Raw genomic sequence first — 57,110 nt, forward strand, 5'->3', positions numbered from 1 at the left:
GCGCTTAGCTTACGGAAAATTCTACTTTTGAACACTCTGGTTTTTCGGGGGGATTACCGTGGTATCTGCAGTGGGGTTACAAAACATTGGAAGTTCCGCGTAGTAACATTGATGAACGCATATCATTCATTTTGGAAGCTGTAGATAGGCTCCTAACAAATCGCTGCAGTTGATCGCCCATAGCGCTGGTGCGCTGAGGCCGACAACTGAGTTCAGGCATTAGGCTGTTACCGAAGGAGGGCTAGCTAAATGATCAAATTTCGCGGCGGGTGCCTATGTAAAGCCGTTCGTTACGAAACGACTGCTGATCCATTGAATCAGCGAGTGTGTCACTGTAGAGAATGTCAAAAAGCTATCGGAGCGGCTTTTAACGCCCGCGTACTAATGCGTATTGAAGATGTTTCTATCATTGGCCCAGTTAGCACATTTTACTCATCAGAAACCCTGGAGCGAGGTTCTTGCTCGCATTGTGGTTCAAGCATATTTTCCCGGCGTGCTTCTGCTGGAGTCATTGGGTTGACGGCTGGAAGTCTCGAAGATCCATCACTTTTCAATCCAGATATGCATTTTTGGGTATCTTCGAAGCAGCCGTGGCTAGAGATCGCCGATGATCTCCCCCAACATCCAGAAGGACCGCCGTCCCTAGGTTATTAAATTCATGAGCAGGTATGAAGATTGGCCAAACAAGGCCAATGCACTCGAACGCAAAAAGCGCCGCTTCTCTCTGCTTTCTTGGCGTCGGTGATTTGCGGGCGTTATTTACAAAAGGAGCTCGAGCAATGAGCAGGTGGGAGCTTTCAAATTCTTATGATTATCAAGGGCGCGAAGTTCGTTATGGCCGGTTAGGCGAAGGCCCGCCAATGGTTTTGATTCACGGAACGCCCTGGTCATCGTTCAATCTGCGACATTTAATTCGAAAACTGTCCGAAGAGTACACGGTCTACTTTTTTGACTTGCTGGGCTATGGTCAGTCGTGTACGACGGAAGGCGATGTTTCGTTGGGCGTGCAGAATGAGGTTTTGGATGGGTTGCTAACCCATTGGCAATTGGATAATCCGATTGTTGTCGGTCACGACTTTGGCGGCGCTACAGCTCTCCGGGCTAACCTTCTCAATGAGCGGTCTTTTAAAAAGATTATTCTGATTGACCCGGTTGCAGTCTCTCCTTGGGGCTCACCTTTTTTCCGCCATGTGAATAGGCATGAAGCCGCTTTTTCAGGGCTGCCAGACTATATTCACGAAGCTGTGGTTCGGACCTATGTGCAAACGGCTGCCTTCAAGCCACTTGATGAGGCAACACTAGAAGGAATCGTTTCGCCGTGGACTGGCGAGCAAGGTAAGACGGCTTTCTATCGTCAGATGGCTCAAGCAGACTCCAAATATACCGACGAGGTTCAGTCTCTTTATCCTACGATTACGACACCTACCTTGATTCTTTGGGGGCGGGAGGATAGCTGGATACCTCTGGAGCGTGGGGAAGAGCTCCATGGCATGATTCCGGGATCGGCTCTTCGTGTGATTGATGATGCGGGCCACCTTGTCATTGAAGAAAGGCCTGAGGAGTTGGCGAAGGAAATTTTGGATTTTGCTCAGGCTTAAAAACTAAATAACCCGTCGCGTCACGCGGATGGCTTTTAAGCCGTTTCGCTCTGTAAGGCTATCGGTGCGCTCTGTGTTGAGAGGCAAAGACTGTGGAAATCGTTCCTCTAGCAGATAAAAGGGAATTCATTGCTGAGTTGGCGGAGCTTCATCATGCGGAGTGGAAGCACTTGAACCCTTCGCTGACTTTGCAAGGGCGAGCCGAAGCAATCTCTGATGCTGCAGGACGAGAGGGTATTCCTTCAATTTTTATTGCAATGTCAGGAAGGCAGCTTGTTGGTTCGGCTGCGCTAGTACAGAACGATATGGACACAAAACCGGATTTATCCCCTTGGCTGTCAGCAGTTTATGTGAAAGAGGGCTTCCTGCATCAGGGAATAGCAACGAAATTGATTGCTCGGTGCGAAGCTGAGGCAGCTCGCTCAAATGCTAATGTCTGGTATCTATGCACCGAGTTCGCCTCGAAACTTTATGAGAAGCTCGGCTGGAACCATATGGAGCGATGCGAATACAAGGGCGTGACCGTCGATGTCATGTACAAGCAGATCGCCTCTTAACCAGCGCAGGCAATGCGACAACCTTATTCGTCGCAGCTGCGCCTCCACTACAAAGCCTCGCGTGCTGCGGTCGTTAAAAGGGGGGAGAGCATGTCAGATACACGGACACTAGCAAGCCCGCATTCCTTGATATGGCACTACTACGAATGCCTACAGCGACAGATAAGACGAGTGCCTACGGACGAGCCTGATCGGGTGCAGAAGCAGGAACTCGCACTTGCACTTTTCCTTGCGGTGTCGGTGGTGGAGACGTTTATCAATGCGTTCTTCCGTGTGGTTGTCGAAGAGGACGAGTTTCGTACTCACAGAGATCGGGTGCTGAAGGATATCGAGAGACGTCGTTCATTGGATGCGAAGATCAAGAAATGGCCTGAAAATGTGCTGGGAGTACGATTGGATGAGTCAACCCCGAATGTGAAGCGATTCCTGGATCTCAAGAATCACAGGAATGCACTCATGCATTTCGTTTCCTCGCATGAATCAATTGAATTGCCTGGCCCTTTGTACGTCCATGGCATGGCTGATATGTCTGCCTTCCAAGCGCTCTCGCTCGAGCAAGCGGTAGAGTATCCCGAAATCATTAGACGCTTCGTGTTTGAGATATTCTTGGCGCGAGGGATAACGGAAGAGCGCTTGCCGCACGCTTTTCACCAATGGTTTGGCGAGCCGCCTTCCAACCATGTGGTCCAGCCGACCGCGGTTCGTAATGTGGCCCGCCGCGACTGAGTGCAACGTTAGCGAGACAACAGGGGGCATTCCAATGCAGTCAGACGTAGTTAATTTAGCCGAAAAATTCAGAAAGTTTTCTGAGTACTGGTCGCCACGTGTGGTCGCTGAAATGAACGATTATCAGCTCAAGCTGGCAAAGTTTCAGGGCGATTTTGTCTGGCATGACCATCAGGATACGGACGAGGTTTTTCTGGTCGTCAAAGGTGCAATGGGCATCGAACTTCGAGGAGGTACTGTTCATCTATCCGAGGGCGAAATGTATGTAGTACCCAAAGGGGTGGAACATAGACCCTTCGCTGAAAGTGAGTGTCATGTTCTCCTAATTGAGCCCCGAGGCGTGGTGAATACCGGAGACTCTGGCGGAGAGCTCCAGGCGGAAAATGATGTCTGGGTATAGTGGTGGTCATGCCGTCGTTTCGCTAACAAGGCCAAGCACGGCGGCGCCCTTTACATTTCGCCCTCGGCTCCATTTCATGGGCGCGTATGCTCCAGGTATTGGGTGGCCGTCTAATAGGAGGGTTTGATGTCTATTGATCCGATTGCAGTATGGGCGAATATGAAGTTGAAAATCTGGCCTGAACGGTACTGGATGTTAGAGCTAGGAGATGTATCCGCCGCTGATGCTGCTAGCGTGTTTGTCGAATGTGATGGCCGCTATAGCTGTTTGATTCGCGACCAAGCGGGTGTGTCGGCGATAGTCGAGGAAATAGCATTTGAACGCTTGAAATCCGAAGTCCCTGTCAGGGGTTACTTCGGTCCGTTCCGTGTCGTTTCAACGGATGGAGACCTTCCATTCGACGTCATCGGATTCCTTCGTCCTGTTTTAGAATTGCTAAATAATGAAGGGATCAAGGCAGGCCCCCAGTGCGGTGCCGTGTTTGATCATCTATTCATTTACGAACGGGATGTTGAGCGTGCAAACACTCTGATAGAGGGTTTCATTAGTAAGGCTCGGGATCAATGACCCTACCCCTCATCATGGGACGGCAACGCTTACATTCTTGATTATGAGGATTATCACTGATGACGATGCATAACCCGCCGCATCCTGGTGAATTCATTCGGGAGGTATACTTGGAACCTTTTGGTATCAGTTCTCGCCAGTTGGCTTCCAGTTTAGGCGTCTCACCCTCTACGCTGTCACGATTGCTCAAAGGGAATAGCGGTATCAGCCCTGAAATGTCTTTACGTCTGTCGAAGGTTCTCGGGCGCACCCCGGAAAGCTGGCTGGCAATGCAGGATATGTATGACCTATGGATGGCTCGCGGCACACTTAATTTGGACGATCTTCACCCTTTGGATTTTGAAGCCGCTTAACGAACGCATCCGCGGTCACTGCGTTCTGCGGTAAAAGGCCCGAAAGCCGATCCTATCGGAAATCCATATGCTGACAGCCCATGTTTTGGGTTCTAGAGAGATCACAACCAAACTATGAATTTACTCTTCCTCGGCACTTCCGCCGGTGTACCAACAAAAAGCAGAAACGTCGCCGGGGTCGCATTGCGTGAGAGCAAGGGGAAGGGCTGGTATCTGATCGATTGTGGTGAGGGCACCCAGCATCAGATCCTGCACACCAAGCTGTCGCTGAATTCACTGAACGCCATCCTGATTACCCACGTGCACGGCGACCACTGCTATGGGTTGCCGGGCCTACTGGCGAGTGCGGCCATGAATGGCCGAACACTGCCGCTGACTATTGTGGCGCCCACGGGCATCAAGGCATGGCTGGACGCCACCTTTGAGGCCACCCAGCTATCGTTACCCTTCGCCTTGGAATTTGTCGATTCTGATGATCTGCCAAGCGTCGAGTTTGAGCGCATCGCGGTTACCACTTACAGGCTTTCGCACCGGGCGCCGTCCTATGCCTATGGGTTCACGGAGCAAAAGGTCGAGTCGGCACTGGATGTGGATAAGCTGACGCAAAAGGGCATTCCCAGAGGGCCGTTGTGGGGGCAGTTGAAACAGGGCGTTGATATCGAGTTCGCGGGCGAGCGGTTACAAAGCCGTGACTTCCTGATCTCCAAACACAAACCCAGAAAAGTCGCGATTGCCGGGGACAATGACCAGCCCGACTTGTTGTCGGAAGCATGCGCGGGGGCGCATGTCCTGGTGCATGAAGCGACTTACACTGAAGCCATGGCCGAAAAGGCCGGTGACTTTGGGCATAGCTATGCCAAGCAGGTCGCCACGTTTGCAGAATCGGTGAAGCTTCCAAACCTGGTGCTGACCCACTTCAGCCCCCGTTACCAGCCCAACCCCCACGCATCGCCTTCCATTGAAGACATCCGCAAAGAAGCCCTGAGCGTCTATTCCGGCTCGCTTTATTTAGCGCGGGATTTTCTTGAATTCACACTGAGCAAGTCGGGGCACTTTTCTGAAGTGGTAGACGGAAGTCCCTGACGCCCCGCCGTTTTGCTCTACCTTATGCATAGGGAGTCAATGCATGATCTTCGAGTTACCTGTACCAGAATTGCAAAACGCTGAACCATTGGTTGGCTGTATTGAGGCTCGTCGCAGTATAAGGCATTACTCAAAGGCGCCTTTACCCTTAGGCCTCTTGTCCCAGTTGCTTTGGTCGGCTCAGGGAAGCACCGGTCCAGACCAAAAAAGAACAACGCCATCGGCCGGAGGGGTATACCCGCTCCATCTACGAATCGCGGTGCAACGAGTATCAGGGCTTGAGCCTGGTATTTATGAGTATATGGATGACAGCCATTCGCTGAAGCTTGTCGGTGATCGTGTGCCGGAAGACACTATGCTAGAGCTAGGTATCGGCGATCAACCATGGTTGAAAGAGGCGGCTATCGTCATCGGCGTTACAGCGAAACTGGGGGAGGCGGTTCAGCACTTTGAATGTCAGCCACCTCAGGGGGAACGCGGTGCTCGCTATGTGTATATGGAAGTGGGTGCTTTAGCGCAGAATATCCATCTTTTGAGTACGGCTCTCGGAGTTGGCTGTGTCCTAGTGGCTGGGTTTGATGATTTGAAGGTGAAGCAAGCACTGAGATTACCCTCAGACTTGGAGCCGACGGCACTGCTGTGTATTGGGCAACGGCCGGATGTCTAGCAGCGCATAACGATGCGCGTCACGCTGATGGCCCTTGCACCGCTTCGCCACTCAAGCTACAACGCTTTTCGTACAGGGGGATCTATGCCAAGGATGCAAACACGCCCGCTGGTCGCAAGCCTGATTGCGCTAATGGGGTTATGGATGACGTTACGTCGATTGCCTGAGGTCGTTTCATCGTTATTTATGGTGTTTTCTGATCAGGGGGATATACCCGCTAGTGTCTTAATGATCCACGTGGTGCACTTTTTTAGTTACACGCTGATTGGCGTTGGTCTTATGTTGCTACGCGAGAAGCTGGCGGGTTGGCTGGTGCCAGACGAGGCAAGCGTGTCGATAGGCGTTCGCGCTTTGATGGCGGTTGGAACGGCGCTTATCGGTATTTACTTTATTGCCACCGGTGTCGTTTCCCTTGGCGAGAGTTTTGCGCAACAGCACTCAAGTGCCAACCCTTATTTATTATGGCGAGGGGGAGCCTCTTTAGCGATGGGGCTGGTCCTTTTTGTGGGGTCTGTGGGTATTCAAAGGCTATGGGTGTTGCTGGTCGGGCTGCGACGTGTGTAGGGGGCTGGCACATGAAGCCGCCTACACCGGGCAGGTGACCCAGAAGGCGGGCGATGTCGGGCATGGCCCAAATTTGTCGCCGCTGATTGAAAGGGTGCCGGGCAGGTCAGTCGCGGCAATAGCCTTCACCAGTTGCTACTACCAGGCAGTCTTCTTTTTCCATTAGCCACTTCATACCGGTGGCTTCGCCGTCGCCCGCAAGAAGCATCTGTGGGCCGTCCCCGCGGTTGAAGCGAATGCCCTCGTCGGTGGCCTGCCCTTCGAAGGTACCGATTTGATCGGCATCCAGGCCGTAGCGCATGTGAAGTCGATAATGGCCCGGGCCTGCCGACTCGTCCTTGCTGATTTCCAGGAATAACCCTTCTACGCCGGTCCATCGGCCGACCCACTGGTCGGTCATCTGATGGTGGGGCGCGCTTTGTTCGACTGACGTGCTTGGGTCGGTAACGCCGTAGGTTTCGGTATGTCTATCATGAGCACAACCGCTGATAAGTAATAGGAAGCTTAACGCTAACGCTGCTTTTGCCATGGCTGTCTCCTTATCAGTACTGCCGTTACGCCCTATATACACGTAACATGCTTTATTTAGTTTGATCGAATTTTGGGATATGTCGAAGGGGAAACAAAATGCAAAAGGTAAGAATTGACCTGGTGTCCGATGTGGCATGCCCGTGGTGCGCGATCGGCTACCGGCGCTTGGAACAAGCGCTAGAAACCCTTGATGGCGAGATTGACGTTGAACTCCACTGGCAGCCCTTCGAGCTCAACCCGGACATGCCGCCCGAGGGCGAGCCGATCCTGGAGCACTTGTGCCGCAAATACGGCAAGAATGCTGCCAGCATGGCGCAGTCCCAGCGTGAGATCATGGCGGTGGCCGAAGAGCTTGGGTTAAATTTTCGTGGCGCCCAGGAGCGTCGGGCGAACAATACCTTCGCTGCCCACCGCGTGCTTGCATGGGCCGCAACGCAGAACCTGGAGACGCCCCTGCAATTGGCATTATTTGATGCCTACTTCGGTGAGGCGAAGAACCCTTCAGATCCAGAGGTTCTGCGAGAGAAGGCCGTTGAGGTCGGGCTTGACGGTGACGCTGCCGAGGCCATCGCCCGGTCCGATCAATACGCGGAAGAAGTTCGTGCGGCAGAACAGCGATTCATGGAAGCAGGCGTGAGCGCGGTGCCAGGCTTTATTCTCGAAGGGCGCTACCTGATTTCTGGTGCCCAGCCCGCCGACGTGCTTATCGATGCGCTTCGTCAGGTGGCCGAGGAAAACGCTAACCGCTAACGCTCAGGTGAAATCAATATGGCGCTAGCAGTCCATCACATGGAGCCTGACTCGTTTAAGTGCTCCTTTGAGCCAGTTGGTGGGCGGTTACGCGCTTCACGTCAGCCTGACGCTAGTAATGATAACGACACGAAATAATCGTAATGGAACGCTCGTCAGCGGCATAAACCAAGCGGTTAGTGTCGTCGATTCGACGAGACCAGAAGCCAGCCAGGTTTTCCTTCAGAGGTTCTGGCTTGCCCAACCCCTCGAAAGGGGAGCGTTTTGCATCGTTGATAAGTTTATTGATCCGCTTGAGGGTCTTTTTGTCCTGCGTTTGCCAGTACACATAGTCGTTCCACGCCTCGTCTGTCCACGACAGTAGACGACTACTCATCCACCAAATCTCTTTGCGTTGTTTGCCCTGATTTAAACTGCTCAATGGAGCGATTAAGGTGCTCTGCGTTGGCGGGCGAACGCAGCAAGTGCACCGTTTCCATCAGGCTGTTGTAATAGTCTAACGACATCACGACGGCGTCTTCTGAATCCCGGCGCGTAATAACGGTGGTATCGGCATCATTAATTACGTCGTCCAATACCGCTTTCAGGCCATTTCTAGCTTCTGTGAACGATACAATTCTCATGGAACCTCCCATTGTACAGCTGACCGTACAAGTCTAGGCTTAAGTGCCTGACTTGTACAGTAAGCTGAACATGAGTTGCTGTCAGCGCACTAGCGCCGTTTGAACGGATTCAGCCCGTTGGCCTGCTGCATCATCATGCGTTTGGCGAAGGGGATGCGCTCGGCGATATGCAGGCTGAGATCACCCAGTTGGCGCAGTGGCTTGGCGCCGGTAAACAGATGGTGGAAGCTGTCGGTGGCGGCGATCATCGCCTGGTTGGCCAGGCGGCGCTGCACCTCGAAACGGTGCAGGTTGATATGGTCGCCGGGGTCGCGGCCGTGGATGATCAGCTCGGCCAGAGTATCGGCGTCGTGCAGGCCAATGTTCAGCCCTTGTCCCGCCAGCGGGTGCACCACGTGGGCGGCGTCGCCGATCAGCGCCAGGCGTTTGCCGATATAGCGTTTGGCGTGCTGGCGTTTGATGGGGAAGCTGGCGCGCGCCACGATACGGGTGAGCTTGCCCAGCCGCTCGGGGAAGGCGTCTTCGATGTCTGTCTTGAGCGCGTCATCGTCCAGCTTTTCCCGCGTCTTGGTGGCCTCGTCGCTGTCGTACCACACAAGCGATGCGCGCTTGCCGGGCAGCGGGAGCATGGCCATGGGGCCGGTGGGGGTGAAGACCTGCCAACTGACGTCTTGCTGGGGCAGCTCGGTCTCCACGTTAATGATCATCGCCCGCTGGTGGTAGTTGTAGTGAGTCACGCTGATGCCAGCAAGCTCACGCAGGGTGGAGCGCGCACCGTCGGCCCCGACGATCAGCGCGGCGGTTAGCGTCTTGCCGTTATCCAGCTCGAGCAGGCGCGAATCGCCCGTGGTCAGGGTGCTTGCCGGGGCGCACTGGGTATAGCAGGTCACGCCGGGGAGGTCGGCCAAACGCTGCCAGAGGGCGTACTGGAGCGTGCGGTTTTCGACAAAGATGCCGAAGTCTTCCATACCGCTGTCAGCCGCAGAGAAAAGCGAGTGGCCGGTGCCATCCTGATTGGCCACATCGATATGCCGGAAGGGGCAGCAGCGTTCCTCGGGCAGTTGCGTGCCGCTGGCATTGATAAACGTAAGCGAGCGCGCATTCAACGATGAGATACGCAGGTCGTAGTCGCCCTCGGGCGCTGCAGGAGCATCGCCTTGTTCGATCAGCCCGACCGATTGGCCCGCATTGCCCAGCCGGGCCGCCAGTGCGGCGCCGACCATGCCGCCGCCAACAATAATCACATCATGATCCCGCATCGTCCGTTGATCAGACCCTTGCATAAGTGGCTCCTCGGATAAAAAGCTTGGCACAGAGTAGGCGTTGCCGTTGTCATACAGTATCGTCTAGCGAGAGCAGAATTGCCTAGGGGTGAACATTTGACGCAGGCAGTGGACATGACCGATAGCGTGACCCAGGCAGGTGAAGAACTGGCTGGCTTTATCGCGCGCTACCCAAAACTCTGGATTCTTACCGGCGCGGGCGTGAGCACCGACAGCGGGATTCCTGACTATCGCGATGCCGATGGCCAGTGGAAGCGTTCACCGCCGGTTCAGCACGGCGATTTCATGGCTTCGCATGCGGTGCGCCAGCGCTACTGGGCGCGGGCGTTGGTCGGCTTCAAGGCGCTGAGCGGGGCCCAGGTGAGCGGTGCGCACAAGGCACTGGCCGCATTGGAAGCCATGGGTTATGTGGAGCTGTTGGTCACCCAGAACGTGGACCGCCTGCATCAGCGGGCGGGGTCCAAAAAGGTCATCGACCTGCACGGCCGGGCCGATACCGTCAGTTGCATGACCTGCGGCTACCATATGATGCGCCACGCCATGCACAGTGAAATGGCACACCTCAACCCGCGTTTTGCCGCCCTGGATGCCGGTCATGCACCGGATGGCGACGCGGATCTGGAAACCGATTTTTCAGACTTTACAGTGTTCGATTGCCCGCGTTGCAGCGGGATTCTCAAACCAGACGTGGTCTATTACGGCGATGTGGTCCCGCCTGCTCGGCGGGTCGCCGCCCAGGCTGGCTTGCAAAACGCCCAGGCAGTGCTGGCCGTGGGAACGTCTTTGATGGTCTATTCCGGCTACCGCTTCTGCCGCGAAGCGCATGGAATGGGCCTGCCCGTTGCCTCGCTATCCCTGGGCGTGACCCGCGCCGATGCCATGCTTACCTATCAGTGGCGCGCACCGTTAACGCCAGTGCTGGAGGAGGCTGTTAGTTGTCTGCAGGCGCGTTTACTTGAGTAAAATGCTAGGGTATTAGGACATATCTTATTCGCTAGCATCTGGATCGTCTCATGCTGTCATTTGAACATCGTTATGCCACCTTACCGGAACCGCTCTGGGTTGCCAGCCAGGCAACGCCGGTTGCCCACCCGGAGCTGATTGCGTTTAACGCGCCGCTCGCCCGCGAACTGGGCGCCCAGGACATCCCTGATGCCCCCACGCTTGCCGAGTGGTTCAGCGGTAACCAGTTACCGCCCGGGGCCAAGCCGGGTGCCCTGGGCTACGCGGGCCACCAGTTCGGCAACTTTGTGCCACAACTGGGCGATGGCCGGGCGCTGCTGCTGGGCGAAGTGATCGACCAGCACGGCAAGCGCCGCGACGTGCAACTCAAGGGCAGCGGCCGTACGCCGTTTTCCCGCGGTGGCGATGGCCGCTCGCCCTTGGGGCCGGTGCTGCGGGAATATCTGGTCAGCGAGTTTATGGCCGCCGTAGGGATTCCTACCACCCGCGCGCTGGCGGCCGTTACCACCGGTGAGAGGGTGGTGCGCCAACTGCCCGAGCCGGGGGCGGTATTTACCCGCGTGGCCAGCAGCCATATTCGCGCCGGGACGTTTCAATTTATCGCTGCCCGCCAGGATGAAGCGGCGCTAAAGGCCCTGGCGGACCATGTCATTGAACGCCACTACCCGGGGGCTGCCTCGGCAGACGACCCCTACATGGCGCTGCTTGAGGCGGTGGTTGCCCGCCAGGCGGAATTGGTTGCCCGTTGGCTGAGCATCGGCTTTATTCATGGGGTGATGAACACCGATAACTGCAGCCTGGCGGGGGAGACCATCGATTATGGCCCCTGTGCTTTCATGGAGCAGTTCAATCCCCAGAAGGTGTATAGCTCCATCGATGAAGGCCGCCGCTACGCGTTTGCCAACCAACCGGCAATTGCCCAGTGGAACCTGGCCCGCTTCGCCGAGACATTGCTGCCGCTGATAGACGGTGAGGGCGATGCGTTGGTCGAAAAAGCCACCGATGCTATCCGCCATTTCGATCCGTTGTTTAACGCCGAACAACGCCGCTTGCATGCCGATAAGCTCGGCCTGGAAGCGGAAAGTGACCAGGCCGAGGCATTGATGGAAGGGCTGGAAAGCCAGATGCACCAGGGCCGGATGGACATGACCGCCACCTTTGATGCACTGAAGCAATACGTCGCGTCGCCCAGTGACCAGAGACGTGAGGACGTGCTGGCGCTAACGCAGAACCCCGAGGCGCTAGGTGAATGGCTCACCCAGTGGCAAGCGGCCCAGGTGGCCAGCCAAAATACCGACCGCCTGGCGGCCATGCAGCGCGCCAACCCGGTGGTGATTCCCCGCAACCATCGCGTTCAAGAGGCCATTGATGCGGCGGTCGAGGGCGATTTCACGCCGTTCCATACGCTACTCGCGGTAGTGACCAAGCCGTTTGATGACACCGTTGAAGCGCGCCGCTTGGCGGCACCGGCGACGGAAAACGAGCAGGTGCTGCGGACGTTCTGCGGTACCTGATGCTATGATAAGCTGTGGTTTTTTACAGTGTATAAAGGTAGCCAGTGCGCAAAATTATTCACTGCGACTGTGACTGTTTTTTCGCGGCGGTGGAGATGCGCGACAACCCGGCGCTGCGCGATATTCCCATCGCGATTGGTGGCAGCGTGGAGCAGCGCGGGGTGGTCGCCACCTGCAATTACCCCGCCCGGGAATACGGCATTCACTCGGCAATGCCCATGGCCCAGGCGCTCAAGCGCTGCCCGCATTTAACGGTCATTCGCGGCGATATGGCCAAGTATAAAGCCGTCGCGCGGCAGGTGTTTGCCATCTATCGCGACGTTACCGAGCTTATCGAGCCACTTTCATTGGATGAAGCCTTTCTGGATGTCTCCGAGGTTACCCAGCATCACGGCAGCGCGACGCTCATGGCCGAGGCGATCCGTGAGCGGGTCAGCCGCGAGGTAGGCATTACCGTCTCGGCAGGTGTGGCGCCGAACAAGTTTCTGGCCAAGATTGCCAGCGACTGGAACAAGCCCGACGGCCTGTGCGTGATCACACCGGATGAGGTGGACGGCTTCGTACAGCAGCTGTCAGTGAAAAAAATCCACGGCGTTGGCCCGCGCACGGCAGAAAAACTGGCCGGGCTTGATATCCATACCTGTGCCGATTTGCGCGCCCGTACGCTTACGGATCTGGTCGAGCACTTCGGCCGTTTCGGGCGGCGGCTGCATGAACTGAGCTGGGGGCGAGACGATCGACCGGTGAAAACCCACCGCGAGCGCAAATCGATCAGTACCGAGCAAACCTATTCTCAGGACTTGCCCACTCTTGAGGCCTGTCGCCATGAACTGCCGGGGCTGATCGAGGATTTGGAGCGCCGCTACGCAAGGCTGGACCCGCCGCTCGGGGTGCGCGGGCTGATCGTCAAAGTGAAATTCAACGACTTCACCCAGACCACCGTGGAACACGCCGACCCCGCCCCCAACCTGGCCCAGTTCGAAACGCTGCTGAACGTGGGCTGGCACCGGGGCGAGCGGCCCGTGCGCCTGCTGGGCGTAGGCTATCGGCTGGCGGAGAATACGCAGGTGCAACAGCTGGCGCTGTTTTAATTAGCCTGTTAACACCTGGTCGGATTGACGCTGCGCACAGAGTGAATTAAAACAGATGTATGATAGATGGTTTCTCTCCCCTGACTTATCGACTTCACCACGAGCCTTGCCATGCCTGCTGATACCTCGTCACGCCCTCGCTTAGTATTTGCCCATGCCAATGGCTTTCCCGGTCTGAGCTATCGCAGCCTGCTTGATCCGCTGGCCGAGTCCTTTGATCTGCACCCGCTGGATCGCCTGGGGCACCATCCGGATTACCCGGTCAATCATAACTGGGGCAACCTGGTGGATGAGCTGCTGAGCTATCTTCCCGATAGCGACACGCCGCTGCTCGGCGTTGGGCATTCGCTGGGCGGGACCTTGATGGCAATGGCGGCAGATAAGCAGCCCGAGCGCTTCTGTGGCGTGATCATGCTCGACCCGCCGTTGATGCTGGGGCGGGATGCCTGGGCGATGAAGGCCGCCAAACGCTTCGGGTTTGTCGACCGGGTGACGCCTGCGGGTAAAACCCTGGGCCGACGCACGGTATGGCCGAGTCGCGAGGCCATGGCCAACTCGCTGCGCCGCCGCGGGCTGTTTCGGCGCTTTACCCCGGACGCGCTCAACGACTACATTGAAGCAGGAACCCGAGTATTGGCCGACGGCAGTGCCGAGCTGACGTTTGACCCGCGCATCGAGGTAGAGATTTTCCGTCATTTGCCGGACCACCTGACCCGTTTGCCGCGTCGGTTGAGCGTGCCGGTCGAAGTCGTGGCGGGGGAGAACTCGGACCTGCTGACGGCGTCACGCATCAAGCGTTTGCAGCGTTTCGGGGTGGCGGTCAGCCGTGTTCCCGGTACGCACATGTTCCCCATGGAGCACCCTGAGGAAACCCGCGACGCTATCCTGGATGTCTGGCACCGTCTGGCCAAGACGCGTCAGTCTTCCCACACAGCGTAAGGAGACGTTATGTATCTTTCCGTACAGCTTAGCTATTACCCGCTGGCTGAGGATTTCAAGCCGGTGGTGAAAGACGTGGTAAAACGCCTGGAAGCGACAGGTCTCGAAGTACACCCTAACCGGATGAGCACCCAGGTGTTTGGTGAATTCGACGAGGTGATGGCAGCACTGAGCGATGTCATGAAGTGGTCGTTCGAGACCCATGGAAAAGCGGTATTTACCGCCAACTTTCTAGAAGGCGACCGGCGGCCTCGTTAACGCCAACATCAAAAACGCCGCCCGGTTGGGCGGCGTTTTGGTCTGGTATAAAGGTAACGCTTATACCAGCGAATCCAGGCAGGACTCGATAATATCCAGCCCTTCATTGAGGACGTTGTCTTCAATGGTGACTGGCATCAAGAAGCGGATGGTGTTGCCGTACATGCCGCAGGAAAGCAGGATCAGCCCTTCTTCACGTGCTTTTTTGCACAGCGCCGCGGCCAGTTCTGGGTTGGGTGTACGGTCGGTCTTGTCGGATACCAGCTCAAACGCGGCCATGGCACCCATGTTGCGGCCGTTATCAACGCAGGCGAACTTGCTTTCCCAGCTGCTGAAGCGCTGCGCCAGCTTTTCGCCCAGCGCCTGGCTCTTCTCGAGAATGTTTTCTTCTTCAAACACTTCCATTACCGCAAGGGCAGCCGCACAGGCGGTCGGGCTGCCGGTGTAGGTGCCGCCCAGCGAGTTGGGGCCGGAAGCGTCCATGACCTTGTCGGTACCCACGATCGCGGAGATCGGCATGCCGTCGGCCATGCTCTTGGCCATGGTCATGATGTCGGGCTCAACACCGCTGTGCTCGATGGCAAACATCTTGCCGGTACGGCCAAAGCCCGACTGTACTTCGTCGATGATCATCAAGATACCGTGCTCATCGCAGATTTCGCGGATCTTGGTCAGGAAGCTGGTAGAAGCTGGGTAGAACCCGCCTTCACCGAGTACCGGTTCCAGCACGATAGCAGCGGTATCTTTGGGGTTGGCATCGGTTTTCAGCGCCATTTTCAAGCCACGGATGGCTTCGTCTTCGCTTACGCCGTGGTAAGGCACGGGGTAAGGGGCGCGGAAAACGGTGCCCGGCATCGGGCCAAAGTCGGTCTGGTAAGGCGCGACCTTGCCGTTCATGGCCATGGTGTAGAAGGTACGGCCGTGGTAGCCGCCGTCGAAGCAGACCACGTTGGAGCGTCCTGTGGCGGCGCGGGCAACCTTGATGGCGTTTTCCAGCGCTTCGGCGCCGGAGTTGGCCAGCATGACCTTGGCGTGGCCACGAACCGGGACGATCTGGCTGAGCTTCTCGGCGACTTTTACATAGCCTTCATAGGGCATTACCGTCTGGCAGGTATGCATCACCTTGTCGAGCTGGGCTTTGACTGCCGCTACGACCTTGGGATGGCGATGGCCCACGTTCAATACGCCAATGCCGCCGGCAAAATCGATAAAGCGGTTGCCGTCGGCGTCCCATACTTCAGCGTTTTCCGCGCGGGCGGCAAAGGCAGTGGCGGGGCTTGCGGCACCAGCAGCAACATACTTGTTTTTTAACTCGTTTAACTCGGCATTACTCATAGTTCAACTCCTGAGTGGATGGGGATAGACTTCAGCATAGTGCGCAATAGGCAGGATTACATGGATGAAGCGACCACAACGCGATTGCGACCCGACTGTTTAGCTTGATACATGGCTTTATCGGCATGATCAAGTAACCGGGTGGTGGAGGCCTCGACATAACCTGCCACGCCTGCGGAGAGCGTAACCGTCAAGGCCCGCTGGGTAAACGTTGTCTCGGCAACGGCACTGCGCACGCGTTCCATGGCCTGCCGCGCATTTTCGGCATCCACTTCGGGCATGATGACCAGAAATTCCTCGCCGCCCAGGCGAATCTGGATATCGGTCTCGCGCAGTGTCTCGTTCACTTTAGCCGTGACTTCTTGAAGAATATTGTCTCCGACGCCGTGGCCGTAGATATCGTTGATCGCCTTGAAATTATCCAGATCAAACATCGAAACGCTGAGTGGACTCCCATAACGCGAGCTTCGACTTAGCTCCTGCTCCAGGCGCTGCAAGCCAGCCCGGCGGTTCAACAGGCCGGTGAGTTCGTCATGGTGGGCAAGGTAGTGCAGGCGCTCGTTGGCTTTCTGAAGGCGCTGTTCCAGCCGCTTGCGCTGGGTGATATCGACAATGAAAGTGACTTTTCGTGGTAGCCCATCAGCGCCTTCAATGCGTGCAGCCTCGGTGATAATGGTGCGAACTTCGCCATTCTTGCAGCGTACTTCAAGTTCCTGGCGGAGTTCATGGCTTTCTTTGCCCGCAAGAAATGCATCGTGTAAAGCCTGCATTTTGTCGCGATGCTCTTCTGGAAACACAATTGTAAAAGGCTGGCCCAACAACTCCTTTTCGTCGTAACCGTAAAAGTCGCAGTAGGCTGGGTTGACCATCTCAAAATTGCCATTGGGATCGACAATGCAGATACCCAGCGGCGCCGCCTTGATGACGTTTTCCGTATTGCGTTTAGATTGGTCCAGAAGCTGATGAATGTCTGGCGAGGCGGAACTAGTCATTGGGTACCTGTAAGCTGGCCTGTTGTGATTCTTCGCGCAGCGCTATCAGGCGCTGCGTCAAGGCTTTGTCGTCAGCCAGGGCATTGATGGCCGGTCGCGCATAGTAGAACCCCTGCTGGCAGGGAATGCCTTCACGGGCCAGCCACAATGCCTCTGCGTGGGTTTCCACGCCTTCGGCAATCAGTTTGATGGCTAGCTCATCGGCCAGTTGAATGATCGAACGAAGCAGCGACTGGCGTCTATTATCATGGTCACAGTTCATCACCAGTTCGCGGTCTATCTTGATTTTATCGGGGACGAGGTCGGTCAGCAGGTCAAGATTGGCGTAGCCGTTACCAAAATCATCCAGAGCCGTCCTGAACCCCATCGAGCGATAGGCATCGATAATGTTGCATAGATGCTGGCGGTCGCGCACGCGCTCGGTTTCGGTAATTTCGAAGATCAGCCGGTCAGTCGGCCAGCCGACGCGCTGAGAAACATCCAGTGTCGCCTGGATGCAGGCCCTGGGTTCATACACCGCGTTGGGTAAAAAGTTGATCGACAGCGCCGTCGGCATATCGAGGGCGCTTGCCATTTCGATGGCTTTTACCCGGCACGCCTGGTCAAAGTGATAGAGCAGGGTATCGGTCACCTGGGAAATAACGCTCCAGGCGGACTCACCTTGCGGTCCGCGTACCAGGGCCTCATAGGCGTCAATTTTGGCAAGCGATACATCCACAATAGGCTGGAAGGCCATTGTGAAATCGAAGGGCAGCTCGCCTTCACAGCGTTTGCAGGTTCCGTTCACGCGCGCGCACTGACTCATCGTGTCTCCAGGTCTCTTGCGCTCGCCAATGGCAAAACAAGCGCGGCATTGCTTACTTAACCCAACAATAACAGGTCACTGTTGAAAGTTGGTCAACTTTCCGTAAGCTTTTTGTATATGTATTGTACAGTATTTGATGGCAACGAACATCAGTCAAAAAAGCGCCGGGATAGGCTGCTTTTTACAGTAGCCTAATAGGTCGTTGGATAGTGTACGGTTGGATAGACGTTTAAATGAAATCGGCCAGACTCAGATAATACCCGCATCGCGCAGTGCCTGTCGCTGTTCAGGGGTAATGCCAATACCGGTCAGCACGTCGTCGGTGTGCTCGCCGAGATAGGGCGGCGCCGTGCTGGCGCTGATGGATTGACCGTTCATGCGAATCGGATTTGCGACCAGATCAACCTGGCCCGCCTGAGAGTGGGGCAGCGTCTGCTTCAGTCCACGCGCCTTGACATGGGCATCGTCGAAGACCCGATCCAGAGTATTGATTGGGCCGCTGGGCACGCCCACGGCTTCAAACCTTGCCAGCCAGTCGTCGGTGGGGCGCTGGGCAAGCGCCGCCTCGAGTACCGGTACCAGCTGATCGCGATGCTGAACGCGCATGCCGTTGGTGGCAAAGCGGGGGTCGTCAGCCAGGGCGGGCAGTGAAAGCACCGAGCAAAAGCGCTTGAACTGCTCGTCGTTACCCACGGCGACAATCATATGGCCGTCCTGGGTGGCAAAGGCCTGGTAAGGCACGATATTGGGGTGGGCGTTACCCAGCCGCTGGGGAACGTTGCCCGAGGTTAGATAGTTCAGGGCCTGATTGGCGAGCACGCCTACCTGAACGTCCATCAGCGCCATATCGATATGGCAGCCGACACCCGTATCGCGGCGCTGGTATAGAGCGGCGAGCACCGCGTTGGCGGCGTACAGACCGGTGAAAATGTCGGTAAACGCCACGCCGCTTTTGACCGGGCCGCCACCGGGTTCTTCATCAGGTTTGCCCGTCAGGCTCATGATCCCGCCCATGGCCTGAATCATGAAGTCGTAGCCAGCGCGGTGGGCGTAGGGGCTTTCCTGGCCGAAGCCGGTGATCGAGCAATAGACAAGGCCTGGGTTGAGCGCCTTGAGGCTTGCGTAATCCAGACCGTACTTCTTGAGGCCGCCGACTTTGAAGTTCTCTATCACCACGTCGCTGTCAGCCGCCATCTGCTTGATCAGCGCCTGACCCTCGGGCTTCGCCATGTCCACCGTGACCGAGCGCTTGCCGCGGTTGGCGCACAGGTAGTAGGCCGACTCTTCGCTGCCCGCGAGCCAGGGCGGCCCCCAGTGACGGGTGTCATCGCCGCAGCCTGGGCGTTCCACCTTGATCACGTCGGCCCCCATGTCGGCCAGCATTTGCCCGCACCATGGACCGGCCAGCACTCGGGAAATATCGAGTACCTTGATCCCGGCCAAGGGTTTGGTCAGCTCGCCCATAGAGGCTCCTGTAATGGATGATAGGTGCTCAAAGTCTGGTGCTTGACAGACAGTGATGAAAGGCAGTGATCAAAAGAACGCCTGAATGCCGGTCTGGGCGCGCCCCAGAATCAAGGCATGCACGTCGTGGGTGCCTTCGTAGGTGTTGACCGATTCCAGATTCACCATGTGACGAATGACGCCATACTCGTCAGAAACGCCGTTACCACCGTGCATGTCGCGGGACTGACGGGCGATATCCAGCGCCTTGCCGCAGTTGTTACGCTTGATCAGCGAGACCATTTCCGGCGCCCAGTTGCCGCTATCCATCAGGCGGCCCACCTGCAGCGCTGCCTGCAGCCCCAGGGTGATTTCCGTCTGCATGTCGGCGAGTTTTTTCTGGATCAGCTGGTTGGCGGCCAGCGGGCGACCAAACTGCTTGCGGTCCAGGGTGTACTGGCGGGCAGCATGCCAGCAGAATTCAGACGTACCCATCACGCCCCAGGCAATGCCGTAGCGGGCCTTGTTCAGGCAGCCAAAGGGCCCCTTCAGGCCGCTGACGTTGGGCAGCAGGTTCTCTTCGGGCACAAACGCATTTTCAAGCACGATCTCGCCGGTAATCGACGCGCGCAGCGAAACCTTGCCTTCGATCTTCGGCGTGGTGAAGCCTTCCACGCCGCGCTCGACGATAAAGCCCTTGATCTGGTTGTCGTGGGCGACCGACTTGGCCCAGACCACGGCGATATCGGCAATCGGACTGTTGGTGATCCACATCTTGGCGCCGGTCAGGCGGTAGCCGCCGTCAACTTTCTCAGCCCGGGTAATCATGTTGCCGGGGTCGGAGCCGTGGTCTGGCTCGGTCAGGCCGAAGCAGCCGACCATTTCGCCGCTGGCAAGCTTGGGCAGGAATTTCTGCTTCTGTTCTTCGGAGCCGTAGGTCTCGATGGGGTACATCACCAGCGACGACTGCACGCTCATGGCGGAGCGGTAGCCGGAGTCCACGCGCTCGACTTCCCGGGCGATCAGGCCGTAGGCGACGTGATTGACGCCTGCGCCGCCGTAGTCGGGGGAAACGGTCGCGCCCAGCAGGCCAAGCTCGCCCATTTCGGTCATGATCTCGCGGTCGAAGCGTTCTTCACGGAAGGCGCTGAGCACCCGGGGCTGAAGGTTTTCCTGGCAGTAGTCGTGGGCGGCGTCGCGGATTTGGCGCTCTTCATCGCTCAGCTGGTGCTCAAGCAGCAGCGGGTCGTCCCAGTTGAAGTGTGACATGTGAACTCCTTGGTGCAGTCCCGCAGGCGCCCGCAAGCGACCACGGCAATCACGTGGCGGTCGATATGTTGCTGCGGCCAATGTATCGCCGTTATTTTAAAATATCTACATTTTTTTAAAACGCAGAATTTATTCGATGCCGCGTGCCTTGAGCACACGGGTGATGATGGGCACTGGCGTCATCAAATGGTCGCGCATCAGGATAGATGCTCGATCTGCATCCCGGGCTAGGATAACGTCGACCAGTGCCGCATGCTCCTGGCGCTTCTGTTCCAGGGCCGTGGGCGACATGACGGTTTCCTGCAGCCAGAGATGGCGGTAGCGCTCCACCTGGTTGAACAGGGTATCGCGCATTTGCAGTAAATGCGGTGAGTTGCAGCCGCTGGCAATGGCGGTATGAAAGGCTTTGTGACGCAGATCCCAGCCGTCGAGCAGCTCATCCGGCGAGCTGATGGCAGTGACCTTGGCCAGCCGGTGCGCCGCTGCCAGCACGTCGGCTTCCCAGTCATCGTCGCCGCGTTCGATGGCCAGGCGTAGAATGAGCCCCTCAAGCTGCGCGCGGGCATCGTAGATATCGTTGAGCTCGGCAAGCGACATGGGGGCAACGCGATAGCCCCGCTGGCTGATGGCCACGACCAGGTGGTCGGCCACCAACTGCGATAGCGCCTCGCGCAGCGGGCCGGTGCTGACCCCGTAGTCGTCTTTGAGGCGGCTCATCAGCAGCTTCTGTTCTGGCGCGAAGCGGCCGCGGATAATATCGTGCTTGAGCATTCGGTAGGCGCGAATGGCGAGGTTCTGACGCGGCGCGTCTGGCTCCATGGTGTGTGGGCTCCCTGGTAAAGGCTGGATGATATCGGCACCAGCAGAATAACGGCTATTATCAGAAAATGTTAACAATGTGGCCTGGAGGAAGAGATTGATGTGGGATTTCATCATTATCGGTGGCGGTATCCTGGGCATGTCCACGGCGATGCAGCTCCAGCAGACCTACCCCGATAAACGGCTGCTGGTGCTCGAAAAAGAAAGTGGCCCCGCACAGCACCAGAGCGGCCATAACAGCGGTGTGATTCATGCCGGCGTGTATTACACGCCGGGCAGCTTGAAGGCTAAATTCTGCCTCGAGGGTAACCGTGCTACCCGCGAATTCTGTGACCAGCACGACATTGCCTACGACATCTGCGGCAAGTTGCTGGTCGCGACGAACGAGGTCGAAAAGCAGCGCATGGAAGCGCTTTGGGAGCGCACCGCGGCCAATGGCCTCGAGCGTGAATGGCTGGAAGCCGATGCCCTGCGCGAGCGCGAGCCGAACATTACCGGCGTGGCGGGTATCCATGTGCCTTCCAGCGGGATTGTCGATTACGCCGAAGTGACTCGGGCCATGGCCGCTGACGTTCAGCGCCTGGGCGGTGAAATCCGCTATGAGGCGGAAGTGACGGGGTTGGAGGAGCGTCGCCAGGAGGTGGTGGTGAGCACAGCGGAGGCGTCGTACACCAGCCGTTACCTGGTGTCGTGTTCGGGGCTGATGGCCGACAAGGTGATCCGCATGCTGGGGCAGAAGCCCGACTTCACGATCTGCCCGTTTCGCGGCGAGTACTACCAACTGCCCGAGCAGCATAATCACATCGTGAACCACCTGATTTATCCCATTCCTGACCCGACGATGCCGTTTCTGGGCGTGCACCTGACCCGCATGATCGACGGCAGCGTGACCGTCGGGCCCAATGCAGTGCTGGCGTTAAAGCGTGAAGGCTACCGTAAGCGCGATGTATCGCTTGCCGATATGGGCCAGATGTTGACCCATCCCGGTATTCTGAAGGTGCTGGGCAGGCATTTTCGGCCGGGCCTTGCGGAAATGAAAAACTCGTTTTACAAGCGCGGCTACCTGGAACTGGTGCGCAAGTACTGCCCCAGCCTGACGGCGGATGACCTGCTGCCTTACCCGGCGGGGGTTCGCGCCCAGGCGGTCTCCAAAGACGGCAAGCTGGTGGACGACTTTCTGTTCGTCAATACCCGACGGACGCTCAACGTGGGTAACGCGCCGTCACCGGCGGCGACCTCGGCATTGCCCATTGGCGCGCATATCGTGAAGCAGGTCGCGGCGCTGCTGATCGATTGACCCCGGCGCTTAACCAAACAGCAGACGCAGCAGGATCGCGGCGATCATCGCAAGGGTCAGGTATTTGATCCACATCGCCCCCCGCGGGCTCATGTTGACCTTTACCGCCAGCCAGGCGCCGGTCATGCTGCCCACCGCCAGCAGAAGCCCGTAGCTCCAGCGCACCTGGTCAAACCACATGAACATCGCCAGGGCGGGGAGGCTGTAGACGAGAATGATCAGTACCTTGAAAACATTCACCTGTGCCAGGTCGATTTTCAGCATGCGGTACAGCACGATGATGAACAGCACGCCCACGCCGACCTGAATAAAGCCGCCGTAAATGCCGATCACGAACATGGCCAGATAAATCAGCGGGGTCAGTCGTTCCTTGGTGAGCGGGCGGGTATCCAGCTTGGGTTGCGGCAGCAGCATCACCAGGGCCGAGGCGGCCATGACGGCAATCAAGATCGCCTCGAACAGTGCATCACTAACCTGCAGGGCGAGCCAGGCCCCCACCAGCGAGCCGACCACGGCCGGTACCGAAAGGCGCAAGCTCAGGCCGATATGCGAGGCGCCTGCGCGTCTGAAATTGCTGATGGCGGACACGCTCTGGAGCACGATGGCGACGCGGTTAGTGCCGTTGGCCACCTGGGTGGGCAAGCCAAGAAACATCAATAGCGGCAGTGCCAGCATCGAACCGCCCGCCGAGAGGACGTTGATGAATCCGGCGATAATACCAATGCCCACCAGTGCGGCGGCTTCCCAGAGCATCATGCGCGGCGCCTTCCAGGGGTGTAGTGTCGATCGAGCATGGGGGCCTCCTTTCCAGAAATGTCGATAAGCCTTTAATCATATAAGCATCGCCAGCTAAACGCACGCAGACGACTTTTCGCTCTGGCGAAACGTTGAAGCAGGGTTTGCCTTGATGCCAAGTTATTGGCATCACACGGCGATTGCATGCTAATTTCATTGGGACTGCTTCCATTCGATCGGAAGCTGGATGTATTACCTCCCTATTCGTCAACCATACCTATAAGTCCAAACAGGACGGAGGAAACGCTTATGCGAACGCTTTCTAAAGCTGCTGCCGCTTCACTCTTGGCCGTTGCGCTGCCTGCCAGCGCCCAGCAACTGTCTATCGCCACGGGCGGAACCGGTGGTGTTTACTACCCCATCGGCGGCGGTTTCGCCGAGATGATCAACGAGCATATCGAAGGCGCTCAGGCCACCGCCGAGGTCACCGGTGCGTCGGTTGAAAACATGGGCCTGATCATGCGCGGTGACGCCGATATGGCCCTGGCCCTGGCTGACACGGTCTATCAAGCCTATACCGGTACCGGCGACTTTGAAGGCCGCCAGATCGAGAATACCCGCGCGCTGGCATCGGTGTATCCGAATGCCGTGCAACTGGTCACCCTGGCCGACTCGGACATTGAGTCACTGGCGGACCTGGAAGGCAAGCGGGTCTCCGTGGGGGCACCGGGTAGCGGTACCGAACTGAATGCGCGCGCCGTACTGGAAGCCAACGGCCTGAGCTATGAAGACTTCACGCCCCAGCGGCTGAACTTCAACGAAACCGCTGACGCCATTCGCGATGGCGACATCGATGCGGGTTTCTGGAGTGTCGGGCCACCCACCAGTTCCATCATGAACCTGGCCACTACGCGTGACATCCGCATCATCGGCCTCTCCGATGAGGAAGTTGCCAACGCGCGGGAAGAAGTGGAAGTCTTCGCGCCCTACCAGCTCCAGGAAGGCCTCTACGAAGGCATGGACGAAACGGTCCAGACCATCGGCATTCCCAACGTACTGGTGGTCAACTCGGATATGGATGAAGACCTGGCGTATCAGTTGACCCAGTTGCTGTTCGAGAATACTGACGAACTGATCGCGGTTCATCCGGCGGCGAACGATACCACCGTCGAGTTCACCATGGAGTCCACACCGGTGCCGCTGCATCCGGGCGCCATTCGCTACTTTGAAGAAGTGGACGCCGAAATTCCGGATCGTCTACGTCCCTGATCCGTACGCAGGCGATCATTATGCAACCATTACGACGCCTGCCTTGGACACTGGCCGCAAGGTTAGTCCCGGCCTTCGTGCTGGGGCTAACCGTTTCACCATTAGCCGGAGCGGAGTCTACCTCTGCTCCGGCTAATGCGTCTGAGTTCCTGGTAGTGACCAACGAGCAGGGCGAGCAGCTCTTCCACACGCCGATGCCCGCGGGCACCCGCTGGTGCCTGAAATGGCAGCATTCGGTGGAGAAGTTTACGGTCCTGGACTGTTATCGAAATCATGCGGGGGTGATGGAGCTGGAGCGCAGCCACCAACCCGACTTTGCCGCTGGCCTGGGGCATATTTATGGTCGTGGCGAGCAGGTTTCCGATGGTCAGGGCGGATATTGGATCGAACATATCGACGAGCCCGTTCCGGGGAATCAGTATGTATTGCGTGTCGGCGCGCCTGCCGTTAACCACCGCTTGGTGTGGCAGCGTAATGGTCAGGCACACAGCTTCAGCCTGAGTCAACGCGCCGCCGGGGAGCGGGTAACGCTGCGCCTGACCGAGTCGGCTGACGCCAACACGAAAAACTAATCAGCCAGATATATCGTCTGACGAGGACTCCATGAGTGAATCAAAACAACCTTCGGTGGTAATGCCCGGCGGCAACGTGGTTCAGCCACGCGCTGTGTTGTGGTGCATTACCATCGTGGCGGTAGGGCTTTCACTGTTTCAACTTTACTCAGCGGGCATCCAGCCGCTGGGGCTGTTTTATCAGCGCAGTATTCACCTGGCGCTGATCATGATGCTGGCCTTTTTAATGTTTCCGGTATTTGGCGGTGGGCGTCCCAGAGGCATTGTGGGCTGGGGGCTTGATGCGGTGTTTTTTACCGGTGCCTTGATCACGGGCGGCTATCTGGTGCTGTATCTCGACGAGATCATCAATCGGGCCGGTTTCTGGTCGCAGACCGATATTACGGTGGCCTGCATCGCCACGGTCACCGTGCTGGAGGCGAGCCGCCGAGCTGTCGGCCTTAGCATGACCCTGATCGGGCTGATCGCGATTCTTTACGCGATGGCAGGGCCACGTGGTGATCTGGCCTGGCTGGGGGAGTGGTTGCCCGGCATCTTGGGGCATCGGGGCTATAGCTTTGATCGTATTGCCGGTCAGCTCTACCTCGGCCAGGAAGGCATCTTCGGCCTGCCGCTGGGCGTTGCCGCGACCTATATCTTTATTTTCGTGCTGTTTGGCGCTTTTCTGGAAAGTACCGGTGCCGGCAAGTTCTTTATCGACATGGCTTACGCGGCGACCGGTCGCCAGCGGGGCGGACCTGCCAAGGCGGCGGTATTGGCCTCCGCAGGCATGGGCTCCATTTCAGGTAGTGCAATCGCCAATGTGGTGACCACTGGTGCCTTTACCATTCCGCTCATGAAGCGCCTGGGTTACAAGCCCAAGCAGGCCGGTGGGATCGAGGCCGCGGCTTCCACTGGGGGGCAGATCATGCCACCGCTGATGGGGGCGGGGGCGTTCCTGATCGCTGAATATACCAATACGCCGTACCTGGAAATCGTCAAGATCAGTATCCTGCCCGCGATCATGTACTTTGCAACGGTTTACCTGTTCGTGCATATCATCGCGCTCAAGCAAGGCATGCAGGGCATGGCCAGAAGCGAGCTGCCGCAGATGCGCCAGGTGATGAAGGATGGCTGGCACTTCCTGCTGCCGCTGGGCGTTCTGGTATGGCTGCTGGCGATGAGCATGTCACCCAGTCGCGTCGGCTTTTATGCAGTCGTCACCATGGTGGCGGTGGCCGTGTTGCGTTATGTGTTGTGGTTCTTCTTTGTGGCCCCTCGCCAGGGCGAAACCGTGACGGCCCACAGCATCAAGGAGATGGCCGCTGCGGGTTTCAAGAAACTGGTGGAAGGCCTGGAGTTGGGGGCGCGCAATGCCGTCGCCGTCTCCATGGCGTGTGCCGTTGCGGGGATCATCGTGGGCATTGTCGGGCTTACCGGCCTGGGGCTTAAGTTCTCGTCGATGATGATGGCGTTTTCAGGCGGCAACATTGTGCTCGCGCTGATCATGGTATTGCTGGCAAGCCTGGTTCTGGGGATGGGGCTGCCGGTCACCGCCAGCTATATCGTCTTGATCGTGCTGGTCGGCCCGGCGCTGACCACAGAATTCGGGATTCCGCTGCTGGTCGCCCATCTGGTGGTGTTCTGGTACTCCCAGGACTCTAATGTGACGCCGCCCATTGCCCTTGCGGGCTTCGCCGGGGCCGCCATTGCGGGCAGCAAGCCCATGGAAACCAGCTTCCAGTCGTGGAAGTTCGCCAAGGGGCTGTACCTGATTCCGCTGTTCATGGTGTTCAACCCGGAGATCATCGTGGGCGGGCCGGTGCCGCTGGTGATCTGGAACGCGGTGATTGCCTTGCTGGCATTATGCGCCTTTGCCGCCGCGCTGGAAGGTTACCTGTTCACCCGCATGGGGTGGCTGTCACGTGTGGCGATCGCTTGCGCTATCGTCGGCGTGTTCTACCCCAACCTGATGGCGGAAGTCGCCGGTGTGGTGGTCATGAGCGTGGCGATTGTCGCCAACTGGCTGGCCAGTCGCCGGGAGTCTACTGTCGCCGCCTAGCCTGTTAACGGGCAGGTGGTGTATTGATTCATGGCACAACCGCCGCACAAAAAAAGGCCTGGCATATCGCCAGGCCTTTTGCGTCGAGGTTGATGGGTTGGCTAGAAAATCGATTCCGCCGTGCCGGAGCCCTGTGAGCCGCTGGCCTCTTCCAGTTCACGGCTGATCTGGCTGTTCTGGTAGTCAGGCAGGTGATCCTCGTGAAACAGCTCAACGATGCCGCCGGACTGCTCGTCGCGCAGGCGACGGCCACTATCGGGATCAATGCGTGCGGTAATAACCGTCTCCGGGCGCTCGGGCCACGCCGAGGGTGTGCCTTCCAGGGCTTGTCCCATAAAGTCGATCCAGATAGGCAGGGCTGCCTGGGAGCCATACTCGGAGATGGTCTCGTTGCTGTCCTTGCCGACCCAGACGGTGGTGACCAGCTCGTCGTTAAAACCGGCAAACCAGGCGTCACGCTGGCTGTTGGTGGTGCCGGTTTTGCCAACGATATCGTCGCGCTCAAGGCTCAGTGCGGCGCGCCCGGTGCCGCTCTCGATCACGTCACGCATCATGTCGCGGAGAATATACACCGCAGCCGGGTCGGCCACGCGCTTCGCAACAGGGTAGTCGTGGCCGTCTATCTCTACCGTCTCCTGGTCGTCTTCGCACCCACGGCAGGCCACCTGTGGGTTTGCTTCGTTGAGGATTTCCTCTTCTTCGTCACCTTGGCGAGCGACCTTTTCGATAAACCAGGGCGAAACCTGGAAGCCACCGTTGGCCAGCACCGAATAGGCGTTGGTCATTTCCATCGGTGTCAGCGTCGCGCTGCCCAGTGCCAGCGAAAGGCCGTTAGGCAGACGGCCTTCGGCAAAGCCAAAGCCTTTCAGGTAGTCAAGCGTGTAGTTGATGCCCATGCTTTGCAGAACGCGGATGGTCACCAGATTGCGTGAGCGGGCCAGCGCCGGGCGAAGCCGTGTGGGACCCTGGAAGTCGCGGCTCGAATTCACCGGGCGCCATAGCTCGTTGCTGCCGTCATCCATCACCACGGGGGCATCATTGACGACGCTGGCCGCGTTCATTTCGCCATCTTCAAGGGCGGCGAGGTAGATAAACGGCTTGAAGATGGAGCCGGCCTGGCGCTGGGCCTGAACCGCACGGTTAAACTTGCTGGCGTTGAAGTCGAAGCCGCCCTGAAGCGCCCGAATCGCCCCGGTGCGCGGGTCCTGGGCCACCAGCGAGCCTTCTGCATCGGGGCGCTGTGACAAGCGCAGCTGCCCTTCCTCGTCTTCAACGACGCGAACCAGGTCGCCGCGTACCGCGATCTCCTGGGCCGAGCTGGGCTCGGCACCGCGGCTGCGCGGGCTGAGATAAGGACGTGCCCAGCTCAAGCCTTCCCACGGTATCTGGCGCAGTTCGCCGTCAACCAGCACGTCCATTTGCTGGCCGCTGCTCTCGACGACAATCGCGGGTTCCAGCATGCCATAGCGGGGCGTGCGGTCGAGGACCTGAAGCCAGTTGCTGACATCACCGTCGATACCCTCGATTTCAGTTTGGCTGCGTTCGGCCGCCTGGCGGGCGGTTTGGCGAATTTCCGGCGACTCGGCAAGCTCTTCTTCCAGGCCCCGGGTTTCGGTCTCTTCCTGGGCTTCAACCAGGCTTGCGGCAATGTCACGCTCCTCTGGCCCGCGCCAGCCATGGCGACGGTCGTAGGCAATCAAGCCGTTGGCCAGAGCGCGGCGGGCGGTGGGCTGCAGCTCGCTGTCGATGGTCGTGTAGATGCGATAGCCGCCGGTGTAGGCGTCGTCCCCAAAGCGGTCGATGGCGTATTGGCGAGCCATTTCGGCCACGTAGGACGCATCCACTTCCGGCTCGGTGGAATGCCGTTCTGCGGTTACTGGCGCCTGGACGGCCTCCCGGTAGGTTGCTTCGTCGATGTGGCCCAGCTCGCGCATGCGGAACAGAATCCAGTTGCGGCGAATCAGCGAACGTTCGGAGTTGGCCAGGGGATTGAACGCCGACGGGGCTTTGGGCAGGCCGGCGATCATGGCGGTTTCGGCCAGCGTCAGCTCATCCAGGGGTCTGTCGTAATAGGTGTCGGCCGCCGCGGCAATACCGTACGCCCGGTTACCCAGGAAGATTTTGTTTACATAAAGTTCAAAAATTTCTTGTTTGTTTAACACCTGTTCCATCTGCAGGGCGAGCAGTATTTCGCGAATTTTACGCGTGAAGGTTTGGTCAAGCGTCAGCAGATAATTGCGCGCCACCTGCATGGTAATGGTGGAGCCGCCAGACTGGATGGTCCCGCCGCTGCGCACCAGTTCCAGCGAGGCGCGCGCCAAACCGCGCGGGTCCACGCCCTGATGGTCGAAGAAACTGGCGTCTTCGGCGGCAGTCAGCGCGTTGATCATCTCATCGGGAATTGCCTCGAAATCAATTTCAATGCGCCGCTCTTCACCAAACTCCCCGATCAGGCGCCCGTCGCGGGTCAGGATGCGCAAGGGGGTGTGCAATTCAAAGTTTTGCAACTGACGAACGTCGGGAAGCCCCGGAGAGAAATAGATAGCGGCGCCGACCAGGGCAAGAACGACGGCACCGGTAAGCGAGACCAGAATGCCTAACAGCGACACAATAAGGGTGCGGAGAAACGTCATGAATGGAAAGTACCCGTGGGATGAATAAAAAAGAGACGGTATCTAAACGACCGTATCACGCAACTGGCTGCCATTATAGGAAGCCAAGGCGGCCGCCACCAGTGTTGATGTGCCATGATGCGGCGTGAGTGTGACTCGGCTTAAAATCATGTAACCTCAAGCAACGCGATAGGCAAGCGACTCCGGACCCATAATGCGCTTACTCAAACCCCGTAACGGGTTGATCGGCGTCGATATTACGTCGGCGACTGTCAAGCTGCTCGAACTCAAGAACGCGCATCAGAACTTTCAGGTGCAAAGCTACGCGGTGCGTCCGCTCCGTGAAGGGGCGGTAGTGGAACGGCGTATCCGCGATATCGACGATGTCGCCCAGGTTCTCAGTCGTGCGGTAGAACATGCCAGTCCGTCAACGCGTAAAGCGGCGGTGGCCGTACCGGCGAGCGCCGCGATCACCAAGACGCTCAGCTTTCCGCGCTCCCTTGGCGAAGACGACATCGAAGCCCGGATTATCGACGAGTCTGACCGGCATATTCCGTTTCCGTTCAATGAGGTGGCGTTTGACTTTGAGTGCCTGGGGCCATCGCCATTCGACGATGATCAGCAGCAGGTAGTGCTGGTGGCCTGCCGCCAGCAGGATGTAAGCCAGTTAACCGAGACCCTCGAGCGTGCCGGGCTTGAACCCGCCGCCGTTGAAGTTGAAACCTTTGCCATGGAGCGATCGTTCGAAGTGTTGCGCCGCCAGCTTCATGTTGAGGACGACCCCGACGCCTGCGTCGGCCTGGTGGATATCGGGGCCAATATGAACGCCTTTCACGTCGTGCGCGGTGGGCACATCGTCTACAGTCGTGACACGGTCTTTGGTGGCCGCCAACTGACCGATGCCATCCGCGACCGTTACCAATTAAGTATGGAGGAGGCCGGTTTTGCCAAAAAACGCGGCGGCCTGCCCGATGACTATCATGACAGCGTGCTTAACCCGTTTTTGGAAACGGTCGTGCAGCAGGTGGGGCGCTCGCTCCAGCTTTACTACACCGCGGGGCGTCAGCATGAGGTCAAGCACATTGTGCTGGCGGGCGGGTCGAGCGTGATTCCGGGCCTGGCGGAGCGAATCGCTGAAGATAGCGGCATGACGGTGACCATCGCCAACCCCTTCCAGGCCATGGCGGTCAACAAGCGCCTGGATGTCGAAGCGCTCACCAACGATGCCCCGGCGATGCTGACAGCAGGCGGCCTGGCCATGAGGGTTGGGCAATGAGCATTACCATCAACCTGTTGCCCTGGCGCGAGGAACAGCGCGAACGGCGCACACGGCGTTTTTACTCTTTCATGGTGCTGATGTTGTTGATAGGCGTCGCACTCGGCTGGGGCATTGCCAAGTTTTATTCAATGCAACTGGCTGCCCAGCAACAGCGCAATGCGTTTATCGAGACCCAGGCCCGGGAGTTGACAGAGGATATTGGCAACCTGGAGCAGTATAAGGCGGACGCCCTGCGGCTTGGGGAGCAACTGGTGCTGTTTCAAACGCTGCAAACGCAGCGGGCCAGCACCGTCGAGCTGTTCAATGCGCTCGCAAGCAGCGTCGCCAGCGGTGTGGTCTACCGGCAGGTATCTCGCAACGGTGCCCAGATAAGCATCGAAGGGGTTGCGGCCAGCGAACGGCAGGTGTCCGAGCAGTTACGCCGCGTCGCTGACAGTGGGGCGTTTGGCGTGCCATCGCTATCCGAAGTCGAGAGCGACGCCGAGGAGGGCGGCCGACAGTTCCGTTTCGACGTTGAGCAACCGTCACTGTCAACGTCCGTCGAGGAGCAGCCATGATCTGGAAGCGGGCGCGGTGGGCGCAGGAATGGCAACAGCTGCGCGATGTCGATTGGCGAGACCTGGATGTGAAAGAAGCCGGTGGCTGGCCATTGCTGCTTAAAGCGCTGTGCGGTGGGCTGGCCTTGCTGGTGGCTGTGTTGATCATGGAATGGTTGATCATCGGCGAGCGTCGCGCTGAGTTGGCCAGTGCGCAGCAGCAAGAATCGCGCTTGCTTGGTGACTATCGTCGGCAGTCGGGTGAAGCGGCCCAGCTGCCCAAGATGCGCGAGCAGCTTGCCACGCTGGAAGACCAGATGGAGCGTGTGCGCGCCATCCTGCCCACCGATGCGGAGATCCCATCGTTGCTCGATAGCATCAGCGATGCCGCGGTGGATAACCGGCTGACGATCGAAACCATTCGTTTGCGCCCCACCGTTACCCAACGGCACTATGTGGAGCAGCCGCTGGATATACAGGTACGCGGCGACTTTCACCAGATTGCCCGTTTTGCCGCCGATATTGCCTCGCTATCCCGGCTGGTGACCCAGCACGACTTCACATTGGCGCCCGTCGATAACAGCGGGGGCAACCTGCGGCTTTCCTTGCTGGCGCGAACCTACCGGGACCGGGAGGAAAATCCATGACGTCGTTGGTGCGCCGAGGTCTGGTTGCCGGATGGCTGGCGGGCTTGCTCCTGTTGACGGGCTGTGCGGATCCGGCACTCCCGCAACTGGAGGCAAGCCTTGATGATATTCGGCAAAAGGCCAGCAGTGAGCCGGTCATGGTGATTCCCTACATACCGCTTTACCCGGCACAACGCTATCAGCACAGTGACGCGCGCAGCCCCTTTTTGCCGCCGCAATCGATACAGGACAACGCCTACGGCGTGGCGGGTGAAAATGGGCCGGACCCGCAACGACCTGCCGAACCGCTGGAGCGCTTTTCACTGCAAGAGCTGCAGCTGGTTGGCACGCTACGCATGGGCGGGCGGCAGGTGGCCATGATTGCGACACCTGAGGGCGAGGTGGTTAACGTCAGGGAAGGTAATTATATGGGCACCAACGATGGCCGCATTGTGGCCATTTCCGCCCGGGAAATTGAGATTCGTGAACGCGTTTACACCCAGCAAAATGGCTGGCAGACACGTCCTGCTTCGCTCACCATCGACGATGAGCGCTAAATGATGACGGGCATGCGCATCACGCAGCGACCCAAAGCAAGTGGATGGAGACCCATGGCAAACACCTTGGCAAGCCGTTTTCGGCAAAGCATGCTGGCAGCAATGATGCTACTTCCCGGCTGGGCGATGGCGTCGGTGCTCACCGACCTGGATGTGCGAGAGACGCAGGGCGGCGATGTGGCGTTGGAGTTGCGCTTCAGCGGCGATGTGCCTGAACTCAACGGCTACCCGCTGACGGACCCACCGCGTTTGGCGCTGGACCTGGCGGATACCCAAAACGGCCTGGCCGAGCGTCGCACACGCGTTGACCTGGGTGGCATTGAAGGCATTACCGCGCTGGAGGGCAGTGGTCGCACGCGCCTTGTACTGGATCTGGAGACGCCCCGCCAGTTTCGTTCATCGGTGTCCGGTGACCGGCTGACGGTGACCCTGGCGGCCGCCCGTGCATCGAATGAGGCGCCAGTCGAACGCCTTGAAACCGCGCAGGGGCCGCAGGTGCAGGATATCGACTTTCAGCGCGGTGAGGACGGGGCAGGGCGCCTGCTGGTTACCTTTGATCGCGACAATGTCAGGCCCGAGGTGCGCGAGGGCGGACGTAATGAGGTGATTGTCGATCTGGGTGAGGTGAATGTGCCCGACGCCCTCAATCAGGTCTATGACGTGACGGATTTTGCCACGCCGATCACACGCATCACCCCGCGCCGCGGGCAAGGCGGCAGCGAGCTGGTGCTGGCCACCGACGGCCCCTATGCCATGGTGTCATCCCAGTCAGGCGATCAGTTGACGGTGGAAGTGCAGCCTGTCAGCGAAGCGCCCCAGCAGGCCCGGGTGGATCAAGGCGAAGACTACACCGGCGAGCGCCTGAGCCTTAACTTCCAGGACATCGAAGTGCGCGCCGTGCTTGCCACGCTCGCCGATTTTACCGGCTTGAACCTGGTGGCCAGTGACAGCGTCAGCGGGCGGGTAACCCTCAATCTTAACGATGTGCCCTGGGACCAGGCGCTGGACCTGATTCTCCAGAGCCAGGGGCTTTCCAGCCGTGAAAAGGGCAATGTGATTGTGGTGGCACCGGCGAGTGAGCTGGCCGAGTTGGAGCGCCAGGAACTGGAAGCCCGCGAACAGCAGGAAACGCTGGCGCCATTGATTACCGAGTTCATCGAAGTGAAATACGCCCGTGCCGAAGACCTGTCGCAACTGCTGCGTGGCGGTGATGGCTTCGGCCTGCTCACCGAGCGTGGTCGTGTCAGCGTTGATCAACGCACCAACACGCTGCTGGTTCAGGACACGCCGGATCAAGTGCGCGAAATCGTGCGCACCCTGGACCGCCTGGATGTGGCCGTCCGCCAGGTGCAGATTGAAGCCCGTATCGTGATTGCCCGTGATACGGCTTCCCGTGAGCTGGGCATCAACTGGGGGGCTTCCAGCACTCGCGGGTTTCAGGAAAGTGACAACGGTCAATTTACCGGCCGGGATATTAATCCCCAGGGCTTGAATCGCGCTCGCGGCGGACTGGCGGTTGATTTTGGCGACACCGCCGACGCCGGTGCCGGGTTCAGCTTTGGCTATCTGGCTGGCGACGTATTGCTCGATCTTGAGCTGCGCGCTCTGGAAAGTGAAGGCAAGAGCCAGACCATTTCGCAGCCCAAGATCATTACCGCCAATCAGCGCACCGCCACCATCAGCCAGGGCGAGGAGCGTGCCTTCCAGAGTGTTGACGGTAACGATAATCCGGATACCGAGTTCAAGGAGGCCGAGCTATCGCTTGAGGTCACCCCGCAGATTACGCCGGATAACCGCATCATCATGGATCTTCTGATTCGCAATGACAGCTTCCGGGAATCCGAGTTTGGGGGTGAACCGCCGATAGATACCAATGAAATCGAGACCCAGGTGCTGGTCGATAATGGTCAAACCGTGGTGCTGGGCGGTATTTTAACCACCGAGGAGCTGCGTCAAGTCGCCAAAACGCCGCTGCTCGGCGATATTCCCCTGCTGGGTCGACTGTTTCGCTATACCGAAGAGAGCAATGAAAAGGTAGAGTTGCTAGTCTTTATTACACCACGACTTCTTGATGATGGCTTAACGGTTCGCTGATGCAGGATTTACCCAACCTTTTTCTGATTGGCCCCATGGGGGCTGGCAAAAGCACGATTGGTCGACTGCTGGCAGCCGAACTATCGCGCGACTTTTTTGATAGCGACCACGCCATTCAAGCGCGCTGCGGGGCCGATATCCCGTGGATTTTTGATGTGGAAGGCGAGCAGGGCTTTCGCCAGCGTGAGATTCACATGATCGACGAGCTGACCCAACGCCATCCCGTGGTCGTGGCGACCGGCGGTGGCGCGGTGCTGCGCGAGGAAAACCGCCGCGCACTCCGCGAGCGGGGCACGGTGGTGTATCTGTTGACCACTGTCGATCAGCAGCTCCGGCGCACGGCCAAAGACCGCAACCGCCCGCTGTTGCAGTGTGCCGACCGTGAGAAGGTGCTGAACGATATGTTCGCCGCCCGAGACCCGCTATATCGCGCCACGTCGGATATTACCGTGCGCACCGACCGGCGCAGTCCGCGGGCGGTGGTCAACGAAATTGTGCGACGCGTCCGGCGCCTGGTCGACCCTCTTGAATCCATAAACTCGTCAAACAAGGTATCCCCATGACCGCAGTTGACGGCGTACAGCGTACGCTTGAGGTGGCGCTCGGCGAGCGCAGCTATCCGATCCTTATTGGTACGGGGCTTGTGGGCAGGCCCGACATGCTGACGCCGTATCTGGCCGGTCAGCAGGTCATGGTGGTCACCAATGAAACCATTGCCCCACTGTATCTGGAGCGTCTCTGCGATAGCCTGCCGGATGATCTGGAGGTGCGCACGGTCGTGCTGCCCGATGGCGAACAGTACAAGACCATCGAGCAGGTAGAGCGTATCTGGAATGCGCTGTTGGAAGCGGGGTTTAATCGTCGCTGTACCTTGATCGCCCTGGGCGGCGGCGTCATTGGTGACATGGTCGGCTATGCGGCCGCCGCCTACCAGCGTGGCGTGGCCTTTATCCAGGTGCCGACCACGCTGCTGTCCCAGGTGGACTCCTCGGTGGGCGGTAAGACCGGCGTCAATCACCCGCTGGGTAAGAACATGATCGGTGCCTTCTGGCAGCCCAAGGCCGTGCTGGTCGATATCGACACGCTGACCACACTGCCCGCGAGGGAGCTGTCAGCGGGGCTCGCGGAGGTGATCAAATACGGTTTCATCCGCGATGAAACCTTCCTGGCTTGGCTGGAAGCCAACATGGCGGCATTACGCCGTGTGGAGCCCGAGGTGATTGCCGAAGCCATCGCCCGAAGCTGCCTTATAAAAGCGGATATTGTCGCTGAGGATGAAACCGAGCAGGGTGTTCGCGCGCTGCTCAACCTGGGACACACCTTTGGCCACGCCATTGAAGCGCACCAGGGCTATGGCAACTGGTTGCACGGCGAAGCCGTAGGCGCGGGGATGGCAATGGCCGCCACGCTTTCCCAAGCGCTTGGCTGGATCTCGACCGAAGACTGCGAGCGCAGCCTGGCGCTGATCGAGAGCGCCGGCTTGCCTGTCCATGCACCGGCAGGCATGTCGAGTGACGATTTTCTGGCCCGCATGCGGCTGGACAAGAAAAACATCGATACCCGCCTGCGCCTGGTGCTGCTCGAGGCGTTGGGCAGCGCCTGCGTCAGCGATGCGGTGCCGCCTGACCAGCTAACAAGCCTGCTCGATCGCTACCCGCGGCGCTAGCCGCTGATTTTCACTTGTATTGCACCTTGTCGACACCTCGCTTTGACCAAGCGGGGTGTTTTTAGGTCGTGCGCACTAATTGTTTATGCTTTAGCTAATCCGTATGCCTTATGCAGCATCGGCATGGCTAAAAAGCACCTTATTAGACTAAAGTCTAGTTATTTTGGTTTTTCGTTAAAATAGCGTTTGGCTGCATTGCAAGTGGTTGAAGGATATCGATTTTTTAATTGATCGGTTGTGCAACTACAGGATTTGGAAAGGGTTTTGAGGGTCCGGGGGGCGAGGAAAGATTGCGCAAAGCGGCTGCAAATCGCTATGCTGACCGGCCATTTTCCAATGGTAGCGAAGGCAAAAGCCGCCCTCCAGCAGGCCGGTGATCACCACTTAAAAAATCAATAACCCGCCTTTTTATCACAACCGCGCTACCAAAAAAACACGCTGACTAGACTAGAGGCACGCCCATGAATAGAGGTCTTCACCAGCCCGGCGAGTTTCGCGACAACTGCGGCTTTGGCCTGATTGCCCATATGGAAGGGCAGGCCAGCCACGATCTGTTGAAAACCGCGATCGAGTCCCTCACCTGCATGACGCACCGGGGGGGTATCGCTGCGGACGGTAAAACCGGCGATGGCTGCGGGCTGTTGCTTAAAATGCCCACTCACTTCATGCAGGCGGTGGCCAAGGATGCCTTGGGCGTGGAACTGGGCGAGCGCTTTGCCGTTGGGGTCGTGTTCCTTCCCGATGATGACAAACGGGCCGCCCGCGGACGCGATACCCTTGAAGACACGCTCAAGGCGCGAGGCCTGAGCGTGATCGGCTGGCGCGACGTACCCACGGATTCCAGCGTATGCGGGCCGATGTCGCTCGATTGCCTGCCGCGCATCAAACAGGTCTTCGTGCAGCCGGGCAGCGGTGAGCACTTTGACGTTGACCTGTTCATGGCGCGCCGTTATGCCGAACAGGCAATGCGCGATGACGAAGACTTTTATGTCGCCTCGCTGTCGTCTGAAGTGGTGTCTTACAAAGGGCTGGTGATGCCCGAAGACCTGCCGGCCTTCTACACAGACCTCAACGACCCGCGTCTGGAAACGGCTATCTGCGTCTTCCATCAGCGTTTCTCGACCAACACCGCACCGCGCTGGCCGCTTGCCCAACCGTTCCGTCTGCTGGCGCACAACGGTGAGATCAACACCATTCAAGCCAACCGCGGCTGGGCGAACTCGCGTAAAGCGAACTTCGTTAACGAACGCCTGCCGGACATCGCTGAACTGGATGAAATCGTCAATACCACCGGTTCAGACTCCTCCAGCATGGATAACATGCTGGAAGTGCTGCTCACCGGTGGCATGGAGCTACACCGCGCAGTGCGCATGATGGTGCCGCCTGCCTGGCAGAACGTCGAAACCATGGACGCCGAGTTGCGCGGCTTCTACGAATACAACTCCATGCATATGGAACCCTGGGATGGCCCGGCGGGCGTCGTGATGACCGACGGTCGCCAGGCTGTCTGCATGCTCGACCGCAACGGCCTGCGCCCCGCGCGCTGGGTGATCACCAAGAATGGCTATATCACCCTGGCGTCGGAAATCGGCACCTACGGCTACCAGCCGGAAGACGTGGTGGCCAAAGGCCGCGTGGGCCCCGGCCAGATGCTGGCGGTGGATACCCATACCGGTGAGGTACTGCACACCGAGGACATCGACAATCGGTTGAAGTCGGCGTATCCGTACAAGCGCTGGCTCAAGCAGGAAGCCAACTACCTGGAATCGGCGCTCACCGAGTTGGCGCGTTTCCAGAACATGGATGGCAATGCCCTGAACGTGCAGCAGAAGATGTTCCAGGTCAGCTTTGAAGAACGCGACCAGGTGCTGCGCCCGTTGGCTGAAAGCGGTCAGGAGGCGGTAGGTTCAATGGGCGATGATACGCCCATGGCGGTGCTGTCCAGCCGTCCGCGGCTGCTGACGGATTATTTCCGCCAGAAGTTTGCCCAGGTGACCAACCCGGCCATCGATCCGCTACGTGAAGCCATCGTCATGTCGCTGGAAACCTGTTGCGGCGCCGAGCTGAATGTTTTCAAAGCGACCCCGGAGCATGCCCACCGGCTGATCTTGACCACGCCGGTGCTGTCGCCGCGCAAATTTACCGCCCTGGTCAGTCAGGATGATCCGGCGTTTGCCAGTCACACCCTGTCGCTTGGCTATGACCCCGAGCAGCAGTCGCTCAAACAGGCGCTGACCGCGCTGTGTAAGGAAGCCGAAACCCAGGTACGGGCCGGTAAGGTCCTGCTGGTGTTGACCGATGCCGATTTAACCCAGGGGCTATTGCCGATTCAGGCCGCGCTGGCGGTGGGCTCGGTTCATAGCCACCTGGGCCGACTCGCCCTGCGTCCCAACGCCAATATTGTGGTCGAGACCGGCTACGCCCGGGACGCCCACCAGATGGCCGTACTGTTCGGCGTGGGCGCGACGGCGGTCTACCCATGGCTTGCCTACCAGGTGATGGCGGATATGCACCGCACCGGCGAACTGACCGGCAACCCGGCAGACGCGCGGGAAAACTACCGTAAAGGCCTGCAGAAGGGGCTGTTCAAGATCCTCTCCAAGATGGGCATCTCGACACTGGCGTCTTACCGCGGTTCGATGCTGTTCGAAGCCGTCGGCCTCGACGACGACATCATGCAGATGTGCTTCCCGGGCATGGCGTCGCGCATCCAGGGCACCGGCTTTGCCGAGCTGCAGATGCAGCAGGCATTGCTGGCCAAAGACGCCTGGATTCCGCGCAAGGGCATCACCCAGGGTGGCTTGTTCAAGTACGTTCATAACCACGAGTATCACGCCTATAACCCTGACGTGGTGATGACGCTTCAGGCCGCCGTGCAGGAAGGCAGCTACGCCAAGTGGAAGAAATTCGCCCAGCTGGTCAACGAGCGGCCGGTGGCGACAATCCGCGATCTACTGGCCCTCAAGCCTGCCGAAACGCCGGTTTCGCTGGATGACGTCGAGCCGGTCGAAGACCTGCTGCCGCGCTTTGACAGCGCGGGCATGTCGCTGGGCGCGCTGTCGCCGGAGGCTCACGAAGCCTTGGCCCAGGCGATGAACGAGGAAGGTGGCCGCTCCAACTCCGGCGAGGGCGGCGAAGACCCGGCGCGCTACGGCACCATTCGCAGCTCCAAGATCAAGCAGATTGCCTCTGGCCGCTTTGGCGTGACGCCTCACTACCTGGTCAATGCGGAAGTCCTGCAGATCAAGGTCGCCCAGGGCGCCAAGCCCGGTGAGGGTGGTCAGCTACCGGGCGGCAAGGTCAATCAGCTGATTGCGCGGCTGCGCTACTCGGTGCCCGGCGTGACGCTGATTTCACCGCCGCCGCATCACGACATCTATTCGATCGAAGACCTGGCGCAGCTGATCTTTGACCTCAAGCAGGTCAACCCGGACGCCCAGGTATCGGTCAAGCTGGTGTCCGAGCCGGGTATCGGCACTATCGCGACAGGGGTTGCCAAGGCCTACGCGGACCTGATTACCGTGTCCGGCTATGATGGGGGCACCGCCGCAAGTCCGCTGACCTCAATCAAGCATGCCGGGTCACCCTGGGAGCTTGGGCTACCGGAAGTCCACCAGGCGCTGCGTATCAACAGCCTGCGTGACAAGATCCGCCTGCAGACCGACGGCGGCCTGAAGACCGGTTTGGACGTGGTCAAGGCGGCAATCCTGGGGGCGGAAAGCTTCGGCTTCGGGACCGCGCCGATGGTTGCGCTGGGCTGCAAGTACCTGCGCATCTGTCACCTGAACAACTGTGCCACGGGTGTCGCCACCCAGGACGACTACCTGCGCGGCGAGCACTTCCGCGGTACCGTGGACATGGTCAAGAACTACTTCCGCTTTATCGCCGAAGAAGTGCGCGAGCTGATGGCCATGCTCGGTGTGACCAAACTCACCGATCTGATCGGCCGTACCGACCTGCTTGAAGTACTGGAAGGCAATACCGCCTCCCAGCGCAAGCTGGATTTGACGCCGCTGCTGACCAACGACTTCGTGCCCGCGGATGCGCCCCAGTTCTGCAAGGTGAGCCGTAACGTGCCCCACGATCCGGGTGCCAAAAACCAGGAAGTGTTGGCGGCATTGAAAGATGCCATCGAAAACCAGTCGGGTGGCGAGTTCGATTTCACCATTACCAACTGTGACCGCAGTGTCGCCGCGCTGACATCCGGCGCGATTGCCAAGCGCTACGGTGAAGAAGGCCTGGAAAACGCGCCGATCACCGCCCGCTTTACCGGCGTTGCCGGGCAGAGCTTCGGGGTGTGGAACGCCCGTGGCCTGAACCTGTATCTCGAAGGCGATGCCAACGACTACGTGGGTAAAGGCATGAACGGCGGCAGCATCGTGATTGTGCCGCCGAAAGTCAGTGAATTTGAAAGCCATAAAACGGCGATCATCGGCAACACCTGCCTGTATGGCGCGACCGGCGGTACGCTGTTTGCGGCGGGTACGGCGGGTGAACGTTTCGGGGTGCGCAACTCCGGGGCGACGGCCGTTATCGAAGGTGCAGGCGACCACTGTTGCGAATACATGACCGGCGGCCTGGTCTGTGTCCTCGGTGAGACCGGGGTGAACTTCGGCGCCGGCATGACGGGCGGGTTTGCCTACGTGCTGGATGAAGAGCGCACCTTCGTCGACAAGTACAACCATGAACTGGTTGAGATTCACCGTGTTAACACCGAAGCAATGGAGGCGTATCGTCGCCACCTGCGCGAAATGATTGAGGCCTACGTCGCAGCGACAGGATCAGCACGTGGGGCGGCTATTTTGGAAGACTTCAGCGACTACGCGCGTCACTTCTGGCTGGTAAAACCCAAGGCAGCAAGCCTGGGTAGCCTGCTGGATCAGTCTCGGCGTCAGCCGGAATAACCGTTTTGTGCCCCTATCGCTGACAGGAGAGAAATCATGGCCAACCGTTTGAATAACGATTTCCAGTTTGTGGATGTGGGTCGTCAGGACCCGCAGAAAAAAGATGCGCGTAAGCGTGCCAAAGAATTTACTGAAATCTACGAGCCGTACAAGCCCACCGATGCGGCCAGCCAGGCACACCGCTGCCTGCACTGTGGCAACCCTTACTGCGAGTGGAAGTGCCCGGTGCACAACTATATTCCCAACTGGCTGCAGCTGGTGGTGGAAGGCAACATTATCGAAGCCGCCGAGCTGTCGCACAAAACCAACTCGCTGCCCGAGGTATGTGGCCGTGTGTGCCCCCAGGACCGTCTGTGCGAGGGTGACTGCACGCTCAACGACGGCTTTGGCGCGGTGACCATTGGTTCGATCGAGAAGTACATTACCGACACCGCCTTTGCCATGGGCTGGCGTCCGGATATGTCCCAGGTCACCTGGACGGACAAGAAAGTGGCAATTGTGGGTGCCGGTCCTGCGGGCCTCGGTTGCGCCGATATTCTGGCGCGCAATGGTGTCAAGCCGGTGGTGTTCGACAAGTACCCTGAAATCGGCGGCCTGCTGACGTTCGGTATTCCCGAGTTCAAGCTGGAAAAGAACGTCATGGAACGCCGTCGTGCGGTCTTTGAAGAGATGGGCGTCGAGTTCCGGCTGAATACCGAGATCGGTACCGACGTTGAGTTCGATACCCTGCTTCAGGACTACGACGCCGTTTTCCTGGGCATGGGTACCTACAAGTACATGGAAGGCGGCTTCCCGGGCGAAGATCTTCCGGGTGTTTATAAAGCGCTCGACTTCCTGATTGCCAACGTCAATCGCTGCCTGGGCTTTGAAAAAGACCCCAACGATTACATTTCCATGGAAGGTCAGCGCGTGGTAGTTCTGGGCGGTGGTGATACCGCCATGGACTGCAACCGCACCTCGATCCGTCAGGGGGCCACCAGCGTCACCTGCGCCTACCGCCGTGACGAAGAGAACATGCCGGGGTCGCGCAAGGAGGTCGCCAATGCCCGGGAAGAGGGCGTCGAGTTCCTGTTCAACCGTCAGCCGGTTGCCGTTGTCGGTGACGACAAGGTCGAAGGCGTGAAGGTGGTGCGCACCCGTCTGGGCGAGCCGGATGAAAACGGTCGCCAGCGCCCTGAAGTGGTTCCAGGCTCGGAAGAGATTGTTGCCGCCGATGCCGTGGTCATTGCCTTCGGCTTCCAGGCAAGCCCTGCCCCGTGGTTTGACCCCGCCAATATCCAGGTGGACGAGCGTGACCGGGTGAAAGCGCCGGAGCATGGCCAGTACGCCTACCAGACCAGCAACGAGAAGATCTTTGCCGGTGGCGATATGGTGCGCGGCTCTGACCTGGTGGTCACCGCCATCTATGAAGGCCGTCAGGCAGCGGAAGGCATGCTGGATTACCTGGGCGTGTAGCGCGCGCCTGACGCATAGAGCAGCGCCAGGGATAGGTCGTAGCGAGGGTCTTTCGCCAGGGATGGCGAAAGTAGCGCCCAGGGATGGGTTCACAGCGCCCTCGCGGAGACCTATCGCTGGGGCGTTGGCACAAGTGTGATTCAGTTGAGTAGGTCTTGGATGCTCAGTTCAAATTGAGCCTTAGGTCGTACTCTGCTATTCTGTCGTCCCATCCTGGTGTGGCTTTCTGCCGTGCCTTTTGATCACGTTTCGACAGGTTTTTCATGACACGATATATCTTCGTGACCGGCGGCGTTGTGTCCTCTCTTGGCAAGGGCATCGCGTCGGCCTCGCTGGCGGCGATTCTCGAGGCACGCGGCCTTAAGGTCACCATGCTCAAGCTCGACCCCTACATCAACGTCGACCCGGGCACCATGAGTCCCTTCCAGCATGGCGAGGTATTTGTCACCGAGGATGGTGCCGAAACCGACCTTGACCTTGGTCACTACGAACGCTTTATTCGTACCAAAATGACCCAGGGCAACAACTTCACCACCGGCCGTGTCTATGAGCATGTGCTGCGCAAAGAGCGCCGTGGTGACTACCTGGGCGGTACCGTTCAGGTGATTCCGCATATCACCGACGAGATCAAGCAGCGCGTCTACGCCGGGGGCGAAGGCTTCGACGTGGCGCTGGTGGAAATCGGCGGTACGGTCGGCGATATCGAGTCGCTCCCCTTCCTGGAATCGATTCGCCAGATTCGCAGCGAACAGGGTGCCAACCGCGCGCTGTTCATGCACCTGACGCTGGTGCCTTACATCAAGACGGCGGGTGAAACCAAAACCAAGCCAACTCAGCACAGCGTCAAGGAGCTCCGCTCCATCGGTATCCAGCCGGATATCCTGATCTGCCGCAGCGAAGTTGAGTTGGAAGAGAGCGAACGCCGCAAAATCGCCCTGTTCACCAACGTTGAAGAGCGTGCGGTCGTGCCGCTGCAGGATGCCGATACCATCTACCGTATCCCGCTGATGCTTCACGAACATGGGCTGGACGATATCGTCTGTGACAAACTGCGTCTGGAGGCCGGCCCGGCGGATCTTTCCGAGTGGGTGAAGGTCCTGGATGCCAAGCTCAACCCGCTGAAGTCGGTCAGCATCGCCATGGTCGGCAAGTACATGGAATTGCTCGACGCCTATAAGTCGCTCAATGAAGCGTTGACCCATGCCGGTATCCAGGGGCGCATCAAGGTCAATATCGACTTCGTCGACTCGGAAGATATCGAGCGCCATGGTACCGAACGGCTGGCCGGTAAAGACGCCATCCTGGTGCCGGGTGGCTTCGGCGAGCGCGGCGTTGAAGGCAAGATCATGACCGCTCAGTTTGCCCGTGAAAACAAGGTGCCGTATCTGGGGATCTGCTTGGGCATGCAGGTGGCCGTGATCGAGTTTGCGCGTCATGTGGCGGGCTGGGAAGATGCCAACTCCACCGAGTTCACCCACAATACCCAGCACCCCGTTGTCGGCCTGATTACCGAATGGCTGAATGCAGAAGGCAAGATTGAGCTGCGCGATGCAGCGTCCGACCTGGGGGGCACCATGCGCCTGGGCGGGCAGATATGCCGCCTCGCGTCGGGCAGCAAGGCACGTGAAGCCTATGGTGCTGATGAAATCGTCGAGCGCCACCGCCACCGTTTCGAGGTCAATAACCAGTTTATCGACGACCTGGAAAAGGCGGGGCTGGTGATTTCAGGCAAGAGCGTCGACCAGTCGCTGGTGGAAATGGTCGAGCTTGCTGACCATCCCTGGTACGTCGCCTGCCAATTCCACCCGGAATTCACCTCGACGCCCCGCGATGGTCATCCGCTCTTCTCGGGCTTTATCAATGCCGCCGTCGAACACAAGGCCGCGCGAGCACGTGCCCACGCGGCACCTCAGGAATAACCACAGGTCAGGAATAACAGGGGGAAGCATGGCTTCTCAAGAGACATTCCAAGAGCACCATATCAACGTTGCCGGCCTAACCGCCGGCAATTCTTTGCCACTGATGCTGCTGGGGGGCATGAACGTCCTGGAGTCGGCTGAGCTGGCCGACGAAGTGGCCGAGACCTACGTCAAGGTAACCCAGAAACTGGGCATGCCCTACGTCTACAAGGCGAGTTTCGACAAGGCCAACCGCAGCTCGATCCACTCCTACCGTGGGCCGGGGCTGGAAAAAGGCCTGCAGATCCTGGCGGACATAAAAGCCCGCCACGGGGTGCCGGTGATCACCGACGTCCACGAGCCCTGGCAGGCCGCACCGGCAGCCGAAGTGGCCGATATTATCCAGCTGCCAGCGTTTCTTGCACGTCAGACCGATCTGGTCGTGGCCATGGCCAAGACAGGGGCGGCGATCAATATCAAGAAACCACAGTTTTTGGCGCCGCATGAAATGCGTCATATCCTCACCAAGTTCCGGGAAGCCGGTAACGACCGCCTGATGCTCTGCGAGCGCGGCACCAGTTTTGGCTATAACAACCTGATTGTGGATATGCTGGGCCTGGGCGATATGAAGCAAACCGGGTCGCCGGTGTTTTTCGACGTGACCCACGCACTGCAGCGCCCCGGTGGGCGTGCCGATAGCGCCGACGGGCGCCGTGCCCAGGTGGCGGAACTGGCTCGCGCGGGCGTCGCGGTGGGGTTGGCCGGGCTGTTCCTGGAAGCGCACCCCGACCCGGACAATGCCAAGTGCGATGGCCCCTGCGCCTTGCCGCTGGATCAGCTGGAGCCGTTTCTGACCCAGCTCGTGCAGCTGGATGCGCTGGTGAAAGGCTTTGCGCCGCTGTCCATTCGCTGATGGCGCCGCCAAACGTGATACGTTAAACCTCCATTAGACCGACAACTAAGGACACTGTCATGACCAAAATCGTTGATATCCGTGCGTTGGAAGTACTCGATTCACGCGGCAACCCCACCGTTCAGGCGACCGTTCGCCTGGCAAGCGGTGCGGTAGGCGACGCCTGTGCCCCAAGCGGCGCTTCTACCGGCTCGCGGGAAGCGCTCGAACTACGTGATGGCGACAAGGCGCGCTACCTGGGTAAAGGCGTGCTCAAAGCAGTGGACGCGGTCAATGGCAGAATCCGTGAGGCATTGCTGGGGATGGACGCGCGCGACCAGCGTGGCCTGGACGACGCCATGCTGACCCTGGACGGCACGGACAACAAGGCCAACCTGGGCGCCAATGCCATTCTGGCCGTATCGCTTGCGGCAGCTAAAGCCGCTGCCAATGCCAAAGGCGTGCCGCTCTACGCGCACATCGCCGAGCTATACGGCCAGCCTGGCCAGTACCGCATGCCGGTGCCGATGATGAACATCCTGAACGGCGGCGAGCACGCGGATAACAACGTCGATATCCAGGAATTCATGGTCCAGCCGGTCGGCGCGCCCAGCTTCCGTGAAGGCCTGCGCATGGGCGCGGAAATTTTCCACGCGCTGAAAAAGGTTCTGTCGGCCAAGGGGCTCTCCACCTCGGTCGGCGACGAAGGCGGTTTCGCCCCCAACCTGGCGTCCAACGCTGACGCGCTGGCGGTTATCAAGCAGGCGGTTGGCGATGCGGGCTACTCGCTGGGCAGCGATGTGACGCTGGCGCTGGACTGTGCGTCTTCCGAATTCTACAAGGATGGTCAGTACAACCTTGCCGGTGAAGGCAAAAGCTACGACGCCCAGGGCTTCACTGATTACCTTGCAGGCCTGTGCGCGGACTACCCGATCGTGTCCATCGAGGATGGCATGGATGAATCTGACTGGGACGGCTGGAAAGCGCTGACCGATAAACTGGGCGATAAGGTCCAGCTGGTTGGCGATGATTTGTTCGTGACCAACACCAAGATCCTCAAGCGCGGTATCGACGAGCAGATCGGCAACTCGATCCTGATCAAGTTCAACCAGATCGGTTCGCTGTCGGAAACGCTGGATGCCATCAAGATGGCCCAGGACGCAGGCTTTACCGCGGTGATTTCCCATCGTAGCGGTGAGACCGAAGATACCACCATCGCCGATTTGGCCGTGGGCACCTGTGCCGGGCAGATTAAAACCGGCTCGCTTTGCCGCAGCGACCGTGTTGCCAAATACAACCGCCTGCTGGTCATCGAGGATGAACTGGGCGACGTCAGCTACCCGGGAATCAAGGCGATTAAAGGCCAATAAGGCTAGAAATGGCAGCGGCTTTGTAAGAGATGTCTCAAGATTTTGTAAGAGATCTCTTACAAATGCCGTCGAAAATCGCTCGATAGGTGTAGGAAAAACAGAAATTTTTCACTAATTAAAATTTAAGTATCTGTTTTTAAAGATGTTTATAAAAAGGGTAGGCCAGCATGGTCTACCCTTTGTCGTTTTTGGACCGCCTTGTGGTATCAGACGGTTCTGCCACAATGCCCATCAAGGACAAGGGGGGCAAGGATGTCGCCCAGGCAGGATGCAACGGGATGCAGGTTGGTGCGCCGGGTGAAACAGAGATGTAAGCCCTGGCAAGGACAGCACCAAAGGAAGTTGACACAGGGAGTGGTCAAGAGGAAGTGCTTGGAGCGGGCGGCCTACGGGCCGCCTTTTTTTTGCATGCATGTCGCATGATTAAGATAAAAGGCCAATAGACCTAAAAATCAGTAGATAGAAAAAAAACCAGCGTATTGGCTGGTTTTAATAGGATCGCTGTTAATGGTGCCGTGAATGGCTTCAGCGTTCCAGCTTCTCCAGCTTGCCGCTTTTTCCATCCCACTCTTCAGCATCGGGCAGCGGGTCTTTCTTCTCGGCAATGTTGGGCCACACTTCCGACAGTTCCGCGTTGATTTCAATAAACTGCTCTTGTCCCTCGGGCAGTTCATCCTCCGAATAGATTGCCTCGGCAGGGCATTCCGGCTCGCACAGCGCGCAGTCGATACATTCGTCCGGGTGGATCACCAGAAAGTTGGGGCCTTCGTAGAAACAGTCGACCGGGCAGACTTCGACACAGTCGGTGTATTTACATTGGATGCAGTTCTCGGTAACGACAAACGTCATCTTGCTATCCCTCTTGCGGGACCAAGGGGACGCCCTTGGTCGTGGTCAATCGTGAATGGTTATAAATCAGCCGTTTTTTATAAGCTAAAAAGTATGGGCGACATTCTAGAGGTGCCCAAACGCGGCGGCAAGCGCCGTGGCGTTGTTCTGTCACGCGAATTTAGAGCAGCTCGCGCCATTGATATAACAGCGACAGTGCCTCACGTGGCGATAGGCCATCCACATCCGCGTTTTCCAGCGCCTCCACCACCGGGTGAGGTGCGCTGGCAAACAAATCATTCTGCTGAGGTGCAGTTGTTTGAGACAGCGGCATTTGGCGTTGTTCCTCAACGTCGCGCTGCTCAAGGGTCACCAGCTTTTCACGCGCCCGCTGGATGACCTGGCTGGGCACCCCCGCCAGCTGGGCGACCTGCAAGCCGTAACTCTGGCTGGCGGGTCCCGACTCGATACGGTGCATGAAGACGATGTTGTCGCCATGCTCGGTAGCCGTTAAGTGAATATTGGCCACGCCGTCGGCCTGGTCGGGTAGCCCGGTCATTTCAAAGTAGTGGGTCGCGAATAGCGTCAAGGCACGGGCACTGGCCAGATGCTCTGCACTTGCCCACGCCAATGACAGGCCGTCAAAGGTGCTGGTGCCGCGGCCGATCTCGTCCATCAGCACCAGGCTGTGCTCGGTGGCATTGTGCAGGATATTGGCGGTCTCGGTCATTTCGACCATGAAGGTCGAGCGCCCGCCCGCCAGGTCATCCGACGAGCCGATGCGGGTAAAGATGCGGTCGACGGGGCCTATTTCGGCGGCGTCCGCCGGGACAAAGCTGCCGCTGTGGGCCAGCAACGCAATCAACGCCGTCTGGCGCATGTAGGTGGATTTACCGCCCATGTTGGGGCCGGTGATAATCAGCATGTGCTGCTCGGGGGTGAGGGTGACATCGTTGGGGACAAAGGGATGGTCACTCACCTGCTCGACCACCGGGTGGCGACCGGCGTGGATGGTCAGACCGGTGGCCTCCACCAGGGTCGGGCGTACCCAGTTGAGTGCCTCGGCGCGTTCGGCAAAGGCGCACAGTACATCCAGCTCGGCCAGCGCCTGGGAGGTCCGCTGCAGCGCGTTGAGTTCCTCGTTGAGCGCATTGAGCAACTGGTCGTAGAGCCACTTTTCCCGGCTTAGCGCACGGGATTTCGCCGAGAGGGCCTTGTCTTCGAACTCTTTAAGCTCGGGGATGATAAACCGCTCGGCGTTTTTCAGCGTCTGGCGGCGAATATAGTCGGCCGGGGCCTGCTGGGCCTGGGCCCGGGGCAGTTCGATAAAGTAGCCGTGCACGCGGTTATAGCCGACCTTCAGGTTGGCAAGGCCGGTGCGTTCGCGCTCGCGGGTTTCAAGCTGTACCAGGTAGTCACCGGCGTTTTCGGCCAGGCCACGGTGTTCGTCAAGCTCCGCGTCGTACCCCTGGGCGATGACGCCGCCGTCGCGAATCACCACCGGCGGATTGTCGACCAGCGCCCGCTGGAGGGTGTCGGTGATCTCCGGGTGGGGGCGAATATGCGGGCGCAGGCTATCCAGCAGGCTGCCGTTTTCGACCTCGCCCAACTGCTGCTCCAGCGTGGGCAGGGTGGCCAGGGCATCACGCAGGCGTGCCAGGTCGCGCGGACGGGCGCTATACAGTGCCACCCGGGCAAGAATGCGTTCGACGTCACCCACGTCGTTCAGGGTATCGCGGATGGCCAGGTAGTTGGCGTCCAGGCTTAATAGCGCAACGCCTGCCTGGCGACCCTGAATGACGTCGCGTTGGCGCAGCGGCCGATTCAGCCAGCGCTTCAGCAGGCGTGAGCCCATTGCCGTGGTGCAGGTATCCAGCACACTTGCCAGGGTGTTGTCGGTCCCGCCCCCCAGGTTGATATCGATTTCCAGGTTGCGTCGGCTGGCGGCATCGATCACCACCGCATCGTCGCGGTTCTCGACGCTGATGGCCGTCACGTGGGGCAGGCGTGAGCGCTGGGTGTCCCGCGCGTAGTCGATCAGCACGCCGGCGGCGACCAGCGCGGTGGTCAAGTGGGCGCAGCCAAAGCCGCGTAAGTCCTGCACTTCGAACTGGTCGCACAGGCTGCGGGTCGCGCTCTGCAAATCAAACAACCATTCACCCTGGCGGCGTAGGCCACGGGTCTGCGACCATGCGTCGGGCAGGGTAAGGCTCTCGGGGACCAGCAGCTCAGCCGGAGACAGCCGCGTCAGCTCGGCCAGCATCTCGGCCTCGCTGTCGACTTCCAGCACGCTAAAGCGGCCGCTGGAAAGCTCAAGCCAGGCCAGCCCCCACTGCTCGTTACCGGGCGCAACGGCCACCAGGACGTTGTCGCGCCGGGCATCCAGCAAGGCTTCGTCGTGCAGGGTGCCGGGCGTGACAATACGCACGACCTGGCGATCAACGGGACCTTTGCTTGTTGCCGGGTCGCCAATCTGTTCGCAGATAGCGACGGATTCACCGGCGGCCACCAGGCGTGCCAGGTAGCCCTCGGCGCTATGATAGGGGACGCCCGCCATGGGGATGGGCTTGCCGCCTGACTGGCCGCGCTGGGTCAGGGTGATATCCAGCAGCGCAGCGGCGCGCTTGGCATCGTCGAAAAACAGCTCGTAAAAGTCCCCCATCCGGTAAAACAGCAGTACCTCGGGGTGTTCGCGTTTGATCTTCAGGTATTGCGCGATCATTGGCGTGTGCGCGGGGCTGGGCTGTGACATGGGCGTCCTAATTAAGCGGGGCGCAAGCGCGTGGAACTTGCTGCCTGTTCTTTGAGCAACTGAAACACAGTATTCTACGCTGAATTGACGACGCACATGAAGGAGCGACGATGTCACCCAGTGTCTCAAGCTTGATGAATCTGGATTTATCCCTGCTGGCCCAACGCCTGGGGCGCCTTTGCCAGCAGGCGCAACTGGAAGTGACCGCGGCCGAGTCGTGTACCGGCGGCGGCATTGCCAGCGCGATCACCTCGGTGGCGGGTAGTTCGGCGTATTTCACCACCGGCTACGTCACCTACGCCAATACGGCCAAGACGCGGCTTCTGGGCGTGCCGGAAGCCACGCTCGACACCCATGGTGCGGTCAGCGATGCCGTGGTCAAGGCCATGGTGGCAGGGGCCTGCCGGGAAAGCGGTGCCGGACTTGCGGTTGCCGTCAGCGGTGTTGCAGGCCCCGACGGCGGTAGCGAAGCCAAACCCGTGGGCACCGTCTGGCTGGCGTGGGGCGATGCGGACCAGCAGCAAGCCGAGCGGTTTGTTTTCCCCGGCGACCGTCAGGCCGTTCGTGAGCAGGCCGTGCGCCAGGCACTGGCAGGCCTGATAGTGCGCCTGGCGGAAAAAGTGGGCGACGGCAGCGAGAAATAATCGCCCGAAACACTAGCTGAGGATTTGTTTAGCGGCTAATCTTTGGCATACTACTGGCTAATTATACAGCTTATGATGAGGATTGACTGAATGGCTCAGGATGATAATCGCACCAAGGCGCTCAACGCTGCGCTCAGCCAGATTGATCGCCAGTTTGGCAAAGGCACGGTCATGCGGCTGGGCGACGCTCCCCGCGTTGTCATGCCGTCGGTGTCCACCGGCTCGCTGGGTCTGGATATCGCCCTTGGTATCGGTGGCCTGCCGTATGGCCGGGTGGCTGAAATTTTCGGCCCGGAGTCCTCGGGTAAGACGACCCTGACCCTGTCGGTGATTGCGCAAGCCCAGAAGCAGGGCAAGGTTTGCGCGTTCGTGGATGCCGAGCATGCGCTGGACCCCAGCTATGCAGAAAAACTGGGGGTCAATCTTGACGACCTGCTGGTGTCTCAGCCGGATACCGGCGAACAGGCGCTGGAGATCACCGATATGCTGGTGCGTTCCGGCGGCGTCGATGTGATTATCATCGATTCGGTGGCGGCGTTGACCCCGCGTGCTGAAATCGAAGGCGAAATGGGCGATGCCCACGTTGGCCTACAGGCACGTTTGATGTCGCAGGCGTTGCGCAAGATCAGCGGCAATATCAAGAATGCCAACTGCCTGGTGGTGTTCATCAACCAGATCCGCATGAAAATCGGCGTGATGTTCGGCAGTCCCGAAACGACCACCGGCGGTAACGCGCTGAAGTTTTACTCAAGCGTGCGGCTGGACATCCGGCGTACGGGGTCGGTGAAAGTCGGCGACGAGGTCACCGGTAACGAAACCCGCGTGAAAGTGGTCAAGAACAAGGTGGCGCCGCCGTTCCGTCAGGCCGAATTCCAGATTCTCTACGGCAAAGGCATCTACCACGCCGGTGAAGTGGTCGACCTGGGTGTGCAGCAGAACCTGGTGGACAAGGCCGGTGCCTGGTACAGCTACAAGGGTAAAAAGATCGGTCAGGGCAAGGCCAATGCGGCCCAGTACCTGGAAGAGCACCCTGATGTCATGGAAGAGATCGAAAGCCAGATTCGCGCCCAGCTGCTTGCCCAGCCCGAGCCGAAGAAAGAAGAGGCTGCCAAGAAGGAAGAAGCGGCCGACGCCAACGCCGAAGACGACCTGCTTTAAGCCGCGAGCGTCAGCATGTTGTCATCCTCCCCCGAAGCCACCCCACGCGAGGTGGCTATCCAATTGCTCGCGAGGCGCGAATACTCGCGCACCGAGCTGGCGCGCAAGCTGGAACAGAAGGCGTTTGCTGCTGAGGATATCGACACCTGCCTGGACGCCCTGGTCGAGCAGGGCCTGCAGTCGGATGAGCGATTTGCCGAAAGCTTCATTCGGTCACGGGTGAATCGAGGGCAGGGCGTTATTCGCATCAAAGGCGAGTTGCGCCAGCGCGGTATCGACCAGGAAGTCGCCACGGCAGCGTTTGCGACCGTCGAGGAACGCGAGGCCGTCGACTGGTTCGAGCTGGCCCGTGATACCCTGGCGCGGCGCTTTTCATCGCCCGGTGCCACCCCTAAAGAACGCGCTAAACGCGAACGCTTTCTGGCGATGCGGGGGTTTGATTTTGACCAGATTCGCTACGCGCTGGATTGCCTGTAGCCTGCTTTATTGGGCGATTAACCCTTCTTTCTGATCGCTCTGCCACTAACTGCGGCTTTAGTCGTTTGACAACTGCGCTATAATGGCGTCTTTGCGACCCCAGCGGGTAGCGGCGACAGCGCCCTGGGGCATCACGCTTTATTGTTACGGATACCCTATGAAGAGCGCAGAGATCAGACAGGCCTTTCTATCCTTTTTTGAAGAACACGGGCACACCATCGTGCCCACGAGTTCGCTAGTGCCGGGCAATGACCCGACGCTATTGTTTACCAATGCGGGCATGGTGCCTTTCAAGGATGTTTTCCTGGGCCGTGACCCACGCCCCTACGTGCGCGCCACCTCGGCACAGCGCTGTGTTCGTGCGGGTGGCAAGCACAACGACCTGGATAACGTCGGCTATACCGCTCGCCACCACACCTTCTTTGAAATGCTGGGCAACTTCAGCTTTGGTGACTACTTCAAGCGTGATGCCATTCGCTTCGCCTGGACCTTTCTTACCGAGACCCTGGGCTTGCCCAAGGACAAGCTGTGGGTCACGGTACATATCAGCGACGACGAAGCCGAGCGTATCTGGAAAGACGAGATCGGTATCGATCCTGAACGTTTTTCCAAGCTCGACGAAGATAACTTCTGGCAGATGGGCGACACCGGCCCCTGTGGTCCCAGTTCCGAAATCTTCTTTGACCACGGCCCCGAGGTCTGGGGTGGCCCGCCGGGAAGCCCGGAAGAAGACGGCGACCGCTATATCGAAATCTGGAACCTGGTGTTCATGCAGTTCGATCGCGACGCCGAAGGGACGCTTAACCCGTTGCCCAAGCCGTCCATCGATACCGGCATGGGATTGGAGCGTGTCGCTGCCGTCATGCAGGGCGTGCACTCCAACTATGAAATCGACCTGTTCCAGAACCTGCTGCAGGCTGCCGCAAGCGCTACTGGCTACGCGGATACCACCGCGCCTTCCTTGCGGGTAATTGCCGACCACATCCGTTCCTGCGCGTTCTTGATTGCCGATGACGTACTGCCGTCCAATGAAGGGCGTGGTTATGTACTGCGCCGGATCATTCGTCGAGCGATTCGCCATGGCCACAAACTGGGCGCCACAGAGCCGTTCTTCCACAAGCTGGTTGACGCACTCGATGTGGAAATGGGCGATGCCTACCCCGAGCTGCGGGACGCTCGCGACCAGATCACCCGTGTCCTGCTCAAGGAAGAAGAGCAGTTTGCCCGTACGCTGGATCACGGCATGGGGCTGTTAAGCGCGGCACTCGATGACCTGCAGGGCGACGTATTGCCGGGCGAGACGGTGTTCAAGCTCTATGACACCTACGGATTCCCCTACGACTTGACCGCCGATGTGTGCCGCGAGCGCGAAGTGACGCTGGATGAAGAGGGATTTCAGCGGGAACTGGAAGCCCAGCGCGAGCGTGCCCGTGCGGCCAGCCAGTTTGGCGCCGATTACAGCGCTTCCATCGAGCTGGACGGCGAAACCATCTTTACCGGCTACGACCGGCTGGAAGACCAATCCAGCGTGACCGCCCTGGTGGATACCGAAGGCAACGAACTGGCAGCACTGGAAGCGGGGCAGAAGGGCGTTGTCGTGCTTGATCGCACCCCCTTTTACGGTGAATCGGGTGGTCAGGTCGGCGATACCGGTTACTTGTATGTGGACGGTGGGCGTTTCCAGGTCACCGACACACAAAAGCAAAGCGGCCACCATCTTCACCAGGGGATCATGGTCGAGGGCACGATGAATGTCGGGGCCAAGGTGCGCGGCGAGGTGGATGCCAGTCTGCGCTCGGCCACCGTTCGCAACCACTCAGCGACCCACCTGCTGCATCAGGCGCTACGCATGGTGTTGGGTGACCACGTTCAGCAGAAAGGTTCGCTGGTCAACGCCGAGCGCCTGCGTTTCGACTTCAGCCACTTCGAGCCCATGACCGCCGAGCAGCTGGCCGAAGTGGAGCGGCTGGTCAACGAACAGATCCTGGCCAACGCGCCGACCAAAATCGAGCAAATGAGCCTGGATCAGGCCAAGGCCAAGGGCGCAGCGGCGCTGTTTGAAGCCAAGTACGCCGATAACGTCCGCGTGCTGACCATCGGCGCCGATGACTTCTCGATTGAGCTGTGCGGCGGTACCCACGTGGCGCGCAGCGGCGACATCGGTTGCTGCCACCTGGTCAGCGAAGCAGGCATTGCCTCAGGGGTGCGCCGCATCGAAGCGATTACCGGCGAAAATGCCCTGGCGTATTTCCGCGAACAGGAAGCCCGCGTCCAGCGGCTGGGCGAGCGGTTGAAGACCAAGCCCGAGCAGGTTGAGGCACGTGTCGAAGGGCTGGTCGAGCGCAACCGGAGTCTGGAAAAAGAGCTTGAGCAACTCAAGGCCAAGCTCGCCAGCGCCGCCGGAAGTGACATGCTTAGCCAGGCGCAGGATATTAACGGCGTCAAATTGCTGGCGACCCAGCTCGAGGGCGTATCGGGTAAAGAGCTGCGCGGCGTTCTCGACCAGCTCAAGAACAAGCTGGGTTCGGGCGTGATCATTCTTGGCGTGGCCGACACTGACGCTGGCAAGGTCAGCCTGATTGCTGGCGTCACCAAAGACCTCACCGACCGTGTCAAAGCGGGTGAGCTGGTCAACCATGTGGCCTCTCAGGTAGGCGGCAAAGGAGGTGGCCGCCCTGATATGGCCCAGGCAGGGGGGAGTCAGCCCGACGCGCTTCCCGCTGCGTTGAACAGTGTACCGGCATGGTTGGAAAACACGCTTAGCTAAACAGAGAAGCCGGTGGCATTATTTGCTACCGGCTTTTTTGCTTCATACATTTCCAAATCACAGGAAAACGGCATATGGCACTATACGTTCAGAAGTTCGGCGGCACCTCGGTGGGCTCTGTCGACCGTATCAAGGCCGTGGCGGAAAAGGTCAAAGGCTTTCGCGACCAGGGCCATCAGGTGGTCGTGGTGGTCTCCGCGATGAGCGGCGAGACCAATCGCCTGACCGATATGGCGCACGCGTTGAACGACGACCCCGCCCCGCGCGAGATGGACATGCTGCTGTCCACCGGCGAGCAGGTGACGATCTCTCTGCTGGCGATGGCGCTCCAGCAGGCAGGTGTGGCGGCAACGTCGCATACCGGTGCCCAGGTGGGTATCCACACCGACAGTGCCTATACCAAGGCGCGCATCCAGCGTATCGAAACCGAAGACCTGAAAGCCGACCTGGACGCCGGTCAGGTTGTCGTGGTGGCGGGCTTCCAGGGTGTCGATGAAGAAGGCAATATCACCACCCTGGGTCGTGGCGGTTCAGATACCACCGGCGTGGCGCTGGCGGCAGCACTGGGCGCCGATGAATGCCAGATCTATACCGACGTCGATGGCGTTTACACGACCGACCCCCGTGTCTGCTCCAAGGCGCAACGGCTGGAAAACATTACCGTTGAAGAAATGCTCGAGCTGGCAAGTCTGGGCTCGAAAGTACTGCAAATTCGCGCGGTCGAGTTTGCCGGTAAATACAACGTTCCCCTGCGGGTGCTGTCGAGCTTTGAAGACGGCCCCGGTACCCTGATTGTTGCAGAAGCAGACAAAGACGAGGATTCCATGGAAGAACCGCTGATCTCCGGTATTGCCTTTACCAAAAACGAAGCCAAGCTAACCCTGCTCAACACGCCTGATGTGCCGGGTGTTGCCTCGCGTATTCTGGGGCCGATTGCCGACGCCAATATCGAAGTCGACATGATCGTTCAGAACGTGGCCCCAGCAGGCGATTACACCGACTTCACGTTTACCGTGGCCAAGGGTGATTACAAGGCCACCAAAAAGCTGCTTGAAGAAACCGTGATTCCAGGCCTGGGCGGCGGTGAGTTGCGTGGCGACGATAATATCGCCAAAGTGTCCCTGGTAGGTGTCGGTATGCGCTCTCACGCGGGCGTGGCATCGAAAATGTTCCGCGTGCTGGCTGACGAAAACGTTAATATCCGTATGGTGTCCACCTCCGAGATTAAAATTTCGGTGGTGATTGACGAGAAACATATGGAGCTGGCCGTGAATGCATTGCACAAGGCATTCGGCCTGGATAAGTCAGATATCGAATCTGAATAACATTAACGCCTTATACCTTCTACGCTGAAGGGTACTTGCCGCCGTGTGGTGGTGAGCTTTCTTTCAACGGGAGGTTAAGGTGTCATGGAGCCTGTGCCTTTGGTGGCAGGGGGTACCATGCCGCATAATGACATGGTACCGCCGCCGGCGGACACATCCCGTTGTATAAAACGTCTGAGAAGGAGATCAGCCATGCTCATCCTAACCCGCCGTGTCGGCGAAACCC

At 58.9% G+C, this 57,110-nt stretch carries 52 protein-coding genes (1 of these 52 running past the window's edge); 38 read left to right on the forward strand and 14 right to left on the reverse strand.

Annotated elements, in window-relative coordinates:
- The first annotated feature begins 249 nt into the window (after nt 1-249).
- The 10 genes from ADS46_RS19190 (at nt 250) to ADS46_RS14530 (ending at nt 6,515) form a co-directional block, all read left to right on the forward strand.
- Nucleotides 250-654, forward strand: coding sequence for a GFA family protein (locus tag ADS46_RS19190; RefSeq protein WP_082926097.1), 405 nt, complete (start codon nt 250-252; stop codon nt 652-654).
- A 14-nt stretch (nt 655-668) separates the two neighbouring features.
- Nucleotides 669-1,598 carry an alpha/beta fold hydrolase gene (locus ADS46_RS14490; RefSeq protein ID WP_234346842.1) on the forward strand — a complete coding sequence of 310 codons (930 nt, stop codon included), beginning with the start codon at nt 669-671 and terminating at the stop codon, nt 1,596-1,598.
- A 92-nt stretch (nt 1,599-1,690) separates the two neighbouring features.
- On the forward strand, nt 1,691-2,155 hold the full coding sequence (locus ADS46_RS14495) for a GNAT family N-acetyltransferase (protein WP_066321246.1): 465 nt from the start codon (nt 1,691-1,693) through the stop codon (nt 2,153-2,155).
- 195 nt (nt 2,156-2,350) lie between these two features.
- Nucleotides 2,351-2,881, forward strand: a complete 531-nt coding sequence (locus ADS46_RS14500) for a hypothetical protein (RefSeq protein WP_156524527.1) — start codon at nt 2,351-2,353, stop codon at nt 2,879-2,881.
- A gap of 34 nt (nt 2,882-2,915) precedes the next feature.
- Nucleotides 2,916-3,281 (forward strand): cupin domain-containing protein, encoded by a 366-nt coding sequence (locus ADS46_RS14505; RefSeq protein ID WP_066321248.1) that lies wholly within the window; start codon nt 2,916-2,918, stop codon nt 3,279-3,281.
- Between the two features lie 126 nt (nt 3,282-3,407).
- Nucleotides 3,408-3,848: a hypothetical protein gene (locus ADS46_RS14510; protein WP_066321250.1), complete on the forward strand. Its 441-nt coding sequence runs from the start codon at nt 3,408-3,410 to the stop codon at nt 3,846-3,848.
- 59 nt (nt 3,849-3,907) lie between these two features.
- A complete protein-coding gene (locus ADS46_RS14515; protein WP_066321251.1) occupies nt 3,908-4,201 on the forward strand; it encodes a HigA family addiction module antitoxin in 294 nt (97 codons plus the stop codon).
- Nucleotides 4,202-4,315: 114 nt separating this feature from the next.
- Nucleotides 4,316-5,284, forward strand: coding sequence for a ribonuclease Z (locus tag ADS46_RS14520; RefSeq protein ID WP_066321253.1), 969 nt, complete (start codon nt 4,316-4,318; stop codon nt 5,282-5,284).
- A gap of 43 nt (nt 5,285-5,327) precedes the next feature.
- The gene (locus ADS46_RS14525; RefSeq protein ID WP_066321258.1) at nt 5,328-5,951 is read left to right on the forward strand and encodes a SagB/ThcOx family dehydrogenase; all 624 of its coding nucleotides are present in this window, start codon (nt 5,328-5,330) and stop codon (nt 5,949-5,951) included.
- Between the two features lie 93 nt (nt 5,952-6,044).
- Nucleotides 6,045-6,515: a hypothetical protein gene (locus ADS46_RS14530; RefSeq protein ID WP_066321260.1), complete on the forward strand. Its 471-nt coding sequence runs from the start codon at nt 6,045-6,047 to the stop codon at nt 6,513-6,515.
- Between the two features lie 106 nt (nt 6,516-6,621).
- Here the strand turns inward: ADS46_RS14530 and ADS46_RS14535 are convergent, their stop codons facing one another.
- Complete coding sequence (locus tag ADS46_RS14535; RefSeq protein ID WP_066321261.1) at nt 6,622-7,044, reverse strand: hypothetical protein; 423 nt, start codon at nt 7,042-7,044, stop codon at nt 6,622-6,624.
- A gap of 98 nt (nt 7,045-7,142) precedes the next feature.
- Between ADS46_RS14535 and ADS46_RS14540 the strand changes: the two genes are divergently transcribed.
- A complete protein-coding gene (locus ADS46_RS14540) occupies nt 7,143-7,796 on the forward strand; it encodes a DsbA family oxidoreductase (RefSeq protein WP_066321262.1) in 654 nt (217 codons plus the stop codon).
- 112 nt (nt 7,797-7,908) lie between these two features.
- Here the strand turns inward: ADS46_RS14540 and ADS46_RS14545 are convergent, their stop codons facing one another.
- From ADS46_RS14545 to ADS46_RS14555, 3 genes are all read right to left on the reverse strand, one after another.
- On the reverse strand, nt 7,909-8,172 hold the full coding sequence (locus ADS46_RS14545) for a Txe/YoeB family addiction module toxin (protein WP_066321263.1): 264 nt from the start codon (nt 8,170-8,172) through the stop codon (nt 7,909-7,911).
- The gene (locus ADS46_RS14550; RefSeq protein WP_066321265.1) at nt 8,165-8,419 is read right to left on the reverse strand and encodes a type II toxin-antitoxin system Phd/YefM family antitoxin; all 255 of its coding nucleotides are present in this window, start codon (nt 8,417-8,419) and stop codon (nt 8,165-8,167) included. The genes ADS46_RS14545 and ADS46_RS14550 overlap by 8 nt, the downstream gene beginning before the upstream one ends.
- An 89-nt stretch (nt 8,420-8,508) precedes the next feature.
- Nucleotides 8,509-9,702 (reverse strand): UbiH/UbiF/VisC/COQ6 family ubiquinone biosynthesis hydroxylase, encoded by a 1,194-nt coding sequence (locus ADS46_RS14555; protein ID WP_082926098.1) that lies wholly within the window; start codon nt 9,700-9,702, stop codon nt 8,509-8,511.
- 114 nt (nt 9,703-9,816) lie between these two features.
- Here ADS46_RS14555 and ADS46_RS14560 point away from each other — a divergent pair, with 114 nt between their 5' ends.
- From ADS46_RS14560 to ADS46_RS14580, 5 genes are all read left to right on the forward strand, one after another.
- A complete protein-coding gene (locus tag ADS46_RS14560) occupies nt 9,817-10,665 on the forward strand; it encodes an NAD-dependent protein deacetylase (RefSeq protein ID WP_066321266.1) in 849 nt (282 codons plus the stop codon).
- A 50-nt stretch (nt 10,666-10,715) separates the two neighbouring features.
- Nucleotides 10,716-12,179, forward strand: coding sequence for a protein adenylyltransferase SelO (locus ADS46_RS14565; protein WP_066321267.1), 1,464 nt, complete (start codon nt 10,716-10,718; stop codon nt 12,177-12,179).
- Between the two features lie 44 nt (nt 12,180-12,223).
- Entirely contained in the window at nt 12,224-13,270 is a 1,047-nt protein-coding gene (gene dinB, locus ADS46_RS14570; RefSeq protein WP_066321268.1) for a DNA polymerase IV, read from the forward strand.
- A 111-nt stretch (nt 13,271-13,381) separates the two neighbouring features.
- The gene (locus ADS46_RS14575) at nt 13,382-14,209 is read left to right on the forward strand and encodes an alpha/beta fold hydrolase (RefSeq protein ID WP_066321269.1); all 828 of its coding nucleotides are present in this window, start codon (nt 13,382-13,384) and stop codon (nt 14,207-14,209) included.
- 9 nt (nt 14,210-14,218) lie between these two features.
- Nucleotides 14,219-14,467 (forward strand): YkoF family thiamine/hydroxymethylpyrimidine-binding protein, encoded by a 249-nt coding sequence (locus ADS46_RS14580; protein ID WP_066321271.1) that lies wholly within the window; start codon nt 14,219-14,221, stop codon nt 14,465-14,467.
- A 60-nt stretch (nt 14,468-14,527) separates the two neighbouring features.
- Here ADS46_RS14580 and gabT read toward each other — a convergent pair whose 3' ends face one another.
- The 6 genes from gabT to csiR all read right to left on the reverse strand — a co-directional run bounded on the left by gabT (nt 14,528) and on the right by csiR (nt 21,130).
- Nucleotides 14,528-15,802: a 4-aminobutyrate--2-oxoglutarate transaminase gene (gabT, locus tag ADS46_RS14585; protein ID WP_066321273.1), complete on the reverse strand. Its 1,275-nt coding sequence runs from the start codon at nt 15,800-15,802 to the stop codon at nt 14,528-14,530.
- Nucleotides 15,803-15,858: 56 nt separating this feature from the next.
- Nucleotides 15,859-16,794, reverse strand: coding sequence for a GGDEF domain-containing protein (locus ADS46_RS14590; protein WP_066321275.1), 936 nt, complete (start codon nt 16,792-16,794; stop codon nt 15,859-15,861).
- The gene (locus ADS46_RS14595; RefSeq protein WP_066321276.1) at nt 16,787-17,599 is read right to left on the reverse strand and encodes an EAL domain-containing protein; all 813 of its coding nucleotides are present in this window, start codon (nt 17,597-17,599) and stop codon (nt 16,787-16,789) included. The genes ADS46_RS14590 and ADS46_RS14595 overlap by 8 nt, the downstream gene beginning before the upstream one ends.
- A 249-nt stretch (nt 17,600-17,848) precedes the next feature.
- Complete coding sequence (locus ADS46_RS14600; protein ID WP_066321277.1) at nt 17,849-19,063, reverse strand: CaiB/BaiF CoA transferase family protein; 1,215 nt, start codon at nt 19,061-19,063, stop codon at nt 17,849-17,851.
- 69 nt (nt 19,064-19,132) lie between these two features.
- On the reverse strand, nt 19,133-20,311 hold the full coding sequence (locus ADS46_RS14605) for an acyl-CoA dehydrogenase (protein ID WP_066321278.1): 1,179 nt from the start codon (nt 20,309-20,311) through the stop codon (nt 19,133-19,135).
- Between the two features lie 129 nt (nt 20,312-20,440).
- Nucleotides 20,441-21,130, reverse strand: coding sequence for a DNA-binding transcriptional regulator CsiR (gene csiR / locus ADS46_RS14610; RefSeq protein WP_082926099.1), 690 nt, complete (start codon nt 21,128-21,130; stop codon nt 20,441-20,443).
- Between the two features lie 100 nt (nt 21,131-21,230).
- On the opposite strand from csiR, the gene lhgO reads away from it, so the two are divergent.
- A complete protein-coding gene (lhgO, locus tag ADS46_RS14615; RefSeq protein ID WP_066321279.1) occupies nt 21,231-22,427 on the forward strand; it encodes an L-2-hydroxyglutarate oxidase in 1,197 nt (398 codons plus the stop codon).
- A gap of 9 nt (nt 22,428-22,436) precedes the next feature.
- Here the strand turns inward: lhgO and ADS46_RS14620 are convergent, their stop codons facing one another.
- The gene (locus tag ADS46_RS14620; RefSeq protein WP_066321280.1) at nt 22,437-23,183 is read right to left on the reverse strand and encodes a sulfite exporter TauE/SafE family protein; all 747 of its coding nucleotides are present in this window, start codon (nt 23,181-23,183) and stop codon (nt 22,437-22,439) included.
- Between the two features lie 288 nt (nt 23,184-23,471).
- Between ADS46_RS14620 and ADS46_RS14625 the strand changes: the two genes are divergently transcribed.
- From ADS46_RS14625 to ADS46_RS14635, 3 genes are read left to right on the forward strand one after another with little or no spacing between them, the layout of a single operon-like run.
- Entirely contained in the window at nt 23,472-24,431 is a 960-nt protein-coding gene (locus ADS46_RS14625) for a TAXI family TRAP transporter solute-binding subunit (RefSeq protein WP_066321282.1), read from the forward strand.
- Between the two features lie 20 nt (nt 24,432-24,451).
- Nucleotides 24,452-25,003 (forward strand): DUF1850 domain-containing protein, encoded by a 552-nt coding sequence (locus ADS46_RS14630; protein WP_082926100.1) that lies wholly within the window; start codon nt 24,452-24,454, stop codon nt 25,001-25,003.
- 31 nt (nt 25,004-25,034) lie between these two features.
- Nucleotides 25,035-27,044 carry a TRAP transporter permease gene (locus tag ADS46_RS14635; RefSeq protein WP_066321283.1) on the forward strand — a complete coding sequence of 670 codons (2,010 nt, stop codon included), beginning with the start codon at nt 25,035-25,037 and terminating at the stop codon, nt 27,042-27,044.
- A gap of 101 nt (nt 27,045-27,145) precedes the next feature.
- On the opposite strand, the gene ADS46_RS14640 is transcribed toward ADS46_RS14635, so the two are convergent.
- A complete protein-coding gene (locus ADS46_RS14640) occupies nt 27,146-29,677 on the reverse strand; it encodes a penicillin-binding protein 1A (protein WP_066321285.1) in 2,532 nt (843 codons plus the stop codon).
- Between the two features lie 193 nt (nt 29,678-29,870).
- On the opposite strand from ADS46_RS14640, the gene pilM reads away from it, so the two are divergent.
- The 12 genes from pilM to eno all read left to right on the forward strand — a co-directional run bounded on the left by pilM (nt 29,871) and on the right by eno (nt 46,933).
- On the forward strand, nt 29,871-30,932 hold the full coding sequence (gene pilM / locus ADS46_RS14645) for a type IV pilus assembly protein PilM (RefSeq protein WP_066321289.1): 1,062 nt from the start codon (nt 29,871-29,873) through the stop codon (nt 30,930-30,932).
- On the forward strand, nt 30,929-31,492 hold the full coding sequence (locus tag ADS46_RS14650) for a PilN domain-containing protein (RefSeq protein ID WP_066321291.1): 564 nt from the start codon (nt 30,929-30,931) through the stop codon (nt 31,490-31,492). The genes pilM and ADS46_RS14650 overlap by 4 nt, the downstream gene beginning before the upstream one ends.
- Entirely contained in the window at nt 31,489-32,118 is a 630-nt protein-coding gene (locus tag ADS46_RS14655; protein WP_066321292.1) for a type 4a pilus biogenesis protein PilO, read from the forward strand. The genes ADS46_RS14650 and ADS46_RS14655 overlap by 4 nt, the downstream gene beginning before the upstream one ends.
- Nucleotides 32,115-32,654 carry a pilus assembly protein PilP gene (locus ADS46_RS14660; protein ID WP_066321293.1) on the forward strand — a complete coding sequence of 180 codons (540 nt, stop codon included), beginning with the start codon at nt 32,115-32,117 and terminating at the stop codon, nt 32,652-32,654. Before ADS46_RS14655 ends, ADS46_RS14660 begins: the two co-directional genes overlap by 4 nt.
- 54 nt (nt 32,655-32,708) lie before the next feature.
- The gene (gene pilQ, locus ADS46_RS14665; RefSeq protein WP_066321296.1) at nt 32,709-34,748 is read left to right on the forward strand and encodes a type IV pilus secretin family protein; all 2,040 of its coding nucleotides are present in this window, start codon (nt 32,709-32,711) and stop codon (nt 34,746-34,748) included.
- A complete protein-coding gene (gene aroK / locus ADS46_RS14670) occupies nt 34,748-35,311 on the forward strand; it encodes a shikimate kinase AroK (protein WP_066321297.1) in 564 nt (187 codons plus the stop codon). The genes pilQ and aroK overlap by 1 nt, the downstream gene beginning before the upstream one ends.
- On the forward strand, nt 35,308-36,414 hold the full coding sequence (aroB, locus tag ADS46_RS14675; protein ID WP_066321298.1) for a 3-dehydroquinate synthase: 1,107 nt from the start codon (nt 35,308-35,310) through the stop codon (nt 36,412-36,414). The genes aroK and aroB overlap by 4 nt, the downstream gene beginning before the upstream one ends.
- 461 nt (nt 36,415-36,875) lie before the next feature.
- Nucleotides 36,876-41,318 (forward strand): glutamate synthase large subunit, encoded by a 4,443-nt coding sequence (gene gltB, locus ADS46_RS14680; RefSeq protein WP_066321299.1) that lies wholly within the window; start codon nt 36,876-36,878, stop codon nt 41,316-41,318.
- Nucleotides 41,319-41,354: 36 nt separating this feature from the next.
- A complete protein-coding gene (locus ADS46_RS14685) occupies nt 41,355-42,773 on the forward strand; it encodes an FAD-dependent oxidoreductase (RefSeq protein WP_066321300.1) in 1,419 nt (472 codons plus the stop codon).
- A 263-nt stretch (nt 42,774-43,036) separates the two neighbouring features.
- Nucleotides 43,037-44,692 (forward strand): CTP synthase, encoded by a 1,656-nt coding sequence (locus tag ADS46_RS14690; RefSeq protein WP_066321302.1) that lies wholly within the window; start codon nt 43,037-43,039, stop codon nt 44,690-44,692.
- Nucleotides 44,693-44,720: 28 nt separating this feature from the next.
- Nucleotides 44,721-45,584, forward strand: coding sequence for a 3-deoxy-8-phosphooctulonate synthase (gene kdsA, locus ADS46_RS14695; protein ID WP_066321304.1), 864 nt, complete (start codon nt 44,721-44,723; stop codon nt 45,582-45,584).
- Nucleotides 45,585-45,643: 59 nt separating this feature from the next.
- Complete coding sequence (eno, locus tag ADS46_RS14700) at nt 45,644-46,933, forward strand: phosphopyruvate hydratase (protein ID WP_066321305.1); 1,290 nt, start codon at nt 45,644-45,646, stop codon at nt 46,931-46,933.
- Between the two features lie 525 nt (nt 46,934-47,458).
- Here the strand turns inward: eno and fdxA are convergent.
- Nucleotides 47,459-47,782 (reverse strand): ferredoxin FdxA, encoded by a 324-nt coding sequence (gene fdxA, locus ADS46_RS14705; protein ID WP_066321307.1) that lies wholly within the window; start codon nt 47,780-47,782, stop codon nt 47,459-47,461.
- 160 nt (nt 47,783-47,942) lie between these two features.
- Entirely contained in the window at nt 47,943-50,513 is a 2,571-nt protein-coding gene (mutS, locus tag ADS46_RS14710) for a DNA mismatch repair protein MutS (protein ID WP_066321308.1), read from the reverse strand.
- Nucleotides 50,514-50,623: 110 nt separating this feature from the next.
- Between mutS and ADS46_RS14715 the strand changes: the two genes are divergently transcribed.
- From ADS46_RS14715 to csrA, 6 genes are all read left to right on the forward strand, one after another.
- Nucleotides 50,624-51,157: a CinA family protein gene (locus ADS46_RS14715; RefSeq protein WP_066321309.1), complete on the forward strand. Its 534-nt coding sequence runs from the start codon at nt 50,624-50,626 to the stop codon at nt 51,155-51,157.
- A 90-nt stretch (nt 51,158-51,247) separates the two neighbouring features.
- On the forward strand, nt 51,248-52,315 hold the full coding sequence (gene recA / locus ADS46_RS14720; RefSeq protein WP_066321310.1) for a recombinase RecA: 1,068 nt from the start codon (nt 51,248-51,250) through the stop codon (nt 52,313-52,315).
- Nucleotides 52,316-52,330: 15 nt separating this feature from the next.
- A complete protein-coding gene (locus ADS46_RS14725; protein ID WP_066321312.1) occupies nt 52,331-52,792 on the forward strand; it encodes a regulatory protein RecX in 462 nt (153 codons plus the stop codon).
- Nucleotides 52,793-52,949: 157 nt separating this feature from the next.
- The gene (gene alaS, locus ADS46_RS14730; RefSeq protein ID WP_066321314.1) at nt 52,950-55,559 is read left to right on the forward strand and encodes an alanine--tRNA ligase; all 2,610 of its coding nucleotides are present in this window, start codon (nt 52,950-52,952) and stop codon (nt 55,557-55,559) included.
- Nucleotides 55,560-55,633: 74 nt separating this feature from the next.
- The gene (locus tag ADS46_RS14735; RefSeq protein ID WP_066321316.1) at nt 55,634-56,884 is read left to right on the forward strand and encodes an aspartate kinase; all 1,251 of its coding nucleotides are present in this window, start codon (nt 55,634-55,636) and stop codon (nt 56,882-56,884) included.
- Between the two features lie 192 nt (nt 56,885-57,076).
- On the forward strand, nt 57,077-57,110 hold the beginning of the coding sequence (gene csrA, locus ADS46_RS14740) for a carbon storage regulator CsrA (RefSeq protein ID WP_066321318.1). It continues 155 nt past the right edge of the window; 34 of the gene's 189 nt are visible here — the first part of the coding sequence; the start codon lies at nt 57,077-57,079; its stop codon lies off the right edge, out of view.

It is taken from the genome of Halomonas sp. G11 (genome assembly GCF_001663515.1).
In the GTDB taxonomy this organism is placed as follows: Bacteria; Pseudomonadota; Gammaproteobacteria; order Pseudomonadales; family Halomonadaceae; genus Vreelandella.

Bases quoted from the DNA above. Each gene is read 5' to 3' on its own strand.
- ADS46_RS19190 (WP_082926097.1), top strand. From the start codon at position 250: ATGATCAAATTTCGCGGCGGGTGCCTATGTAAAGCCGTTCGTTACGAA.
- ADS46_RS14490 (WP_234346842.1), top strand. From the start codon at position 669: ATGAAGATTGGCCAAACAAGGCCAATGCACTCGAACGCAAAAAGCGCC.
- ADS46_RS14505 (WP_066321248.1), top strand. From the start codon at position 2,916: ATGCAGTCAGACGTAGTTAATTTAGCCGAAAAATTCAGAAAGTTTTCT.
- ADS46_RS14510 (WP_066321250.1), top strand. From the start codon at position 3,408: ATGTCTATTGATCCGATTGCAGTATGGGCGAATATGAAGTTGAAAATC.
- ADS46_RS14515 (WP_066321251.1), top strand. From the start codon at position 3,908: ATGACGATGCATAACCCGCCGCATCCTGGTGAATTCATTCGGGAGGTA.
- ADS46_RS14520 (WP_066321253.1), top strand. From the start codon at position 4,316: ATGAATTTACTCTTCCTCGGCACTTCCGCCGGTGTACCAACAAAAAGC.
- ADS46_RS14525 (WP_066321258.1), top strand. From the start codon at position 5,328: ATGATCTTCGAGTTACCTGTACCAGAATTGCAAAACGCTGAACCATTG.
- ADS46_RS14530 (WP_066321260.1), top strand. From the start codon at position 6,045: ATGCAAACACGCCCGCTGGTCGCAAGCCTGATTGCGCTAATGGGGTTA.
- ADS46_RS14535 (WP_066321261.1), bottom strand. From the start codon at position 7,044: ATGGCAAAAGCAGCGTTAGCGTTAAGCTTCCTATTACTTATCAGCGGT.
- ADS46_RS14540 (WP_066321262.1), top strand. From the start codon at position 7,143: ATGCAAAAGGTAAGAATTGACCTGGTGTCCGATGTGGCATGCCCGTGG.
- ADS46_RS14545 (WP_066321263.1), bottom strand. From the start codon at position 8,172: ATGAGTAGTCGTCTACTGTCGTGGACAGACGAGGCGTGGAACGACTAT.
- ADS46_RS14550 (WP_066321265.1), bottom strand. From the start codon at position 8,419: ATGAGAATTGTATCGTTCACAGAAGCTAGAAATGGCCTGAAAGCGGTA.
- ADS46_RS14555 (WP_082926098.1), bottom strand. From the start codon at position 9,702: ATGCAAGGGTCTGATCAACGGACGATGCGGGATCATGATGTGATTATT.
- ADS46_RS14560 (WP_066321266.1), top strand. From the start codon at position 9,817: ATGACCGATAGCGTGACCCAGGCAGGTGAAGAACTGGCTGGCTTTATC.
- ADS46_RS14565 (WP_066321267.1), top strand. From the start codon at position 10,716: ATGCTGTCATTTGAACATCGTTATGCCACCTTACCGGAACCGCTCTGG.
- ADS46_RS14575 (WP_066321269.1), top strand. From the start codon at position 13,382: ATGCCTGCTGATACCTCGTCACGCCCTCGCTTAGTATTTGCCCATGCC.
- ADS46_RS14580 (WP_066321271.1), top strand. From the start codon at position 14,219: ATGTATCTTTCCGTACAGCTTAGCTATTACCCGCTGGCTGAGGATTTC.
- gabT (WP_066321273.1), bottom strand. From the start codon at position 15,802: ATGAGTAATGCCGAGTTAAACGAGTTAAAAAACAAGTATGTTGCTGCT.
- ADS46_RS14590 (WP_066321275.1), bottom strand. From the start codon at position 16,794: ATGACTAGTTCCGCCTCGCCAGACATTCATCAGCTTCTGGACCAATCT.
- ADS46_RS14595 (WP_066321276.1), bottom strand. From the start codon at position 17,599: ATGAGTCAGTGCGCGCGCGTGAACGGAACCTGCAAACGCTGTGAAGGC.
- ADS46_RS14600 (WP_066321277.1), bottom strand. From the start codon at position 19,063: ATGGGCGAGCTGACCAAACCCTTGGCCGGGATCAAGGTACTCGATATT.
- ADS46_RS14605 (WP_066321278.1), bottom strand. From the start codon at position 20,311: ATGTCACACTTCAACTGGGACGACCCGCTGCTGCTTGAGCACCAGCTG.
- csiR (WP_082926099.1), bottom strand. From the start codon at position 21,130: ATGGAGCCAGACGCGCCGCGTCAGAACCTCGCCATTCGCGCCTACCGA.
- lhgO (WP_066321279.1), top strand. From the start codon at position 21,231: ATGTGGGATTTCATCATTATCGGTGGCGGTATCCTGGGCATGTCCACG.
- ADS46_RS14620 (WP_066321280.1), bottom strand. From the start codon at position 23,183: ATGATGCTCTGGGAAGCCGCCGCACTGGTGGGCATTGGTATTATCGCC.
- ADS46_RS14625 (WP_066321282.1), top strand. From the start codon at position 23,472: ATGCGAACGCTTTCTAAAGCTGCTGCCGCTTCACTCTTGGCCGTTGCG.
- ADS46_RS14630 (WP_082926100.1), top strand. From the start codon at position 24,452: ATGCAACCATTACGACGCCTGCCTTGGACACTGGCCGCAAGGTTAGTC.
- ADS46_RS14635 (WP_066321283.1), top strand. From the start codon at position 25,035: ATGAGTGAATCAAAACAACCTTCGGTGGTAATGCCCGGCGGCAACGTG.
- ADS46_RS14640 (WP_066321285.1), bottom strand. From the start codon at position 29,677: ATGACGTTTCTCCGCACCCTTATTGTGTCGCTGTTAGGCATTCTGGTC.
- pilM (WP_066321289.1), top strand. From the start codon at position 29,871: ATGCGCTTACTCAAACCCCGTAACGGGTTGATCGGCGTCGATATTACG.
- ADS46_RS14650 (WP_066321291.1), top strand. From the start codon at position 30,929: ATGAGCATTACCATCAACCTGTTGCCCTGGCGCGAGGAACAGCGCGAA.
- ADS46_RS14655 (WP_066321292.1), top strand. From the start codon at position 31,489: ATGATCTGGAAGCGGGCGCGGTGGGCGCAGGAATGGCAACAGCTGCGC.
- ADS46_RS14660 (WP_066321293.1), top strand. From the start codon at position 32,115: ATGACGTCGTTGGTGCGCCGAGGTCTGGTTGCCGGATGGCTGGCGGGC.
- pilQ (WP_066321296.1), top strand. From the start codon at position 32,709: ATGGCAAACACCTTGGCAAGCCGTTTTCGGCAAAGCATGCTGGCAGCA.
- aroK (WP_066321297.1), top strand. From the start codon at position 34,748: ATGCAGGATTTACCCAACCTTTTTCTGATTGGCCCCATGGGGGCTGGC.
- aroB (WP_066321298.1), top strand. From the start codon at position 35,308: ATGACCGCAGTTGACGGCGTACAGCGTACGCTTGAGGTGGCGCTCGGC.
- gltB (WP_066321299.1), top strand. From the start codon at position 36,876: ATGAATAGAGGTCTTCACCAGCCCGGCGAGTTTCGCGACAACTGCGGC.
- ADS46_RS14685 (WP_066321300.1), top strand. From the start codon at position 41,355: ATGGCCAACCGTTTGAATAACGATTTCCAGTTTGTGGATGTGGGTCGT.
- ADS46_RS14690 (WP_066321302.1), top strand. From the start codon at position 43,037: ATGACACGATATATCTTCGTGACCGGCGGCGTTGTGTCCTCTCTTGGC.
- kdsA (WP_066321304.1), top strand. From the start codon at position 44,721: ATGGCTTCTCAAGAGACATTCCAAGAGCACCATATCAACGTTGCCGGC.
- eno (WP_066321305.1), top strand. From the start codon at position 45,644: ATGACCAAAATCGTTGATATCCGTGCGTTGGAAGTACTCGATTCACGC.
- fdxA (WP_066321307.1), bottom strand. From the start codon at position 47,782: ATGACGTTTGTCGTTACCGAGAACTGCATCCAATGTAAATACACCGAC.
- mutS (WP_066321308.1), bottom strand. From the start codon at position 50,513: ATGTCACAGCCCAGCCCCGCGCACACGCCAATGATCGCGCAATACCTG.
- ADS46_RS14715 (WP_066321309.1), top strand. From the start codon at position 50,624: ATGTCACCCAGTGTCTCAAGCTTGATGAATCTGGATTTATCCCTGCTG.
- recA (WP_066321310.1), top strand. From the start codon at position 51,248: ATGGCTCAGGATGATAATCGCACCAAGGCGCTCAACGCTGCGCTCAGC.
- ADS46_RS14725 (WP_066321312.1), top strand. From the start codon at position 52,331: ATGTTGTCATCCTCCCCCGAAGCCACCCCACGCGAGGTGGCTATCCAA.
- alaS (WP_066321314.1), top strand. From the start codon at position 52,950: ATGAAGAGCGCAGAGATCAGACAGGCCTTTCTATCCTTTTTTGAAGAA.
- ADS46_RS14735 (WP_066321316.1), top strand. From the start codon at position 55,634: ATGGCACTATACGTTCAGAAGTTCGGCGGCACCTCGGTGGGCTCTGTC.